The organism is Nostoc sp. DedQUE08 (assembly GCF_034530895.1).
Classification (GTDB): Bacteria; Cyanobacteriota; Cyanobacteriia; order Cyanobacteriales; family Nostocaceae; genus Nostoc.
In genome coordinates, this window is the sequence record NZ_JAVRCD010000052.1 from 1 (window position 1) to 57671 (window position 57671).

General features: G+C 40.9%; 50 protein-coding genes and 1 pseudogene. 26 read left to right on the top strand and 25 right to left on the bottom strand.

Annotated elements, in window-relative coordinates; translation table 11 throughout:
* Positions 1 to 619 precede the first annotated feature (619 nt).
* Positions 620 to 1294 (top strand): VOC family protein, encoded by a 675-nt coding sequence (locus tag RMY64_RS27410; protein WP_322673348.1) that lies wholly within the window; start codon positions 620 to 622, stop codon positions 1292 to 1294.
* Positions 1295 to 1345: 51 nt separating this feature from the next.
* Here RMY64_RS27410 and recN read toward each other — a convergent pair whose 3' ends face one another.
* Complete coding sequence (gene recN / locus RMY64_RS27415) at positions 1346 to 3094, bottom strand: DNA repair protein RecN (RefSeq protein WP_322673349.1); 1749 nt, start codon at positions 3092 to 3094, stop codon at positions 1346 to 1348.
* Between the two features lie 347 nt (positions 3095 to 3441).
* On the opposite strand from recN, the gene RMY64_RS27420 reads away from it, so the two are divergent.
* The gene (locus tag RMY64_RS27420; protein ID WP_322673350.1) at positions 3442 to 5433 is read left to right on the top strand and encodes an AarF/ABC1/UbiB kinase family protein; all 1992 of its coding nucleotides are present in this window, start codon (positions 3442 to 3444) and stop codon (positions 5431 to 5433) included.
* A 31-nt stretch (positions 5434 to 5464) separates the two neighbouring features.
* On the opposite strand, the gene cysC is transcribed toward RMY64_RS27420, so the two are convergent.
* The gene (gene cysC / locus RMY64_RS27425; RefSeq protein ID WP_322673408.1) at positions 5465 to 6037 is read right to left on the bottom strand and encodes an adenylyl-sulfate kinase; all 573 of its coding nucleotides are present in this window, start codon (positions 6035 to 6037) and stop codon (positions 5465 to 5467) included.
* A gap of 730 nt (positions 6038 to 6767) precedes the next feature.
* Here cysC and RMY64_RS27430 point away from each other — a divergent pair.
* A complete protein-coding gene (locus tag RMY64_RS27430; RefSeq protein ID WP_322673409.1) occupies positions 6768 to 7007 on the top strand; it encodes a DUF4915 domain-containing protein in 240 nt (79 codons plus the stop codon).
* A gap of 97 nt (positions 7008 to 7104) precedes the next feature.
* Positions 7105 to 11862 carry a beta strand repeat-containing protein gene (locus RMY64_RS27435; protein ID WP_322673351.1) on the top strand — a complete coding sequence of 1586 codons (4758 nt, stop codon included), beginning with the start codon at positions 7105 to 7107 and terminating at the stop codon, positions 11860 to 11862.
* A 108-nt stretch (positions 11863 to 11970) separates the two neighbouring features.
* Here the strand turns inward: RMY64_RS27435 and RMY64_RS27440 are convergent, their stop codons facing one another.
* Together RMY64_RS27440 and RMY64_RS27445 are read right to left on the bottom strand one after the other, a co-directional pair.
* A complete protein-coding gene (locus RMY64_RS27440; protein ID WP_322673352.1) occupies positions 11971 to 12405 on the bottom strand; it encodes a hypothetical protein in 435 nt (144 codons plus the stop codon).
* Positions 12406 to 12564: 159 nt separating this feature from the next.
* A complete protein-coding gene (locus RMY64_RS27445; protein WP_322701667.1) occupies positions 12565 to 15549 on the bottom strand; it encodes a valine--tRNA ligase in 2985 nt (994 codons plus the stop codon).
* A gap of 193 nt (positions 15550 to 15742) precedes the next feature.
* Here RMY64_RS27445 and RMY64_RS27450 point away from each other — a divergent pair, with 193 nt between their 5' ends.
* From RMY64_RS27450 to RMY64_RS27465, 4 genes are read left to right on the top strand one after another with little or no spacing between them, the layout of a single operon-like run.
* Positions 15743 to 16054 (top strand): hypothetical protein, encoded by a 312-nt coding sequence (locus tag RMY64_RS27450; RefSeq protein WP_322701668.1) that lies wholly within the window; start codon positions 15743 to 15745, stop codon positions 16052 to 16054.
* Positions 16055 to 16061: 7 nt separating this feature from the next.
* Positions 16062 to 17324: a glutathionylspermidine synthase family protein gene (locus RMY64_RS27455; protein ID WP_322701669.1), complete on the top strand. Its 1263-nt coding sequence runs from the start codon at positions 16062 to 16064 to the stop codon at positions 17322 to 17324.
* A gap of 30 nt (positions 17325 to 17354) precedes the next feature.
* Positions 17355 to 18626: an AmpG family muropeptide MFS transporter gene (locus tag RMY64_RS27460; protein WP_322701670.1), complete on the top strand. Its 1272-nt coding sequence runs from the start codon at positions 17355 to 17357 to the stop codon at positions 18624 to 18626.
* A gap of 14 nt (positions 18627 to 18640) precedes the next feature.
* Positions 18641 to 19597 carry an N-acetylglucosamine kinase gene (locus RMY64_RS27465; RefSeq protein WP_322701671.1) on the top strand — a complete coding sequence of 319 codons (957 nt, stop codon included), beginning with the start codon at positions 18641 to 18643 and terminating at the stop codon, positions 19595 to 19597.
* Positions 19598 to 19623: 26 nt separating this feature from the next.
* Here the strand turns inward: RMY64_RS27465 and RMY64_RS27470 are convergent, their stop codons facing one another.
* Positions 19624 to 20364, bottom strand: a complete 741-nt coding sequence (locus tag RMY64_RS27470; RefSeq protein ID WP_322673358.1) for a dienelactone hydrolase family protein — start codon at positions 20362 to 20364, stop codon at positions 19624 to 19626.
* Positions 20365 to 20619: 255 nt separating this feature from the next.
* On the opposite strand from RMY64_RS27470, the gene RMY64_RS27475 reads away from it, so the two are divergent.
* Positions 20620 to 22050 (top strand): McrB family protein, encoded by a 1431-nt coding sequence (locus tag RMY64_RS27475; RefSeq protein ID WP_322673359.1) that lies wholly within the window; start codon positions 20620 to 20622, stop codon positions 22048 to 22050.
* Positions 22041 to 23258: an McrC family protein gene (locus tag RMY64_RS27480; protein WP_322673360.1), complete on the top strand. Its 1218-nt coding sequence runs from the start codon at positions 22041 to 22043 to the stop codon at positions 23256 to 23258. The genes RMY64_RS27475 and RMY64_RS27480 overlap by 10 nt, the downstream gene beginning before the upstream one ends.
* 1 nt (position 23259) lies before the next feature.
* Here RMY64_RS27480 and RMY64_RS27485 read toward each other — a convergent pair.
* Together RMY64_RS27485 and mnmA are read right to left on the bottom strand one after the other, a co-directional pair.
* A pseudogene (locus tag RMY64_RS27485) lies at positions 23260 to 23406 on the bottom strand (carbohydrate kinase); the annotation flags it as partial.
* Positions 23407 to 23621: 215 nt separating this feature from the next.
* Positions 23622 to 24677, bottom strand: coding sequence for a tRNA 2-thiouridine(34) synthase MnmA (gene mnmA, locus RMY64_RS27490; protein ID WP_322673361.1), 1056 nt, complete (start codon positions 24675 to 24677; stop codon positions 23622 to 23624).
* 349 nt (positions 24678 to 25026) lie between these two features.
* On the opposite strand from mnmA, the gene RMY64_RS27495 reads away from it, so the two are divergent.
* The 4 genes from RMY64_RS27495 to RMY64_RS27510 all read left to right on the top strand — a co-directional run bounded on the left by RMY64_RS27495 (position 25027) and on the right by RMY64_RS27510 (position 28577).
* Positions 25027 to 25983, top strand: coding sequence for a hypothetical protein (locus tag RMY64_RS27495; RefSeq protein ID WP_322673362.1), 957 nt, complete (start codon positions 25027 to 25029; stop codon positions 25981 to 25983).
* 145 nt (positions 25984 to 26128) lie between these two features.
* Positions 26129 to 27103 carry a cysteine synthase A gene (locus RMY64_RS27500; RefSeq protein ID WP_322701672.1) on the top strand — a complete coding sequence of 325 codons (975 nt, stop codon included), beginning with the start codon at positions 26129 to 26131 and terminating at the stop codon, positions 27101 to 27103.
* Positions 27104 to 27262: 159 nt separating this feature from the next.
* The gene (locus RMY64_RS27505) at positions 27263 to 27595 is read left to right on the top strand and encodes a (2Fe-2S) ferredoxin domain-containing protein (RefSeq protein ID WP_322673410.1); all 333 of its coding nucleotides are present in this window, start codon (positions 27263 to 27265) and stop codon (positions 27593 to 27595) included.
* Positions 27596 to 27644: 49 nt separating this feature from the next.
* Positions 27645 to 28577: a DUF5331 domain-containing protein gene (locus RMY64_RS27510; RefSeq protein WP_322673364.1), complete on the top strand. Its 933-nt coding sequence runs from the start codon at positions 27645 to 27647 to the stop codon at positions 28575 to 28577.
* 5 nt (positions 28578 to 28582) lie between these two features.
* Here RMY64_RS27510 and RMY64_RS27515 read toward each other — a convergent pair whose 3' ends face one another.
* From RMY64_RS27515 to RMY64_RS27540, 6 genes are all read right to left on the bottom strand, one after another.
* On the bottom strand, positions 28583 to 29578 hold the full coding sequence (locus RMY64_RS27515) for a folate-binding protein (protein WP_322673365.1): 996 nt from the start codon (positions 29576 to 29578) through the stop codon (positions 28583 to 28585).
* A 320-nt stretch (positions 29579 to 29898) separates the two neighbouring features.
* Positions 29899 to 30228, bottom strand: coding sequence for a Txe/YoeB family addiction module toxin (locus tag RMY64_RS27520; protein WP_322673366.1), 330 nt, complete (start codon positions 30226 to 30228; stop codon positions 29899 to 29901).
* A 9-nt stretch (positions 30229 to 30237) separates the two neighbouring features.
* The gene (locus RMY64_RS27525) at positions 30238 to 30525 is read right to left on the bottom strand and encodes a type II toxin-antitoxin system Phd/YefM family antitoxin (protein ID WP_094347188.1); all 288 of its coding nucleotides are present in this window, start codon (positions 30523 to 30525) and stop codon (positions 30238 to 30240) included.
* A 43-nt stretch (positions 30526 to 30568) separates the two neighbouring features.
* Entirely contained in the window at positions 30569 to 30865 is a 297-nt protein-coding gene (locus RMY64_RS27530; protein WP_322673367.1) for a hypothetical protein, read from the bottom strand.
* Positions 30852 to 31145: a BrnT family toxin gene (locus RMY64_RS27535; RefSeq protein ID WP_322673368.1), complete on the bottom strand. Its 294-nt coding sequence runs from the start codon at positions 31143 to 31145 to the stop codon at positions 30852 to 30854. The genes RMY64_RS27530 and RMY64_RS27535 overlap by 14 nt, the downstream gene beginning before the upstream one ends.
* 68 nt (positions 31146 to 31213) lie before the next feature.
* Positions 31214 to 32206, bottom strand: coding sequence for a helix-turn-helix transcriptional regulator (locus RMY64_RS27540; protein WP_322673369.1), 993 nt, complete (start codon positions 32204 to 32206; stop codon positions 31214 to 31216).
* Between the two features lie 135 nt (positions 32207 to 32341).
* Between RMY64_RS27540 and RMY64_RS27545 the strand changes: the two genes are divergently transcribed.
* Entirely contained in the window at positions 32342 to 32602 is a 261-nt protein-coding gene (locus RMY64_RS27545) for a hypothetical protein (protein ID WP_322673370.1), read from the top strand.
* Positions 32603 to 32674: 72 nt separating this feature from the next.
* Here RMY64_RS27545 and RMY64_RS27550 read toward each other — a convergent pair whose 3' ends face one another.
* Positions 32675 to 33163, bottom strand: coding sequence for a hypothetical protein (locus tag RMY64_RS27550; RefSeq protein WP_322673371.1), 489 nt, complete (start codon positions 33161 to 33163; stop codon positions 32675 to 32677).
* A gap of 163 nt (positions 33164 to 33326) precedes the next feature.
* On the opposite strand from RMY64_RS27550, the gene RMY64_RS27555 reads away from it, so the two are divergent.
* Positions 33327 to 35207: a serine/threonine protein kinase gene (locus RMY64_RS27555; protein ID WP_322673372.1), complete on the top strand. Its 1881-nt coding sequence runs from the start codon at positions 33327 to 33329 to the stop codon at positions 35205 to 35207.
* A 201-nt stretch (positions 35208 to 35408) separates the two neighbouring features.
* Here the strand turns inward: RMY64_RS27555 and RMY64_RS27560 are convergent, their stop codons facing one another.
* From RMY64_RS27560 to cas12k (RMY64_RS27585), 6 genes are all read right to left on the bottom strand, one after another.
* Positions 35409 to 36074 carry a heterocyst differentiation related protein gene (locus RMY64_RS27560; protein WP_322673373.1) on the bottom strand — a complete coding sequence of 222 codons (666 nt, stop codon included), beginning with the start codon at positions 36072 to 36074 and terminating at the stop codon, positions 35409 to 35411.
* 236 nt (positions 36075 to 36310) lie between these two features.
* Positions 36311 to 37138, bottom strand: a complete 828-nt coding sequence (trpA, locus tag RMY64_RS27565; protein ID WP_322673374.1) for a tryptophan synthase subunit alpha — start codon at positions 37136 to 37138, stop codon at positions 36311 to 36313.
* Between the two features lie 121 nt (positions 37139 to 37259).
* Positions 37260 to 37571, bottom strand: a complete 312-nt coding sequence (locus RMY64_RS27570) for a DUF3007 family protein (RefSeq protein ID WP_094347180.1) — start codon at positions 37569 to 37571, stop codon at positions 37260 to 37262.
* A 24-nt stretch (positions 37572 to 37595) separates the two neighbouring features.
* Complete coding sequence (ndhL, locus tag RMY64_RS27575; protein WP_094347179.1) at positions 37596 to 37808, bottom strand: NAD(P)H-quinone oxidoreductase subunit L; 213 nt, start codon at positions 37806 to 37808, stop codon at positions 37596 to 37598.
* 1310 nt (positions 37809 to 39118) lie between these two features.
* The gene (cas12k, locus tag RMY64_RS27580; protein WP_322701684.1) at positions 39119 to 39484 is read right to left on the bottom strand and encodes a type V CRISPR-associated protein Cas12k; all 366 of its coding nucleotides are present in this window, start codon (positions 39482 to 39484) and stop codon (positions 39119 to 39121) included.
* Complete coding sequence (cas12k, locus tag RMY64_RS27585) at positions 39396 to 40952, bottom strand: type V CRISPR-associated protein Cas12k (protein WP_322701673.1); 1557 nt, start codon at positions 40950 to 40952, stop codon at positions 39396 to 39398. Before cas12k (RMY64_RS27585) ends, cas12k (RMY64_RS27580) begins: the two co-directional genes overlap by 89 nt.
* Before the next feature lie 81 nt (positions 40953 to 41033).
* On the opposite strand from cas12k (RMY64_RS27585), the gene RMY64_RS27590 reads away from it, so the two are divergent.
* The 6 genes from RMY64_RS27590 (at position 41034) to RMY64_RS27610 (ending at position 47378) form a co-directional block, all read left to right on the top strand.
* On the top strand, positions 41034 to 41486 hold the full coding sequence (locus tag RMY64_RS27590) for a MerR family transcriptional regulator (protein WP_322701674.1): 453 nt from the start codon (positions 41034 to 41036) through the stop codon (positions 41484 to 41486).
* An 80-nt stretch (positions 41487 to 41566) separates the two neighbouring features.
* Complete coding sequence (locus RMY64_RS36920) at positions 41567 to 41677, top strand: HepT-like ribonuclease domain-containing protein (protein ID WP_416212163.1); 111 nt, start codon at positions 41567 to 41569, stop codon at positions 41675 to 41677.
* Between the two features lie 68 nt (positions 41678 to 41745).
* Positions 41746 to 43530 (top strand): restriction endonuclease subunit S, encoded by a 1785-nt coding sequence (locus RMY64_RS27595; protein WP_322701675.1) that lies wholly within the window; start codon positions 41746 to 41748, stop codon positions 43528 to 43530.
* Positions 43520 to 45061 (top strand): AAA family ATPase, encoded by a 1542-nt coding sequence (locus RMY64_RS27600; RefSeq protein WP_322701676.1) that lies wholly within the window; start codon positions 43520 to 43522, stop codon positions 45059 to 45061. Before RMY64_RS27595 ends, RMY64_RS27600 begins: the two co-directional genes overlap by 11 nt.
* Positions 45058 to 45879 carry a retron system putative HNH endonuclease gene (locus RMY64_RS27605; protein ID WP_322701677.1) on the top strand — a complete coding sequence of 274 codons (822 nt, stop codon included), beginning with the start codon at positions 45058 to 45060 and terminating at the stop codon, positions 45877 to 45879. The genes RMY64_RS27600 and RMY64_RS27605 overlap by 4 nt, the downstream gene beginning before the upstream one ends.
* An 11-nt stretch (positions 45880 to 45890) precedes the next feature.
* Complete coding sequence (locus RMY64_RS27610; RefSeq protein ID WP_322701678.1) at positions 45891 to 47378, top strand: class I SAM-dependent DNA methyltransferase; 1488 nt, start codon at positions 45891 to 45893, stop codon at positions 47376 to 47378.
* 5 nt (positions 47379 to 47383) lie between these two features.
* On the opposite strand, the gene RMY64_RS27615 is transcribed toward RMY64_RS27610, so the two are convergent.
* Entirely contained in the window at positions 47384 to 47545 is a 162-nt protein-coding gene (locus tag RMY64_RS27615) for a hypothetical protein (protein ID WP_322701679.1), read from the bottom strand.
* Between the two features lie 243 nt (positions 47546 to 47788).
* Positions 47789 to 48130: a transposase gene (locus tag RMY64_RS27620; protein WP_322701680.1), complete on the bottom strand. Its 342-nt coding sequence runs from the start codon at positions 48128 to 48130 to the stop codon at positions 47789 to 47791.
* Positions 48131 to 48932: 802 nt separating this feature from the next.
* Here RMY64_RS27620 and RMY64_RS27625 point away from each other — a divergent pair.
* A complete protein-coding gene (locus tag RMY64_RS27625) occupies positions 48933 to 50246 on the top strand; it encodes a hypothetical protein (protein ID WP_322673375.1) in 1314 nt (437 codons plus the stop codon).
* A gap of 18 nt (positions 50247 to 50264) precedes the next feature.
* On the opposite strand, the gene RMY64_RS27630 is transcribed toward RMY64_RS27625, so the two are convergent.
* Entirely contained in the window at positions 50265 to 51185 is a 921-nt protein-coding gene (locus RMY64_RS27630) for a lysylphosphatidylglycerol synthase domain-containing protein (protein ID WP_322701681.1), read from the bottom strand.
* A 343-nt stretch (positions 51186 to 51528) separates the two neighbouring features.
* Here RMY64_RS27630 and RMY64_RS27635 point away from each other — a divergent pair, with 343 nt between their 5' ends.
* Positions 51529 to 52095, top strand: coding sequence for a DUF6658 family protein (locus RMY64_RS27635; protein ID WP_322689126.1), 567 nt, complete (start codon positions 51529 to 51531; stop codon positions 52093 to 52095).
* 99 nt (positions 52096 to 52194) lie between these two features.
* A complete protein-coding gene (locus tag RMY64_RS27640) occupies positions 52195 to 52785 on the top strand; it encodes a hypothetical protein (protein ID WP_322673378.1) in 591 nt (196 codons plus the stop codon).
* A gap of 682 nt (positions 52786 to 53467) precedes the next feature.
* Here the strand turns inward: RMY64_RS27640 and RMY64_RS27645 are convergent.
* The gene (locus tag RMY64_RS27645) at positions 53468 to 54340 is read right to left on the bottom strand and encodes an S-methyl-5'-thioadenosine phosphorylase (protein WP_322682303.1); all 873 of its coding nucleotides are present in this window, start codon (positions 54338 to 54340) and stop codon (positions 53468 to 53470) included.
* 397 nt (positions 54341 to 54737) lie between these two features.
* Here RMY64_RS27645 and RMY64_RS27650 point away from each other — a divergent pair, with 397 nt between their 5' ends.
* On the top strand, positions 54738 to 55865 hold the full coding sequence (locus RMY64_RS27650; protein WP_322701682.1) for a metallophosphoesterase family protein: 1128 nt from the start codon (positions 54738 to 54740) through the stop codon (positions 55863 to 55865).
* A 231-nt stretch (positions 55866 to 56096) separates the two neighbouring features.
* Here RMY64_RS27650 and RMY64_RS27655 read toward each other — a convergent pair whose 3' ends face one another.
* A complete protein-coding gene (locus RMY64_RS27655; RefSeq protein WP_322673381.1) occupies positions 56097 to 57329 on the bottom strand; it encodes an FIST signal transduction protein in 1233 nt (410 codons plus the stop codon).
* Between the last annotated feature and the right edge of the window lie 342 nt (positions 57330 to 57671).

Consider the following 57671-nt stretch of genomic DNA (forward strand, 5'->3'; position numbering starts at 1 on the left):
GGTGGCCAAAAACCAGATCGGCTTAATTATAAGTAATCATCCGAACTTGATATTACAGAGTTTTTTTAGGAAATTTACTAACTCCAAAAAACACTTGTAATTAATGCTATTTACCTAAAAAATATATAAAAACTTACCGTTCTATGCAATGAAAAATCTTTAGATGCTTATGTCAAATCTTTAGATACTTTTTCTATTGCAATTTGCAGGATAAACTCATTTAAATTTGTATAGATCGGACTTGACAAATTGGCTTCATGAGTAGAGAGACTATAATGCTGTATTTAAAAATTTCAAATAACAGATTGCTCGTATACTTGAAAAATTATCTAAAGTGGGAGGGCAACAAAGCTGTTCCTGGCTTGCTAGGTGCAGCGTCTCGCTCAGAAGAATACAAAGAGACAAGCTACTACGTAGCTTTCATCGGGAATAAAAGGAAGAGATAAGTTAAGAATTATTCGGCGCCAGTTTAGAGACAGTTAGTATTATTAGTTACTATAATTGCCTTGCGGGTGTCTGAGATTAGCTCAAAGTATTTGACTATAATAGTAGATATAAACCTTGTTTCTAAGCCTCAAATTTGAATAAATGCTATAGATTGTTTTTATAGGTGAGCATTATGAACAACAACCTTCCATTAAATCCTAGAAAAGGTTTTAACTTAGCCAAAACTTCAATGAATAAGGAGTCGCCTTTTGTAGAAAATGATGGATTGCTATTGTATAAAGATGGGTGCAAGACTCCAGAATTTCTCAACTCATCATTTTGCATACATCTCTTTGGTGAACGAGTTATTGTAGATCACTATGTACTGTTGTTTCCTGATTCAGAAGCTCTTACAGACTATGCTAAAGCTCTGATTAACTATGATGCCAAAATTACTGAAGGGCCAGGAAAATGGCCTGATGATTTTTGTCCTGAGCAAAACCTATTGCCTGAAGATGCTAGTATGTACTTTCTCTCAGCCTTAATGCCGTCAGGCATGATTTTGGTACTGCTTGCGCCTAACGCACCAGATGAACAGATTGCTAGCTTATTCCAACGGCAAGGTTTTAATACTGTCCATCACGTTGCAATTCTTGTTGATGATATCTATACAGCAGCAGAAGTATGGCAGAAGAAAGGTTTTATTCCTCTGTCTTTAACACCTCAAGAAGATGATTCCTTGTGCCAATGGTTTTTCCGCAATTGGGCAGGGCAAATTATAGAGCTAATCTGTCGGCGATGTATGGGCAAAGAGACTTTTTCCTGTGAGAATATTGCTGGTTTACGGCTTTCAGAATTGGCAGCCTAAATTTATAATTAGTAATTAGTAATTAGTAATTAGTAATTCGTAACTATTTGGTCAAGTATGCTTCGTGCTACGGTGGTTAGCAGCTTGTAATAATAGAGATTCTGCAAAAGCGATCGCATCAGTTGCAGATTTACCACCAGCCAACTGCGCTAGTTCTTCCCGACGGGTGTTTAAATTATCCAAGGTAGTAACTCTAACAACGGTACGCTGTTCGTCATTATCATTGTTGGCTTTTTTACCTTTACCTTGATTGATAGTTTGCTTATCTACCCGAAAATGCCGATCGGCCATTGCCGCAACTAAAGGTTGATGGGTAACACATAACACCTGGTTGCGTTGACTTAGCTGGTATAATTTTTCCGCGATCGCTTGGGCTACCCTTCCCGAAACCCCGACATCAATTTCATCAAATACCATTGTCCCAACTACGTCAACCTGAGAAAAACAAGCTTTCAGCGCCAGTAAAAAACGGCTCATTTCACCACCAGAGGCAACTTCTGTTAAAGGTTGCAGTGGTTCACCGGGGTTGGAACTAAACATAAAGGTAATTTTATCTGCTCCCATCGCAGTTGGGAAAGCTGGTAATATTTCAACCAGAAATTTCACCTTTTCCATCGCTAGGGGCTTGAGTTCAGCGATCAAACGTGATTCTAAATTAGCCGCCGCCTTACTCCGCAATTGAGTTAACTGATTACTTGCTTGGGTAAGTTTATCAAAACAGGCCTTTTCTTGCTGTTCCAGACTTTCGATAGATTGTTCGCTGTCGTTAAGTTGGGCTAATTCTGCTTGGATACGTTGGTAGTAAGCGATCGCTTCTTGTAGTGTCGGCCCATACTTACGACAAATTTGCTTTAACTCCTGAATCCGTTCTTCCACCTCTTCCAATCGCTGCGGATCGGCTTCTAAACCATCTCCATAAGCATTAATTTGCCTTCCCACTTCCATTACCGCAGCTTGCGCGTCCCGTACCAACTCCAATAGGGGTTGTAGTTGGTTATCGTATTCCACCATGTCATTTAATGTCGCCTCACTGTCTCCCAATAAATCACCTGCGGCGGGAGTTTCATGATCGTTTTGATACAAAGCCTGATAAACCTTGTAACTCATTTGTTGCAAATCGACGACATGATTCAGGCGTTCCCGTTCTTGTCCCAACTGTTCCAATTCATTAGGTTCGCCCAGATTGGCTGCTCCCAATTCCTGCACTTGATAAGTAAGCAAGTCGAGTTGTTGCAATCGTTCCCGTTCCGATGTCCGGCGTTTTTCTAGTGCTAAATGCGCCTGTTGGTAAGCACTGAAGCTTGCGGCGACTTTATGACGTTGCTGCATGAGAGAGTCGCCCCCATACAAATCTAACCAGTCGCGGACTTGGGCAGATTGTCCCACTTGTACAGTTTGACCTTGGGCGGTGATTTCCACCAAGCGATCGCGCATTCCTGCCATGATCTGTCGATTTACCAACACACCATTCACTCGCGATCGACTGCGGACATTACTCGTAGTGGCTGTGATTTCTCGGCTAATGACTACAGAATTTTCATCAAGCAAATCTATTTCTTGTTCGGTCAACCAAGCGGCTAAAGGAGCGTTTGAGGTGAAAGTAGCTTCTACCATCGCCCGACTTGTCCCCGTGCGAATGACTCTACTAGAGACTTTACCGCCCAAAGCAGCATCAATGGCATCTAAGATAATCGATTTTCCAGCGCCGGTTTCACCTGTTAACACATTTAGTCCCGCGCCAAATTCTAATTCCAATTGGTCAATTAGGGCAAAGTTTTCAATTCGCAGGCAAAGCAACATCAAGCCAAATTCTCCATGAGGGCAGATGCCGGATAATTCTAATTTACAGGATAATAAGTCTCATCTCTGAGCAACTAGCAATACCTAATACTATTGAAGTAGTATGCCCGTTTAAGTGTAGCAGACTAGTGGGGAGTGGGGAGCAGGGAAAGAAGCAAGGGAGCAGGCTTGCCGTGAGCGTAGTCGAACGAAAGCAGGGAGCAAGGGAGAATTTTCCCCTTTGCCCCCCGCACCCTGCCCCTCTGCCTCTTTCAATGCCCAATACCCAATGCCCCATTCCCAATACCCAATTTCTAAACATATTGTTACAATACTTAATGTGATCGTTCTGACTGGTGGCCTTCTTCATGATTGTTAAGACACTTCCCCCTAGTTCCCGACCGATTCAGGAGGACAGTCGCAACGGCACAAATCGCCGAGGCGACGAATTAAATGTTATTGATGTAGTGCCAGAAGATGGTACATCAACGTTAGTTGTACGCTCACCAAGACTCTTAGCAGCCCAAAAGGTGAGAACAGCAGCCCAACCTGAGACGCTTTACGATCCCGTGGGCATAGCGGCGCATTATCGAAATAGAAAAGTGCAAGTTTTACGGCGGATTTTTGCCGTGTTGGGGCCAACTCTATCCTTTGTGTTTGGATTGTGGTCGGATAGTAAACGGGGAATTGTCGTTAAAAATGACCGCCGCCGAGCCACTCAGCTACGAGTATTGCTGACCCAATTAGGGCCTGCTTACATCAAAATTGGACAAGCTTTATCCACCAGACCGGATCTAGTTCCTCCCGTATACCTAGAAGAATTAACTAAATTACAAGACCAATTACCGCCTTTTCCCAACGAAATTGCTTACCAGTTTATTAAAGAAGAATTAGGCGCACCTCCAGAAGAGGTTTACGCCGAACTTTCGGCACAGCCAATTGCTGCGGCTTCATTGGGGCAAGTGTATAAAGGTAAGCTAAAAACTGGTGAAGAAGTAGCTGTTAAAGTTCAACGCCCCGACTTAAGAGAGGGAATCACCATTGACTTGTATATTTTGCGTAACCTCGCCGCTTGGGTGCAGAAAAAAGTCAAACGGGTAAGAAGTGACTTAGTTGGGATTCTTGATGAATTAGGCGATCGCATTTTTGAAGAGATGGATTACATCCATGAAGGTGAAAATGCCGAGCGATTTTTCGAGTTATATGGTCATATAAAAGACGTATACGTACCGAAAATTTACTGGGAATATACCAATCGTCGCGTCCTGACGATGGAGTGGATTAACGGCACTAAATTAACCCAGACAGAAGAAATTAGTGCCCAAGGGATAGATGCTCGTTATCTCATTGAAGTGGGTGTGCAGTGTTCCCTGCGCCAGCTGCTAGAACATGGATTTTTCCATGCAGATCCCCACCCTGGTAATTTGTTAGCGACAACCGATGGCAAATTAGCTTATCTCGACTTTGGGATGATGAGCGAGATTAAGCCACCACAGCGTTATGGTTTGATAGAAGCGATCGTCCACGTTGTCAACCGCGACTTTGAAGGATTAGCAAAAGACTACGTGAAGTTAGATTTCTTATCACCAGAAACCGATTTAACACCAATTATCCCAGCTTTTGCTAGAGTTTTTGCTGATGCCCAAGGAGCCAGCGTTGCCGAACTCAACATTAAAAGCATCACCGATGAACTATCAGCCTTGATGTATGAGTATCCTTTCCGCGTACCGCCCTACTACGCCTTAATTATTCGTTCCCTGGTGACGCTCGAAGGTATTGCAATATATATAGATCCAAACTTTAAAGTTCTTAGCGAAGCTTATCCCTACGTTTCTAAACGTCTGTTAACAGACCCAGCACCGCAATTAAGAGCATCATTGCAAGATTTGCTATTTAAAGATGGCAAATTTCGCTGGAATCGTTTAGAAAACTTGTTAAAAAATGCGCGTAATAGTCAAGACTACAACTTTAATTTAGTGCTAAATCAGGGGATAGAATTTCTATCATCTGAACGCGGTGCTTTTATTCGTGACAAGCTAGTAGATGAATCTGTTAACGGACTCGATGCTTTAGGTAAAAATGTTTTACATAACTTTACCTCCTTGTTACGAGAACGGGTAGGATTGACAGCAGTTAATAAAACTCCAGCAGCTACAGTTGAGCAACAGCAAACCTTGGAGCATATCAAACGTATATTAGGTATTCTCCGAGAAACAAGAGGTTTTGACCCAGTGCAACTTACATCCCAAATTGCTCAGTTATTGGTAAATTCAGATGTACAACGTTTAGGTCAACAAATTGCCAACCGCTTCACGCAGAAAGCTGTGGCCAGGTTAATTCGGCAATTATTAGCATCTTAATAAAAGTTATGAGTTAAAAACTTTATTTAACTCATAAATCATTCATTCTAGCAACTATATAACCCAACTCTTCTAGCTTTTCTAAGACCTTAGTTGCACTTTGAGCAACGCTTTCCTGGTTAGTTTTACATTCGACTTCAGGGCAGAGTGGTATTTCATAAGGATCGTCAATACCAGTAAAGTGCTTAATTTCTCCAGCTCTTGCTTTTTTATATAACCCTTTTACGTCTCGCTGTTCACAAACTGCCAATGATGCGTTGACGTAAACTTCAATGAGAAATGGAGCCATTTGGCGCACTTCTTCCCGAATTGCGCGATACGGTGAAATTGCCGAAACCAATACAATGACATTATTTCTGGCAAGAAGTTGAGCTACAAAGCCAATGCGCCGAATATTCTCTTTTCGATCCTCTTTACTGAAACCCAATCCTTTGCATAGGTTTTGACGTACCGCATCACCGTCTAGAACTTCAACTCTGTATCCCTGTATCCGCAGTTCCTTCTCCACGAATTGACAGATAGTAGTTTTACCTGCACCACTTAAACCAGTGAACCATACTGTTACACCACACTCTTGTTGCCTCATCCTACTTTCGTCGTAAATTTTAAATGGCACACTAAAAAAACTTTTTTAAGTAATTGTGAGTCAAATAGTAATTTTATTTTTATAATCCTTTTTAGCAGGAATTTCAGCAATTACAAGGTACCCTATGTCAAACTTGCTACTTTTACCTCTACTGATTTCGAGTGAAAAATCGCATAGTTATACGTATTTAGGCTAAATATTTAATACGAAGCATGGGGATGTATACGACAAGCTACATCTACGCATTTTCTCTACCCTAACAACGCAATTTGCCGTCATAGTAATAAAACTTGTCGATCGAGTTTTTAAATTATTGAAGTTTTAACTAATTTTTACATTCAGTATATATACAGTTTATTTTTAAAGGGAAAAGTCTTTATTATAACAGTAGATTACCAAACAATATTTACCGCTAGGACATTATAAAAAACTAAGTTCAAAATATCTGCAAAGTTAGATCCAGTGCAGCTTTATGGCGGCGCGACCTATTTTCTGGGGTCGATTCCTTTAAGTTTCTGGTACAAGCTTGTTTATTGACAATGATGGCACGCTTAGTGGTCTGTGTCATCAATTCTGAGAGTTTCGTAGTGAACGATTTATCAGTCAATTTCAAGGGTTTTAGCCCTGACTACAAACTTTCACAACTCATCAAAACTAATGACATCAATCACTAGTACACTTTGGCATAAATTTGTTCACCTTTAATCAGTTCCTCTGAGCAACTTGTCTGCTTAATTGAGGTGATAGGATTCGGGAACGGCATATTTTCGGAGGATTGCCCATAACCCAACGATTTGAGCAGTTGCTCTGTGGCGTGGCAGTCGTGGATTTACGAAATGGGCAACAGGTGGGAATGCTGAAGTTCACCGCAGGCTGTCAAGAACTTTATGATGTACAGTTTCTTGCTGGTGTACAGCGTCCGATGGTTTTGAATCAGGAACGAAAAGAAATCCGCCAAGCATTTACTGCACCAGAGTTGAATTATTGACTGCGACCGAGTGCAGTGATTCCTAATGACTAAGAAATCTGTTTAATCAGACCGTAATTGTTGAAATCAAAATTTTAGTTTTTTTAGAGGTTTTTTCATGACTGAATTCCTAGTTAATACCACCACCATTGGCAATCAATCTAACTCCACAGTAGCGATAGATGCAGCTGGGAACTTTGTCATTTCCTGGACTAGTTTTGATGAGAACGGGTCTAGTAATGGGATATATGCCCAACGCTACAAAAGTGATGGCGAACCTGATGGTAACGAATTTCAGGTCAATACCACCACCACCACCGCTCAATCTAACTCCGCAGTAGCGATAGATGCAGCTGGAAACTTTATTATTTCTTGGACTAGTTATGATGAGTTCGGGTCTAGCAATGGCATATATGCCCAACGCTACAAAAGTGATGGCGAACCTGATGGTAACGAATTTCAGGTCAATACCGATATCAACAGTTTGCTATTGAACCCCACAGTAGCGATGAATGCAGGGGGGGACTTTGTCGTTTCCTGGACTAGCTTTGATCTGGACGGGTCTGGTTTTGAGATATATGCCCGACTCTACGACAGCTATGGGGCGGCTCAAGGGGACCAATTTAAGGTTAATAAATACACTACCGAAGCTCAATATTACCCCACAGTAGCAATCAATGCAGGGGGGGACTTTATCATTTCCTGGGTTAGCAATGGTCAAGACTTGTCTGGCAATGGGATATATGGCCGACGCTACGACAGTAATGGGAATGCTAAAGACATCTCAGAATTTAAGGTCAATACTAGAACCATCGACAGTCAAGTTAACCCCACAGTAGCGGTGGATGAAAATGGAAACTTTGTTATTTCTTGGCAAAGCAATAATCAGGATAGTTCTGGATTTGGGATATATGCCCAACGCTACAGCAGTGATGGGAAGACTCAAGGGAACGAATTTCGGGTCAATAGTGAAACCACTAGCGACCAAGTTAACCCCAGAATAGCGATGGATGCAGATGGGGACTTTATCATTTCCTGGCAAAGCGATAATCAGGATAAGTCTGGATTTGGGATATATGCTCAACGCTACAATCGGTATGGGGTGCCTCAAGGGGGCGAATTTCAGGTCAATACTTACACCCCCAACGACCAAAGTACTCCTACAGTAGCGATGAATGGAAAGGGGGACTTTGTGATTTCCTGGACTAGCTATGGTCAAGACGAGGCAATAGCCCAGGGTGACGAAATAGATAATCAGGGGGGAATATATGCCCAACTATACAAAAGTGGCATTCCTCCGATAATCACCTCTACTTCTGTCTCTCCCTTGGCATACACTGAGAATGCCACTACAGCCATCGACTCAGCCATCACTGTCAGCGATGAGGATTCCCTCAACCTGGCTACTGCTACCGTCAGTATTACCAGTGGTTTCATCTCTAGTCAAGATACCCTCGCCTTCACCAACCAAAATGGGATTACGGGCAGCTACAACAATAGCACAGGGGTTTTAACTTTAACTGGCAGTTCTAGTGTTGCTAATTATCAAACTGCACTGCGTTCGGTTACTTACACCAATACCAGTGATAACCCCAGTCTCACGTCTCGTACCATCAGCTTTATAGTTAATGACGAGAATGTTAGTAGTAAAACTCTAACACGTGACATTAATATTACGGCGGTGAATGATGCGCCCGTTGCTACTGCCACCACCTCTCCTCTGCTGTACACCGAAAACGCCATTACAGCCATTGACTCAGGCATCATCGTTAGCGATGTAGACTCCCCTAACCTAGTTAGTGCCATTGTCAAGATTAGCGGTGGCTTTGTTTCTGCCGAAGACATACTCGCCTTCACTGAGCAAAATGGCATTACAGGCAGCTACAACAGCAGCACAGGTGTCTTAACTTTAACTGGCAGTTCTAGTGTTGCTAATTATCAAACTGCACTGCGTTCCATTACTTATACCAACAGTACTAATAATCCCAGTCTCACACCTCGTACTATCAGCTTTACGGTCAATGATGGGATTGATAATAGTACAGCTATTACCCGCACTATTAATTTTACGGCAGTGAATGATGCGCCCATTGCCACTGCCACTAACTCTGCCCTGGCATATACAGAGAACGCCACTACAGCCATCGACTCAGCCATCATCGTCAGTGATGTAGACTCCCCCAACCTGATTAGTGCCACTATCAGCATTACCAGTGGTTTTGTCTCTGCTCAAGATACCCTCACCTTTATCAATCAAAATGAGATTACAGGCAGCTATAACAGCAGCACAGGTGTCTTAACTTTAACTGGCAGTTCTAGTGTTGCTAATTATCAAACTGCACTGCGTTCCATTACTTATACCAACAGCAGTGATAATCCCAGTCTCACACCTCGTACTGTCAGCTTTATAGTTAATGATGGGACTGTTAGTAGTACCGTCATTACCCGCAATATTAATATTACGGCGGTGAATGATGCTCCTGTCGCTGTTAACGACAGCATCACCACAAACAAAAACACACCTATTATCATTAACGCTACGACTCTGTTGAGCAATGATATAGATGCGGACAATGACGTATTGAGCATTACTAGCTTTACCCAACCTAGCCAAGGAAGCTTAGTTAAAAATCCTGATAGTACTTACACTTATACCCCTGTCCCAGACTATTATGGCTCCGACAGCTTCACTTATACCATAAGTGATGGCCAGGGTGGCAGCAGTACTGCCACTGTAAACTTGACCATTAATCAATTCAATCTGATTAATGGTACTTCAGGTGCAGACAGCCTGAATGGTACGGCGATCATGGATATCATCTCAGGATTGCTGGGCAATGACACGCTCAACGGACTAGGTGATAACGACACGCTTGATGGCGGCGATGGAAATGATTTCTTAGATGGTGGTACAGGTAACGATAGTCTCATTGGTGGTAAAGGCAATGACACTTATATTGTGGACACCATTGGCGACACTATTATTGAATCTACTAGTGCAGGCACAGATTTAGTCAAGTCTTCGGTGAGTTGGGTGTTGGGAAATAATCTGGAAAACTTGACTCTGATTGGAACCGACGCAATCAATGGTACTGGTAACAGCCTTAATAATATTCTGACCGGAAATACTAGTGCTAACATCTTGAGCGGAGAAGTTGGCAATGACACCTTATTGGGTGATGCAGGCAATGACACATTATTGGGCGGTGTAGGCAACGACATCTTGGATGGAGGTACAGGAGCTGATAGTCTTAATGGTGGAGTTGGCAATGACACTTATATCGTAGACAGCCTCGGTGATACGATTACTGAAAGCTTAAATGCAGGTACAGATTTAGTTAAGTCTTCCGTGAGTTTTGTGTTAGCAGATAACGTGGAAAACTTGACCCTGACTGGAACCGGAGCAATCGATGGTACTGGTAACAGCCTTAATAATATTCTGATTGGAAATACTGGTGCTAATAAGTTGAGCGGAGGAGATGGTAACGATAGTCTCTTTGGTAGCTCAGGCAATGACACATTATTGGGCGGTGCAGGTAATGATACCTTGGATGGAGGTTTAGGAACTGACAGTTTTGATGGTGGAGCCGGCAATGACATTTATACTGTAGATAACCTGAACGATTCTATTACTGAAGGCTTAAATGCAGGCACAGATTTAGTTAAGTCTTCCGTGAGTTTTGTGTTAGCAGATAACGTGGAAAACTTGACCCTGACTGGAACCGGAGCAATCGATGGTACTGGTAACAGCCTTAATAACATCCTGATTGGAAATACTGGTGCTAATAAGTTGAGCGGAGGAGATGGTAACGATAGCCTCTTTGGTAGTTCAGGTAATGACAGTTTGTTAGGCGGTGCAGGCGATGATACTTTGGATGGAGGTACAGGGATTGATACTCTCAATGGTGGAGCCGGTAATGATATCTACACAGTAGACAATGTTAGCGATATTATTACCGAAGGCTTAAATTCAGGCACAGATTTAGTCAAGTCTGCTGTGAATTGGGTATTAGGAGAGAACTTTGAGAACTTGACCCTGACTGGAAGCGCGACAATTGGTACTGGTAACAGCCTTGATAACATCCTGGTCGGAAATGCTGCTGCGAACACCTTGACCGGAGGAGATGGTAACGATAACCTTTTTGGTAGCTCAGGCAATGACACCTTGTTGGGTGGTACAGGCGATGACACCTTGGATGGAGGTACAGGAATTGATAGTCTCAATGGTGGAGTCGGCAATGACATCTACACTGTAGACAATGTTAGCGATATTATTGTTGAAGGCTTAAATGCAGGCACAGATTTAGTTAACTCTTCGGTAAATTGGGTCTTGGGAGATAACCTAGAGAATTTGACCCTGATTGGAACTGGGGCAATCACTGCTACTGGTAACGGCCTTAATAACATCCTGATTGGAAATACTGGGGCTAATACGTTATCAGGAGGAGATGGTAATGATAACCTCTTTGGTGGTTCAGGTAATGACAGCTTATTAGGCGATGTAGGAAACGATAGCCTTTTTGGTGGAATTGGTAAAGATACGCTGACTGGTGGAGCTGGACAAGATAGCTTATATCTGACTGATACCCGCACTGGAGGCTATGATACTATTACTGATTTTACTGTTGGAGATGATACTATCTTCATTTCTAAGGCGGAATTCGGGCTGACCCAATCTCAGGATACGACACTCGATTCGGGCTTGTTCCGACTTGGTACGATCGCTACAACAGCAAGCGATCGCTTCATCTACAATCAAAGTACGGGCAACCTATTCTTTGATAAAGATGGATTGGGTGGTACAGTACAAGTTCAAATAGCCCAGTTATCGAATAAAGCACTGCTTAGTAATACAAATATTACTGTGATTGTCTAACGAAAGCTAAGACAATTAACCTAGTATCAACCGACGTAGGGACGCGAAATTTCGCGTCCCTATACTTTGGCGGTACTGTGGCTTTATAGCCAATACAATTGCAAACTTTTAACTTTCTTCTTGGGAATAACCGTTTTTCTCGCGTTTGAGGCTTTCTTCTAAGGCTTGAATTTGTTCGCGACGAGCTTCCAATTCTAAGGAACGCCGCGCTAAGTCTTGGTTTTGCAATGTCAGGGATTGTCGCCAATGTTCTGCTCGTTCGGCTTCATGCTGTAAAAATTCTGGGGTAATGCCGATGGTGAGGTAGCTTTGTACTAGATGGAGTACCCAGTTGGTAGCGTCTTCTATTCTTTCAATGTCACCTGTAGGAGAAAGTTCTACTAAAACAAGCAAGTTTTCACTCATAACTTTTCCCTTCCCTAGCAGAATGAAAGCCTCTTCTGGAATTATCGCCCACAAGTTATCAGCTTCTTGACGCGCCAACAAGCGTAACTGGTGCTGGTCTAAAAAATCGTTTTTACGCACCTGGGCTAGATATAGCATGAGAGTCGCTTTGCTCCAATTCAAAATTAAAAATTAAAAAATTTTAATAAAATAATAAGTCCTAGAATTGAGATTTGGATCTTGTTAATTGGTAACGGGTAATTGGGAATTAATAATCCGATTACCCATTACAGTTATCCTAAGCCACGCAGGCGATCGCTACGACAACCCCTTCAGACGCTCGCGCAAAATTTCAGCTTGCTTCTGTGCTTCTGCTAAGGCATCCCGCGCCCCTTGTACCACATCAGCCCTAGCTCTATCTACGAAACTAGGATTGTTTAATCTGGTACTCAGGGATTCAACTTCAGCTTCAGCTTTACTCAAGCTTTTCTCTAGTTTGGCACGTACAGCTTCAATATCTACCACACCGCTTAGAGGAATTAGCACCTGTATTGTACCAATTACACCTGCGATCGCATTTTCTGGTTCTTGTGGTTGTTCTAATTCTTTCTGCGGAAAAAACTGTCTCCATAACTTTTGTCTAGCTTGAGCAGTGAGTAAATTTTGGCTAACAAACCACGCTGTGTAACCAAAACCAACTAGTTCAAAGAAAGTTCCGACGATGGGAATGTCATCAATGGCATTTCCCGCAGCTAAACCCAATCTACCAAAGATAATAGCCACGATAATTAAACTGATTGTCTTCAAACCCCTTTGAGGTTTTTTCGCAGCAACAGTTTGGTTTTCTTGCTTGTCAGTAATAGTTAAAGTCTCAACCTTCGCCAAATCTTTAATATAAGACTGTCCAGCAGTGAGAATTTCCTGCTCCTTTTCACTTTCAGTTTGCAAATTCGCTGTTACTTTTACCCCTGGTTTAATATCCGCCTCAGCCCGCAAATTCCGAATTGTGCGGATAGTAGCAATCAGTAATTCAAACTGTTCTTCTAAATCTGAATCAATCAAGTTTGCATCTATCTGGGGATAGATTTGTAATGGTAAAGTTTGCGGGGAATCTGCTGATTGTTGGGTGAGAGTCTGCCAAATTTCTTCGGTAATATGAGGCATGAAAGGATGAAGCAGTTTCATAATCCCTTCTAGTATGTAGCCGAGGGTTTGCTGTGCTACCCGCCGCGATACTGGATCGGCATCTGCTTGCAATCTAGATTTCACTAGTTCAATATATTGATCGCAGAAATCACCCCAGATGAATTCGTAGAGTCCTTTTGCTGCTTCCCCTAAACCGTAATTATCGATGTAGTTAGTGGTTTGTTTGATAACTTGATGATACCGCGAGATAATCCAGCGATCGCTCAATTCTGTGGCTACTGGATTCCCCAATTGTTGCGGCGTTTGTCCATCCAAATTCATCATCACAAAGCGGGCAGCATTCCACAACTTGTTTGCAAAATTGCGGGATGCCTCTACAGATGCTGATTCATCCTTTTTGCGATCGTATTCTAAGCGGATATCTTGACCAGCGCCAGCCACTTCTCTAATTAAGGTATACCGCAGGGCATCAGTACCATATTTGTCAATTAATAACAATGGGTCAATACCATTACCTTTGGTCTTTGACATCTTCTGACCTTTTTCATCCAGCACCAAGCCGTGGATGTAAACTGTTTGGAAAGGCATTTGCTGCGTAAAATGCCCAGCCATCATTGTCATTCTGGCTACCCAGAAAAAGATGATATCAAAGCCTGTTACCAAAGTAGTAGTCGGGTAGTAAGTTGCTAAATCTTGAGTTTGTTCCGGCCAGCCCAAAGTCGAAAACGGCCACAGTCCAGAAGAAAACCAAGTATCCAGCACATCTGGGTCTTGTTCTAGCTTGACATTTTCGCCAAATTGTGATTTAGCTTTCTCCCAAGCTTCGGTTTCCGATTTTGCCACGACAAAGGGCGTGTTATCGGTAATTTGTCCATCCGTTTCACTGACAGCATACCAAGCTGGAATTTGGTGTCCCCACCATAATTGGCGAGAGATACACCAATCAGTGAGTTTTACTAGCCAATCACGATAAACCTTAGTCCAGCGTTGGGGGACAAACTCTGGGGAAGTTTGCTGGTCGAGGAATTCGAGAGTGTTGTCAGCTAGGGGGCGAATTTTGACGAACCACTGAGTTGAGAGGAGGGGTTCAATAGGTACTTTACCGCGATCGCTGTAGGGAACGGTATGCTTATAATCTTCTATCTTCACCAAAAAGCCATCTGCTTCTAAGCGAGAAACCACATTTTTTCTAGCAACAAAGCGGTCTTGTCCTTGAAACTCCCCAGCGTTGGCGTTGAGAGTGCCGTCTTTGTTCATAATGTTGATAAACGGCAGATTGTGACGCTTACCCATGTCAAAATCGTTCGGGTCATGGGCGGGAGTTATCTTCACGCAGCCTGTGCCGAAAGTCGGGTCAACATATTCATCGCCAATGATCGGAATTTCTCGTTGTAGAATTGGCAGAGTGAGAGTTTTGCCGATGAGATGTTTGTAGCGATCGTCATTGGGATTAACCGCTACAGCCGTATCACCCAGCATCGTTTCTGGTCGAGTTGTCGCCACCTCTACAAAACCGGAACCATCGGTGAGGGGATAGCGGAAGTGCCAGAGATTTCCATTCACCTCTTGATTTTCTACTTCTACGTCAGACACAGCCGATTGCGAAGCAGGACACCAGTTAACTAAATATTCACCACGATAAATTAAGCCTTCCTCGTAAAGGCGAGTAAACGCCTCGACAACAGCTTTAGATAAACCCTCATCCAGGGTAAACCTTTCCCGTGACCAGTCCACCGAGACACCCAAGCGTCGTAGCTGATTCAAAATCGTTCCCTCAGACTCCGCCTTCCATTGCCAAGCGCGTTCTAGGAATTTCTCGCGCCCCAATTCGTAGCGAGTCTTACCCTCTTTTTTGAGTTGCTTTTCCAGCATAGTATGCACAGCGATGCTGGCGTGGTCAGTTCCGGGTAGCCATAGGGTATTACGTCCCTGCATCCGGTGGTAGCGCACGAGGGTATCAATCAAGGAACTTTCAAAAGCGTGACCCATGTGCAAACTGCCAGTGACATTCGGCGGTGGAATGACGATGCAGTAGGGTTCGCCGCTTTTGTTGGGGTCAGCTTTGTAAACTTGGTTGTCTTCCCAGAATTTTTGCCACTTGGCTTCAGTGGAAAAGGGGTCGTAGAGACTGGGGAGATTGGGAATGGTTGCGGTCATGCTGGGCAAACTAACTATGGAAGGACTCTAATAAATTTTGCCACAGGGTTGGAGAGGGTTTGTTTAGCAATTCTCTAAATCGTAGATATACCCTTAAAAAATCTATCTGGAAATGCGAAATCTATTTTTGACCCTTGTAGTTATCTTGCATAAATTCCGTAACTGACATCTGTATATTCATCCAGAAAGACTCATGAAATTGAAACCAGGTTTATTTCAACTCATAGTGTTCGTTATGACTGTATCGCTACTTGCTTCTTGTGCGACAACCCCAGAAGCAAGACAGTCAGATTGCATCTCCACAACGTCGCCGAACGCTAAACAACAACCCAATAACTGTTCACCCTCATCTAATAGTAGCGGCAGATCGAGTGGTTACTCTGGTGGGAGTAGCATTACAAGACCCGGTTTTGGTGATTCATCGGAAGCCGGGACTTCCAGAGGTTCTGCTAATGGTCGTAGTGGTTTTGGTAGTTTCGGTCGCGGTGGTCATGCGGGTGGATAAGAGAGTTATGAATATTTTCAACAGTCCTCAACGAAAGCGTCTATTTCAGTCAATGAAAATGGGTTGGTATAACTTTGCTCCTATTGAAGAAGGAACAGGTATACCTCTAACTGACCAAGAAACACCTTACGCTCTTTATTATTGCCATAAAGTTTTACCGCAGACGATACAAGAAATCCAGCAAGCATCGGAATTAGTCGGTAGTGTTTTAACCCAAGCGTGGCAAATTATTCGCACTCTTGATGAGGATACACTACTTTACTATGGATTTCCGGAAGCTACTATCAAGTTAGTTAAATATGACTTCCTCGCACCATTTTGTATGCGTCTTGACTGGTGCTGGAATCAAGAAACGGGGATAAAAAAGGTAGTAGAAACTAATCCCCAAACTCCTAGTTTTTGGTTTGAGTGTACGGATGGCAATAATAAAGTCGCCAGACATTTTGGATTGCAAGAACCAGATTTAAATGCTCAAAAACTCTTAAAAATAACACTTAATCAGCATGTAAATAGAGCCGCATTAAATTTGGGTAAACCAATTACAGACTGTCGCGTAACATTTACAGCTTTGAATAATGCCGAAGATTTAGGTACTATGCGATGGCTAAGAAATCACTTGGAGTCCAAAAGTACCATTTTACCCTTAGAATATCTTGGCATCAAAGATGGTGAGTATCTATTTGACCAGAGAACAAAAAAACCAATAGATATACTTTTTATGTGGTATCCAGTGGAATGGCTAATCCATGATACTGATGAAAAAGGTGAAAGATTATGGCCGGCTCTAGAGCAATTAATTTTTGAGAATAAAATTGTGATTGTGAACTTTGGTTCTGCCTTTGCACTGCAACCAAAGAGTATATTTGCCCTAATTACAGATTTGGGATATGACTTTTTTTCTGGGAAAGATGCTGGAACAGTCTGGGAATATTTTCCTAAAACATCACTGAGTGCAACAGCAATAGGTAATTCATACTTTGCCAAACCTATTTTAGGAAGAGAAGGTGAAGGAGGATTTGCAGTTAATTCAGGAAATATCTCTGTGTGTAGTAGTAATAATGACCCTTGGTATACACAACAGAATTATGTCTATCAAGAGTTATTAGAATTTCCTAAATTAGAAATTGATGGCAAGTCAATGACTCAAGTTTGGGGAGCTTGGCTATATAACAATGGTAATGACAAATTTATATCTGGAGGTGTAGGAATCCGCCTTTCTGAAGGGGAAATTACAGATAATTTATCTTATTGGTGTCCTATTGGATGCTAATTTTAATAACACCGATAATTAGAGGCAAATATGAGACCTCAAACTACCACCCCTTCGCCCTGGATATACATACCCACCCTCTACTTTGCCTCTGGCATACCTTACATCATCATCAATACAGTTTCCGTAATCTTTTACAAAAAGCTCGGAATAGATAATACTCAAATTGCCTTGTGGACAAGTTTTCTCTATCTACCTTGGGTCATCAAAATGTTTTGGGGCCCAATTGTCGATATTTATTCTACCAAACGTCAATGGATACTTTGTACCCAATTTGCAATGTTCGCTTGTTTGGGTTTGATAGCCTTCTCCTTGCAACTGCCAAATTTCTTTTTCATCTCCCTTGCGACATTAACAATAGGAGCATTTATTTCTGCAACTTATGACATTGCCACAGATGGCTTCTATCTGCTGGCTTTATCTCCAGAACAACAAGCCTTATTTGTTGGCATTCGCTCGCTGTTTTATCGAATGGCTGTCATTTTTGGCTCTGGAATATTAGTAGTCTTAGCAGGTCAGCTTGAAGTGTCTCTGAATAATATTCCTTTAAGCTGGACTATAACTATTGGTTTCTCAGCATTAATTCTAGCAATCCTGTTTATTTTCCATCGCCTAATTTTACCTTTACCTGAATCAGATAACCAACGACAAATACAAGCTAGGGAAAATATACCTTTTTGGTCAATCATTAGCTCATATTTTGCTCAAGATAAAATTATAAATATTTTAACATTTATCTTGCTTTACAGACTTGGCGAAGCAATGCTTGTGAAGATAGCCTCTTTATTTTTATTGGACAAACCAGAAGTAGGTGGTTTAGGGCTATCAACATCAGATGTCGGATTAGTCTACGGAACATTTGGGGTAATATCCCTAATCTGTGGAGGAATTTTAGGAGGCTTGCTAATTTCTAGATATGGATTAAAAAAATGTTTATTTCCTATGGCTTTAGCATTGAATTTGCCTGATGTATTTTATGTGTATATGGCTTACACTAAGCCTTCACTAACATTAGTGTATCCCTTGGTTTCCTTGGAGCAATTTGGCTATGGTTTTGGATTTACAGCTTTTAGTGTTTATTTAATGTATATTTGCCAAGGCGAATATAAAACTTCTCATTTTGCCATATCTACTGGCATTATGGCTTTAGGAATGATGTTACCCGGATTAGTTAGTGGTTATCTGCAAAAAGCACTTGGCTATCCATTATTTTTTGTCTTGATCTGTTTTCTCACAATTCCTGGAATGATTGCTCTCTTTTTTATTCCTTTAAAAGAAAAACCGAAGCATCAAAATAAGTAATTTTCTTACAACTTATGAGTTATGTTTTGGGAATAGATGGTGGCGGTAGCAAGACTGTTTGTGTCTTGATGAATGATTTGCGTCAGGTGCTAGGCCGTGGTGAAGCAGGCCCATCTAACTATCAGAGTATAGGTGTCGAAGCCACTCTACAATCTATTCAATCTGCAATTTACAATGCGGTTGAGGCAGTAATAATTACAAACACTGTGAATATTGACGCGATATGTCTGGGTTTAGCAGGTGTAGGTCGTGCAACAGATATCGAAGTAATGAAAGGTTTAGTTAAAGAGTTACAGAATAACAAATTGCCTATTACTTGGGCATTACAGCCAACAAATATTATAATTTGTAACGATGCTTTGATTGCTTTAGTTGGTGGAATTGGTCAGCCTGTAGGAATTGTGGTTGCAGCCGGTACTGGTTCGATAGTTTTCGGCCGAAATCATGAAGGACATACTAAGCGAGTCGGCGGCTGGGGGTATATTCTAGGAGATGAAGGTAGCGCTTATAAAATTGCGATCGCAGGCATGAACGCAGCATTAAAATCTTATGATGGACGAGAGATTCCAACGAGTTTGATAGTGGATTTCAAACATTATCTTGATTTGGAAAGTATAGAAGATTTAATAGAAGTAGTATATCGCCGAGAATGGGGAGTTAAACAGATAGCTGCTTTAGCACCAGTTGTAGATTTTGCAGCAGCGTCAGGTGATATAGTAGCGAATATGATAATTGATGATGCTGTAAAAGAATTAGTAAAAGCTACATCTACAGTAATTGATGCAATTTTTACTGCCGACTCAATTTTAGAAGTAGTTACAACAGGAAGTGTATGGTGCGGTAGATGCAAAATCCATGAAAGATTTGCAGCGTCTCTTGTTAAGAAGTTTCCTAATGTAAAGGTGATATTTCCGAGGTATGAACCTGCTTATGGTGCTGGGTTATTAGCGTTGCAAACAACTCAAAATTGACGCGAAGAAAGCAATAATAGGAGTTTTCAGTCTGCAAATATGCGCCCCAAAAAAGTTACTATTTCAGACCAAGCTGCGGTGCTAGCACTAGAATCATAACGATAACCGTCGTCGCGCATGAAGGTATGTTCTGCTTCATATAAGAAAACTTGGTGAGGGATGTTAGCATTCTCAATTGCTTTGATTATGGTTTGGCGATCGCTATCTGGTATATGAGGGTCAAGAGTACCGAACACCATTAGCATCTCGCCTTTAATTTCACTTACCCTTTGGATTGTATCGGCTACCTCTTTACCCAGTTTACCACTGGGAATACCAGTAGGGTAACAGCAAACACAAGCCCGAATTTCGCTTTGAAATGCTGCGCGAAAAGCTAAATGTCCACCAATACAAAAGCCGAGAGTGCCTATTCTATTTGGAGAAACCGCAGTCTCTGTTTTCAGAAATTCAATCACAGCAAGGCAATCGGCATCATAATCAGCTACCGAGGTTCGACGCGCATCGTCATTACCCCGCATCCGTCCCAGATCGTCTGGCTCAATTACTAAACCAACTGGCTCAATTCGGTGAAAAATTTCTGGGGCTGCTACTACATAGCCGTATCCTGCTAAGTAGTTAGCTAGACGAATCATTGCATCGCCTAACTGATAAATATCACTGTAGAAGACAATACCAGGGTATTTTCCTGCTGCTTTGGGAGCCGCTACATAAACACGCATTAAGCTGCCATCTACTCTTAATTCAACATTGCGCTTAGTGATTTGCACTTTTTTGTCTCCGTGTTACGCTTGCTGTCATTAGCTTCTACACTATAGCGCCGCAGCATCCGGTTACTTTCAACTCACAATTTGGCATTCTTTTACTATGACTGCGATCGTTTAATATACCCAGTGAAAATTTGTTGTGAAACTACTAAGAAAGCATATCTTATTACTTTAAGTATTTTTACGCTAGCGTTTTATTTATTCAATAAGTACATTGAAACGATTTATAACATAAAATATTAGCAATTTTTACTTTTTATGGATAATAATCACGAAGAAAAAACATTTTTCTCTGAAAATACCTTTAAAGTAATTCAACAATACAAAAATAAGCACAATGATAATAATATTTATAATTCTCAAGAATATAAAGATTTTTTAAACATAGTAAAAACTCCATTTATTAAATTCTGCGACTTTATATATCAAGAAATACCAACTGAAATTGCTGCCAAGAATTTTTATATAACAACAGACAATGGACGAACTGAGGTAGATATTTATATATTAGTTTCTCCTAGTAAATTTCGCCTATACAAATATTTAGATATATTTTCATTGTTAAGTATAGAGTTAATAGATTCAGGTATAGACATAAGATTAATAAATAATGCAGGTTCCTTTCTTGCAAAAAATATTTTAGAAATCAATCCTATAATGATAGCAAAGATAATTGCTGAAGATGTATATGCATTTGATTTTCCACAGATTCATGAAAGTTGTTATTTTAATAAAACAGAAATATTAAATTCATCTAAAGAAGAATTAATTAATAGGTTTAAAGAATGGTTTCAACATTATCTTCCGTTATTTTTACAAGCAGTATCTAAGGAGGTAATACCTGATATTAATCTAACCATAAGTGAACCTTATAGCTTAAACAAATGTACTGAAGATACTGGAGTTTCCCAACTAGTGCTAGAAAGCTGGATACACACAATTAATCGTAAAGGTCAAGCAATTTTATATGGTTCACCTGGAACAGGCAAAACCTTTATAGCTGAAAAACTTGCAAAACACTTAATCGGCGGTAGTAATAGTTTTTCGGAACTAGTGCAATTTCATCCAGCATACTCTTATGAAGATTTTATTCAAGGTATCCGCCCCCAAAGTCAAGATGGGAAATTGACATATCCGTTGGTTCCAGGGCGCTTTTTAGAATTCTGCAAAAAGGCGGAGTCTTGCCAAGGCACTTGTGTTTTGATCGTTGATGAAATAAACCGTGCTAATCTCGCACAAGTTTTTGGTGAACTAATGTACTTACTTGAGTACCGAAATAGAGAAATTCCACTAGCTGGTGGTAACACCTTTCGCATTCCAGAAAATGTCCGCATTATTGGGACAATGAATACAGCAGATAGGTCTATTGCCAATATAGATCATGCCCTACGCCGCCGCTTTGCATTTATTGAACTTCGCTCAAACTATGAGGTGCTGCGAAATTATCACCGAAGAAGAGGTTTTGCAATAGAGGGATTAATTAACATTTTACAGCAATTAAATCAGGCGATCGCAGATAAAAATTACGAAATTGGTATTTCCTTCTTTTTAACAGACAGCCTACGTGAAGATATAGAAGATATATGGCGCATGGAAATTGAACCATATTTAGAAGAATACTTTTTTAACCAGCTAGAAAAAGTAGATAAGTTTCGCTGGGATGAAATCAAGAATAAACTATGCATATAAACCCAGCACAACCAAGAATTATTGAACTTACAGAATACGAAGCTAACTTTTTTCAGCGTGATGAAATAGACGAATTAGCTGGAATGGAGTTATATCAGAAATATGAAAATCAAGTTGATGTAGAATTTCCTAACTTAAGAACAGGATATCAGTGGCAACTGAAAGCTAAAGGATGGGTAGGTTACATTCCTGCCACTCCTGAGTTGCATCTAAAAATAAATCCGAAAGTGCCTATCCAAAACCTCTTCGGAATGCTGGAATATGCCTACAATTTAAAAGGGTTTCACTTTCTCGAAGGGCTGATGGATTGTGAATCTCTAGAGAATTTTTATAATAATCTGGCTCATATCTTAGCCGATAAAGTTTTAGAACGATGCCGCAAAGGATTATATCGTACTTACTTGCCTAAAACACAGCAGCTTTCTTATGTGCGGGGAAGGCTAGATGTGCAACAGATAATTCAAAAGCCGTGGAATGTTAAACTTAAATGCAATTACGAAGAACATACGGCTGATGTTAAAGAAAATCAAATCTTGGCATGGACACTTTATATCATTGGTCGTAGCAGTTTATGTTCAGAAAGAGTATCACCAACAATACGAAAAGCTTATCACGCTCTACAAGGATTAGTAACGCTGCAACCTTGTAGCGCAGAAGATTGTATCGCCAGACAGTATAATCGCCTCAATCTCGACTATGAACTGTTACATAACTTATGTCGATTCTTTTTAGAAAATAGTAGTCCCAGTCATGAAAGGGGAAATTACAAAACCCTACCCTTTCTCGTCGATATGGCACATTTATATGAACTTTTTGTTGCAGAATGGCTTAAGAAAAACACGCCGCAAGGCTATTTTTTCAAACAGCAACATCCAATAGAAATTAGTCAAAATAGGCACTTCAATATAGATATATTACTGTGTGATGCTGCTACTGGCAACACAATAGCAGTTTTGGATACAAAGTATAAAGCCCCAGAACAGGCAGGATATACAGATATTCATCAAATGATCAGCTACGCCAACACAACAAAATGCAAGCAAGCCTTTTTGATATACCCCAAAGACTTGACACAGCCACTAGATGTTAAAAGCGATCAAATCCGAGTCCGCAGCCTCACCTTTTCCCTAGATGATAATCTCGATCGCGCAGGTCAAACCTTCTTAAAAAACCTTTTTCTCTTAATCTCTCAGAACTCACACCAATAATTGCTCGCATTTCTTGTAATAATTCATACCCTCGCGCTTCTATGCGGGCAATGCTTTCTAACAACCCATGCAAAAATTCTACTGGATTATTTGGGCGTGGTGACAAGCGTAGGGGTAGATTGGGATCGTTAATCGGAAAGCGATCGCCTTAATACACTGTGTGTACACCGTAGCCTTTTAGGAGACAGATTTAGAGAGAGGTTTTCCAAATACCGCAAGAAGTGAGGTTAAGCCTTTGGCAATTCTATAAAAGGCAATTATTACGAAAATTATGGTTTTGTTGATGAAAAGGGTGTATCATCCAAGACGGTTCGGTTAAGGGAAGAGACGCGATAAATCGACGTCTCTACAAAGGGGTGATTCTTAACTAAACTGTTCAATAATTCCGCCACCTAACACTTTCTCGCCGTCGTACCATACCGCCGCTTGTCCGGGGGTAATGCTGATTTGGGGTTCATCAAACACCAAACGCACACGGGAGTTTTCCAACGGAATCACCGTCGCTGGTGTAGCCGTTGAACGATAGCGAATTTGCACTTCGGCATGAATTGGGGTAGATGGTTCGGCAATGGAAACCCAATTTACCCGATTTACAGTGCATTCTGGCTGAGTTACCTTGGTGCGATCGCCTACTACTACTTTATTATTTTCCGCATCTAATTCAATCACATACAGGGGTTCGGCAGCAGCAATTCCCAAGCCTTTGCGCTGGCCAATGGTGTAATGATGCACACCATCATGCTGTCCCAAAACTTTGCCTGTAACATCGACAATATCACCTGTTTTGGGAGCTAAATATTTATCCAAAAATGCCCGCATGGAACCGTTACTTTCCACTAAGCATAAGTCTTGACTTTCTGGTTTATCAGCAGTTTTCAGTCCGTATTCAGTTGCAATGCGGCGCGTGTCAGTTTTTTCTAGTTCCCCTAGAGGAAATACCGTTGCTCTTAGTAAATCTTGAGACAAATCATAGAGGAAGTATGACTGATCTTTATTGCGGTCAACAGCCCTTAATAACTGGTAACGTCCAGTTGCTTCGTCATAGCTAATTCGGGCATAATGACCGGTGGCAATGCGATCGCACCCCAATTCTTCACGAGCATATTGCACCATTGGCCCAAACTTCACCGTTTTATTGCACTGGGAGCAAGGCAAAGGTGTAATACCCGCACTGTAACCAGTCACCAGGTAATCGACAATATGCGTCTGAAAGACATCTCGAATATCCACAACTTGATGGGGAACACCCAATTGTTCGCAGAGTTCGGCCGCGTCGATCATACCTTCAGAGCAACATTGACCTTTGCCTTTCATTAGCCAAAGAGTCAAACCAATCACTTCATAGCCCTGATGGTGCAGGATAGCTGCGGCGGTAGAACTGTCAACGCCACCAGAAAGACCAACGACGACTTTTTTCATACAAAGCACGACACGATATGCGTGGTTGTCCAATTGTAGCATATACTCTTCAAAGCCTTGCTACTAAAGCGCTTCAGTTTTAAAGGCAGGAGGTAGGAGGCAGGAGGGAAGAGAATTTGATTTGTTTCTTCCATCCATAACGGAAGCGATCGCGTCCGTAAACAGCTTTCATCTAAGATTAATTACAGATGTATTTTTTGCCACGTAGATGAGGTAACTTTACGTTAACGCTATATAGTTGCTACAACGGTGAACTAATTAGTTCTTGATGGAAATTACCTAAAAATACTTTGACTGCTTTCTAACTATTATGTCGAGAGGAATATCAAGTAAATTTATCCCATTTCAGATGCTGTGCCGAAGCTCTGAGGGTTGGAAGCCCACTATTAGACTTCTCTTTTTGTTAGTGGGAGGGTGGTTAGTACTGATTCCCGACTCTACCCCAGCACAGGCACAAATCTCCAACCGCAACGTGCTACTGGCTCAAGAAACTGGTGAGATTTTACCGCCACCGCCAATTCCCTTTGGTCAACAACCATCACCGCAGTTACAACCAAGTCAAGCAGAGAACTTCAATCAACCGGAAGTCAACTTTCAGCCTACCCAACCAGTACAAAACAATCAATTTGAGCAGAATTTTCAACCCTCTCAACCATTACCAAACAATCAATTTGAGCAGAACTTTCAGCCTACCCAACCAGTACAAAACAATCAATTTGAGCAGAATTTTCAGCCCTCTCAACCTTCACAGTTTAGTCAATATAACCAGAACTTTGAGCGCTATTTAGTTTACGTTGATGGTAGTGATTTCCAGACACTACAAGCCATACGTCAGATTGAACCCAGTGCTTACATTCGCCAGTTCCAAGGCCGGACTGTAATTCAGTCAGGTGTTTTTAACAGAGTCGCCAACGCCCAACAACGGGTGAATGAGCTACAGTCACGAGGCATATATAACGCCCGAATTATCAGCTTTGGTAATGGACAGGAAATAAATGCAGACAATGGCAACTATAACTATAGAGACGATCGTAATAATATAAATTCTAATAGGCGAGTCTCTAGATATTATGTCGCCATTCCCACCACTTCCGAACAATTACCTGCGATCGCAGCACAACTTAGGCAGAATTTAGGCCAATTTACGCAAGATTTAGGACGATCTGGCGGAGTCCTCGAAAGGACGCAACCACGAGGCCCGCACGTAGCAGTCGGGCCTTTCCAAAATCGATTTCAAGCTGAGGAATGGAACAAATATATCCGAAATATCGGATACGGTAATGCCAGAGTTTACTACGGAAAGTAAATAAGTGAGGAGTTAGGAGTGAGGGAAGTACACCAACGGCAAGCGCTCCAATGTAAGTATTATAGAATTTTAGGCAAATCAGTTGTAAATCATACTACAGCTATCAGCCAAGATTTTTATAAAGACTCATACAAGTACAGTCAAAATGGATATAAAGAATGGCTTCGTTGGCGCTGTTGGCAACACCCCTTTAATTCGCTTAAACAGTTTTAGCGAAGAAACAGGGTGTGAAATCCTTGCGAAAGCAGAATTTCTCAATCCTGGAGGTTCCGTCAAAGACCGCGCCGCACTTTACATCATCGAAGATGCCCAAAAGAAAGGTTTACTTAAACCTGGTGGCACGGTTGTAGAAGGAACCGCTGGTAATACTGGCATTGGATTAGCACATATTTGCAACGCCAAAGGTTACAAATGCCTAATTATTATTCCCGATACCCAGTCACAAGAAAAGATAGACGCGCTGACAGCATTAGGAGCAGAAGTTCGTCCCGTCCCCGCCGTACCTTACAAAGACCCGAACAACTACGTCAAGCTATCGGGCAGAGTAGCTGCTGAGTTGGAAAATGCCATTTGGGCAAATCAGTTTGATAATTTAGCTAACCGCCTCGCCCACTACGAAACCACAGGGCCAGAAATTTGGACGCAGACAGATGGTAAAATAGATGCATGGACAACTGCAACCGGTACTGGTGGTACTTATGCTGGTGTAGCATTGTACTTAAAAAAACAAAATCCAGCAATTAAATGTGTTGTAGCCGATCCGCTAGGTAGTGGACTTTATAGCTATGTCAAAACTGGCGAAATCAAGATAGAAGGAAATTCCATCACTGAAGGCATCGGTAACGGTCGTGTCACAGCCAATATGGAAGGCGCACCTGCTGATGATGCCATTCAAATCGATGACCAAGAAGCTTTGCGAGTAGTTTACCAACTGCTGAGGAAAGATGGGTTGCTAATGGGCGGCTCAACAGGTATTAATGTTGCGGCAGCTGTTGCCTTAGCGAAGCAATTGGGGCCAGGACATACCATTGTCACCATCTTGTGTGATAGTGGTTCTCGGTATCAGTCGCGGATATTCAACCCGGAATGGCTAGCCTCAAAAGGACTTTCAATAAATTAGTTATTAGTCATTAGTCATTAGTCATTTGTCATTAGTTATTAGGCATTAGTCACTTGTACTGAGCCTAGTCGTTGGCGCAGCCTCTCCAAGAGTTTATTGGTCATTAGCTTCCAACTTTTGACAAAGGACAAATGACAAATGACAAATGACAAAGGACAAATGACAACTCAACCATCAAACTTCCCCACAATAGACCAACCCTCTTCTCCTAAATGTGTGCGGGTTTGTCAAAATCGTACTTGCAAAAAGCAAGGTGCAGCCAAGGTTTTAGCCGCTTTTACAGCTTTGCCAATCCCTGGTGTAACTGTAACGGCTAGCAGCTGTTTAGGACAATGTGGCAATGGCCCAATGGTGCTGATATTACCTGATATGGTCTGGTATAGCGGCGTTCACTCTGATGAAGTATCTCTACTGATAGAAAATCATTTGCTAGGTGGTCAAAGAGTCAAACAGATGCTCTATTATCGGTTTCATCCCCAGAAAGAAAGCTAAATTTTTAATATTAAGCTCTGCAATCTTTTTGACTGAAGTGAGGCATCCAATGAATATCCAGCAGCTGCGTCAATCCTTAAAACAAAAGTGGCTTATTTACTACAAGCAAAATATTTCCTGGCTGGTCAAAATGCGAATTTGGGCCACTTACGATGGTCTGCGCCGCCCTTTATCCGGTTTTATTTTGGCAACACTGTCTGTTTTAGAACCCCAGTTTGATGAAATACTTTCTTTTATGGTGGATCTGAATAACGATCCAGATAAAATAGTCGCTGCTTTAGGTCTTAACTTCAATCCCGATGAAGAGTTACGTTTAATCAAATCAGAGCATTCTATGGCTATAAGCCAAGTTGAAAGCGAGCCGCCAGATGAGAAGTATTCTGAGGATAAACATCTATCATCTGCTGTAACTGCCAGCAAGATTGCGCTTCATTCTCTTGCTAAGACTCTAGATTCCAACTTGTCACGCGCCGATGAACTTGTGCCATCAATTACAGCTACCACTGAAGTAGTTCGCACACGCAAACTTGAGTTGATAGTAGCAAATGGAACTAAAATTGCTCCAGATACTCCGGCAAAAACGCCATCCTCCAGTTTACTAAGGAAATATCAACCAGTACGCTGGCACTCTGGTCAGTTACCTTCACGAGAATCGGCGACAATGACTAGTGAGGTGAACAGCAAAGCCAAAACTATGCCATCTGTGGCGTTAGCTACTGAGGTTAAAAGCAACGCGCCACCTGTCCGAATCCCTGTGGGTGCATCGTTGGCAATTACCACTGGGATTTCTAGTAACAGCAAACCAGTGCGATCGCTAGCAATTACTACTGAGGTTAAAAGTAACGGCAAACAACCGAATATTCAACCACAAGAGGTTAAGAGCAAAATAAATTTACCAACTACAAATGCCCGTAGTATAGCTTCTTGGGTAGATGAATTTTGTTACGGTGCTGGGGAGAAAGAGAAAGATATCTTGATTTGAATTACTTACGGATATTCGTGAGAAACAAACGGGATTTCTATGACTTCACCCTCAGTTTCTCCCACTTTGACTTTTAAACCTACACCACCAGCTTTGGTGCGAATGTAACCTAGTCCAAAGTAACCATCAGCGGTTTGGGTGTAACTAGTAAGTTTGCCAACCTTTTCATCTGCAACTGCGATCGCACTTCCAACTTCCACAGGGGCATTGAGGCGGATACCTAAAAGGTGTTGTTTTACACCTTTATATGTATTTAACCGAGCAATAGTTTCTTGCCCAATATAGCAACCTTTAGTAAAAGAAATTGTTTGCCACAAACCCACTTCTAGAGGATTGTAATCATCTGTGAGTTCTGCATCTGGGGCGGGGCGGCCTTGTAAAATTCGCAAAGCATCCCAAGCGCGATCGCTCATTTCTACTGCTCCTGCTTCTAACAGTTTGTTCCACACTGTTTCTTTGTCAGTATAAGGGAAAGTTAAGGTGTATCCGGGCGCAGCTAACCCGCTACCTACAGCAATCCGCACTCCCTCGGCGGGAGCAATGGTGTATACTTGGTGATTACCGTAAGGTTGCCCGATGAGTTCGCTAATACCCAACTTTTCTAAAACAGCATCGCTTCCTGGCCCAATCAGGCTGAAGGTGTTGGTGTATTGTGTAATATCAGATAATTCCACCTTATCGGCATAGAAAATATATTTATCTAGCCATTCCATCAAAAACTGGCGGCGGTTAGGTGAAACCAGCAGGATTACCGCATCTTCTCTAACGTATGCGGTTACTAAATCAATTGTCCTGGCTGTGGAAGTAACAAAAACCGTATCACAACCTTGTCCTGGCTTGAGTATTTGGAAATTGTTAGTACTTTGGTTGTGTAAGAAATTGAGGCGATCGTCGCCAGCTACTTTAATCCGTCCCCAAGCGGTGCGATCGCATATTGCAATCCCAACTTTGGCGGCTTGGATAGCTGCTGCGTCTTTATCGTCAAGTGTAGATGTTGGCATAGCGATCAGAAATTGCCCTGTTTGAATGTTGTCGCACTGGAAATCTTAGCAAATAAGCGTTTGCGGCTTCAATCTACCTCTGGTTTTCTTCTAACGTTAATCAAAATCTTATCAACATCGCGATTTTGTGAAAAACATTAAAGCTGTCGTTAGCAAAATCATTCTTTTGTTGATGAAAATCGTGATTTTGTGAAGAACGTTAAAGCTGTCGTTAGTAAAATCATTATTTTGTTAAGAACATTAAACCTGTCGTTATAAGAGTGATAACGGCGATTCATGGCGATCGCTCTTTTTTAAGATTAGATTATTTAATGATGAAATTAGCGATCGCTATAATGGTATCGTGCCTGAATAAACTCGATTCGGTCATCACTTACTACGTAAACAATCCGGTCAGTTTGAGTGATTCGGCGCGACCATACATTTGCATCATAGTATCTCAATCTTTCAGGATTGCCTGTACCTTCAAAGGGATTCCGCCTAATCTCTTCAACTAAAGATAAGACGCGGAGTGCAGTTTTTCTATTTGTTTCTACCCAGTAGGTAAGGTCTTCCAGAAACTTCCAGTCAAAAACGAGGTTGCGTTCTAAATTATCCTCTTGAGAAACTTCAGATTGGGGAAGTGCATCTGGTTCTAAATTATCCGACATTAAATTTATTTACTCTTCTTCGTAAAGCGAGAACTCTTTACGCAACTCGTCTATAGTTTGAGGCATATTAGTCTTAGCCTTAACACGTTGTAAAGCATCTAAAAGACGTGCTGCATTCTCAGGTGATTGGAATAAATATGCTGTCTCTATAATGCTATTAAGTTCCGCAGTAGGTATGACGGATACACTTTCTGCACCTTCACGATTAACAACTACAGGTTCACGAGTGCTAATTGCCTCTTCGTAAATTTTTTCAAAATTATTGCAAGCTTCGGTATAGTTTGTTTTATTAGACATTTTTTGTTCCTTAATTTATCTGTTAGTCTTTGCTGGCAGGTAACTAAAGAGTTGCTTCAGCTTGAATTTCTTGAATGATGGTTAAAATTTCCTCTTTCGATTCAATATGCCTTGCTAGAACTTCAGCAGTTGATTCAAGTACGCGCTCAGAAAATAATTTAGCTAAATCTTGCCGCAAACTCTGCCCAATGTAAAACTTGATTAATGCTTCAAGTGTCATATCTCGATTAGCTGCAACTTTTTTGAGCGATTCCAATGTATCTATTGGTATCTTTATTGATAGTGTTTCTGTAGGACGAGGTTTTAAGTGTAGTTCGAGTTCTTCATCAGGCTTGTTCATATAACTTTCTTTCTGTGCTAGTAGCTGGACGGGCAGAAATAATGCGTGTTCGCTTACTGCGTTCTAGATAAACTACGAGCAATAAGCGTTGAGAAAGAGAATAACCCAAGATTAAATCACGCTGTTCATTATTAACGGTAGCATCACCCACTTGGTAGAAAGGGTCAAAGAATACCTCTGTCGCTTCTTCAAATTTAACACCATGTTTTTCGATGTTGCTTCGTGCTTTATTTTCATCCCATTCAAATTCAACACCTTGTAGACGATAAACAATATCCATCTATGAATTTTGCTTTTGCATTAAGCGCTAATAGTAATATTTTATCAAGATTATATTTATTGACTTTGTTAAAAAGGTATATCAATATCATCAGATACTTGGTTCCAGTCCATATCTAGTAAAATTCTCCCAAAGTACCTAATAATTTCTTCTAACACCTCTCTTGAATCTATGAACATTTGCCATGTATAATCGAATTCTTTATCTTCCCAAATACATAGGTAGCTTTTACTATCGCTCAAATTGTATTCACTAAATCCATCTAAACATATTGTGCTTAAATCATTTGTAATATGATCATACATCTCTAAATTTGGTCGTTCACTAAGATAATAATTACCTATTGTTTTTCTTTCAATTTCTAAGATGTTCCAGTATTTAGGATTAAGTGAATCCAAAAATAAATCTGCTTTACCGGGTAATACTAAGAATCTTCCTGCTGTTTTCTCGAAGAAAATGTGAGGTAAATCTACCCAATAGTGAAAATTTAGCAGATAGGGATCTAAAATAAGTTTATTAATAGAAATACTTAAAGCGTCTAGACTTTGTTTGAGAAATAGTTGATATCGTTTATCTCTCTCTCCAGGATTTTTAAGTCTATACCCTATACATCGTGATGCCTTGTTCATCTTAAACTTTTGCTCAAAACCGAGCGCTTCAAGTATATTGATAGCCAAAAACATCAATTCCTCTCCAGACTCTTCTACAATTTCGTCACCTGACAAAGCTAAAGAAGTCACGCCGTCATAGTTTATCTTTTGCGGTTGGTTGCTAGCTTCATTAGTAATAGCAGGAGAGCAATTACTTACCCACTCAGGTTTGTACTTGAGAAATAAAGCCTTTAACTTGTCTCTTAAAGGGCGATCGCCTGGAAATTCGCTTTTAATACCAAAATCTTTATATACATTTGAGATTTGCTTGCGTACAGTTCCTTCCGCACGTCCCCTAGACTGAGCAATCTCATCATTAGTGTATCCAGCCAGCAAATACTTCAACACCTCTACCTTACGAGGTGCTTTCCTTAGCATTTCTAGAGCTTCATTAAACTGCCGACTATTCATACTTTTCAGAATACCGCATTTTCTTTAATCTGCGTACTTTGCGTATTGCGCGTATTCAGATTTTTTTATAGGTGTCCATTGCTTTGCGTATCTGCGTAATGAGCATCATATACACAAGAGCGTTTGAGTAAACCAATGGAAAATGATTCTAGATTTGTTCAATTAGAAATACCAGGAATGGAGCAATTTCTTGTCCAAAATAAAACTGTCTCAGAAATAACTAAGATGACTCCACAAGCTATTACAAATATTTCGGCTAAGAGTCCAGATAATCAAATCACATTCTATCAATTAGAAATACCAGGGATGGAAGAATTTATCGCCAAATTGAAAACACAGTCAGAATCTAACAACTCAATTGACTACAGCCGTATGAGTAAAGATTTTGCTGCTTGAAGAAAAAGCGAATCGCCTTATCTCATAAGCCCACACAAGTGGGCTTTGTTCGTGTATTCTATTGTCAGGGCTTCAACTATCTGGCAATTTAGCAAACGCCTGCTCAACTAACTTCTTTGACTTAGCATCCAAACGCAGCCAATCGACTTCACCGAATTCATCGATTAAACTAGTATCAATATCAGCAACTTCCTTCTGTGGGGTGTATTCAATAAAACACACCTGATAACACAGTTCCCACAAATCGATACTCGCTTCTTGCTGTTGACGCTGCAAACGTAGATGATATCCTGGATGGGGCATCGGCAGACGAGCCAGAGTTCCTCTGATTTCATCTGCTTCTTGGGGTGTTGCAGTTTCGATTGCTTGCAATAGCTCAGTCACCAATGCTTTGATTTCATCAGTGGTGCTAGGCGGCCAAATCAGGACATCATGGTAAGTTCCTGTCCAAGAAGATTGATCGAGCTGCTTGCGGATATTGTCGATAACGCGAATGAAAGCAGGTTGCATGAGGATTTCAGCCTGCTGCCATGCAACTGGATTTGTTATTTTAGGTGGCATTGGTAATACACAGGGGCACTAAAAGAAAAATAAACAGTCTGCGTTTATTAAAAAGCTGCGTTTTTAATCTAAATCTTTTCTCAAGATAGCGGATTTCAATGAAGAAAATTTGGAGATATTTATTACCAGCTGGAAAATTAGGTAATAACTCTGGGGAGAGAATATGATCGGCAAGCTACTAGACCATCGTTACCAAGTAATTAGAGTCCTCGCGATGGGAGGATTTGGTCAAACATACATTGCCCAAGATACTAGGCGACCAGGCAATCCTATCTGCGTTGTCAAGCATCTCAAACCCGGAACTGACCCCAGAGTTTTTGATACTGCTAAACGCTTGTTCAGCAGTGAAGCCGAAACTTTAGAAAAACTGGGCAACCATGACCAAATACCCAGGTTGCTGGCGTACTTTGACGAAAACCAAGAATTCTATCTAGTACAAGAATATATTGAAGGACATACCCTAGCTGAGGAACTTATACCTGGCAAGCGCTGGAGTGAAAGCCAAGTAATTCAACTGTTGCAAGAAGTTCTAGAAATTCTGGAATTTGTCCATCGCCAAGGCGTGATTCACCGCGACATCAAACCGGATAATATCATTCGCCGTGCCTCAGATAATAAGTTAGTTTTAGTTGATTTTGGAGCAGTGAAACAACTGCGTACACAACTGGTAACAGTGGGCGGACAAGCATCTGCGACAGTGGTTATCGGTACTCCTGGCTATATGCCTACAGAACAAGGGCAAGGTAAACCCCGTCCTAACAGCGATATCTATTCCCTTGGCATCATCGCCATTCAAGCATTAACAGGATTACAGCCAACAGAATTGCAAGAAGACCCGGAAACAGGGGAAGTTATCTGGCAGCATTCAGTAACTGTGAACCATCAACTGGCGGCAGTATTGTCCAAGATGGTGCGTTATCACTTCAAAGACCGCTATCAAAATGCTACGGAAGCACTGCAAGCGTGTAAAGACGCGATTAATCCAGTACCTGCACTTTCCACACCTCAAGAAGCCGCCAACAATTTTAGTTACCAAGCAGCCAAATCTCAGCCTCAAGTATCTCGCCTGCAAACTATTGCAGTTGCACCAGCAAATCCTATCCCTGCCAAACCTGAGCGTAAAGACTCTAGTAAATCCGACCCCTGGCCGATATTAATTGGCATATTACTAGCGGGTGGTGCAGCTGCCTTGGTAGCAAATGTATATCCAAATGTGAAAAATTTTGCTTTAAATCTTACAGGTAAGGATACGGCTTTAGCAAACAAATGCTCGGCTGTTGTTGTCGGAAATTCTAATATCCGTTCTGAACCTAGTTCGATAAATTCTAATAATATTGTGCAAACTGTTGCTAATAACACCAATTTCGAGGTGACTGGCAAGCGAACAAAAGCAGGTTGGATAGAAGTTAAGCTTAAATCTGGTCGTTTGGCTTGGGCACACCCGACCGTGATAACTAATAATCAGGAATGGGGTTCTTGCCTACGCGAAAAGGGCATTGCAACTAGGATTGTAGATGATAGTAGCTTGATTGCGACTCGAACTATTCCGCAGCCAAAACCAAAATCTCAGGATGTGGTAACTCCAATACCAGAAAAGCCGAAGAAGTCAACTGATGATGCTGAGAAATCACAACGATCGCAGCCTAATGATAACAGTGCCAATATTGTAGAACAAGCAAAAAAGAAGTATGATTCAGGGGATATAATTGGAGCGATCGCACTTTTAAGATCGGTTCCGGCAAATGCTGCTTCTGGTATCCAAGAGACGAGCAAAATGATTGCCCAGTGGCAGTCAGATTGGGCAAAGGCAGAGGCAGTATCTAATGAAATTAATAAAGCAATAGATGATGGTAAATGGGATAAAGTTTTAGATTATAGAAACCATCCAGAAAAGTTACCTAATACTAAATACTGGCGAAATAGAATAGAACCATTATTTAAACAAGCAGCCGAAAATCTGGCAAAACAAGCACTAACTCAGCTAGAAAATCAAGGTAATCAGAAAAATACCCAACAGAAACTTCCCGATACTAAGCAACCTTAAACCACAGAGAGTCCCAATAGCACACAAACTCCTAAAAGCAGCTTTTAAAAGTTATCAGTAAACACAGTTTATATCGTTCCCAGCCAGAAACTGGGAACAACTAAATTCGGGCTGCCATCGCCCGAATTCGCAGCAGCAGCCCAATAAATATCGTTTCCAGATATAATCTGGAAACGATATTTATCTGTGGTTTTATTTTCCCTATCCGTGCATCTCGTCGTATTCTTGGGCTTCAACTCGTCTTGCTTCCATCCGCGAAGCAGGCAGAAACTCAGCACGACGGACTGGAACCAAGGGCGGTGTATTTCCTGGGTAAGGGTGAATCACTTGTACAGTACGGGCTGGACGCTGCCGTGGCGAGAACAAAGCCAATACACCAGCGACGACAACACCACCACCAATAGTTAGAGTTGCACCTCCCACAGCCCAAAGCACAGGTGAAGACCACCAAGAACTTTGAGGCTGGAATGCTGTTACTTTTTGTTGGTTATACTGCTGGGCTTGTTGCCACTGCTGCTGAGTATTGAAATTTTGAACTTGACCTTGGAGTTGTTGATTTTGCACCTTCAGCTGTTCATTGTCGTTTTTTAAACGCTCCAACTGCATCTGCGTGTTCAGTTTCTCCATCTCCAGACGCTGGTCAGTATTGGGAGTAGTCGGTGGCTGAACTTGACCGGGATACATTGGTTGCCCATAAGGCCCATAAGGATACATTTGTGGCTGCATTCCCGGCGCTACTACAGTCCCTGGCATTTGCGGAGCAACAGCAAAGTTAGGCTGTAGAGGGGTATTTGTTCCTTTGAGCAATACCAGAGCCGCCAGCCCAGCTACAGCAACCCCACCGATAAACGCCATACTCTCACTCATCGCCTTTGCTCCTCAATTGCGACCTAATTATAACTATTTGTGACTGACTCACTCTCACACTCATAAATTATGCCTACTTAATTTCACATAATACTCAAACTATAAGCGACCGGATCGGCTAGTTTTTTTACATCATGATATCTGATGTTAATATTCAAGACCATAACGGTCAAATTGTCTACCAAACAAGCATACAAAAACTGCACTGTTATACTTTTTTAATCTACTTTCTCCGTCTAATCAAGAGAAGTATTTGTGCTGGTGCTGGTGGTCTGGATGGCTGCCTTGAGACTTTGGCAAAATTGGGCGATCGCCGAAAGTCCTTGCTCTGGTGTGCCTTGGGCTAACCGTTTAACAACAGCGCTACCCACGATCGCGCCATCTGCGCCCCATTCCCTTACCTGTCGGGCTTGTTCGGCTTCAGATATGCCAAAGCCGACTGCGATCGGTTTATCAGTAACACTACGAATTTGTTTGAGTAAATCGGACACGCGGTTTTCCAGTTGCGATCGCACCCCTGTAACCCCAGTCACACTGACTAAATAAATAAATCCTTGAGAAGAACGAGCGATCGCTTCGATCCGTTGGGCAGAACTAGTGGGAGCTACCAACAAGATTACGTCAATTCCCATCTCACTAGCTGCTTGGAGCAATCCTGCTGCTTCTTCTAAAGGCAAGTCAGGTATTACCAATCCTGCGACTCCAGCAGCAGCAATTTGCCCAAGAAATTTTTCAATTCCCCGGTGCAAAATTGAGTTGTAATAGATTAACAGAATAATCGGCGATCGCAATTTGGGAGTAATCCCTTGCAGCATTTCTAGCACCTGCTCTAACTTCGTACCCCTTTGCAAAGCACGGGTAGCAGCAGCTTGAATGACTGGCCCATCAGCCAGAGGATCGGAGTAGGGTATACCCACTTCTATAATGTCGGCTCCACTACGATCTAAAACCTGCAAGGCTTTTGCTGTTGTTTCTAAATCTGGATCGCCAGCAGTGATAAACGGAATCAGAGCGCACTCACGATTGTGCCCAAGAGTTTTAAAGCAATCAGAAATCGCAGTCATTTAGTCAAGTATCAATAGTCAGTGGTCAGTGGTCATTGGTCATTGGTCATTGGTCATTGGTCATTAGTAAAGGACAAATGACTAATGACAAAGGACAAATAACAACTGACCAATGATAACTTTACACCTGAGATTGCTCTTCTTGTTCTATTTCGGCTTGAATTCGTGCTAGTTCTTCGGGAGTAAGCTCGTCTAGCCGCTTTTGCAGAAAGTCTTGCTCATACTGTTCCCGCTGTTGGTGGTAGGTCATTTTTTGTCCCACCGCACGGAAAAAATAGGTGGCTAACCAGCCAACTAAGGCACTGACTAGCAAGACTTGGCTCCATATACCAGCTTTTTGATTATCCAAACCGACTAGCTGCAATCCTAAGTATGCCAAACCGCCGGCAATAAAAACACCCAAGCCAATTCCAATCGCGTCAATCCGTCGCATGAGAGTTATGACCTACCAATCTCGTTAAACTTGAACTTGTCGCCGTTGGGGTCGAAAATTTGCAAACGGCGATAGAACCAACAGACCCGGAAAGAAGAAAAACACCAAAAAGTACATAAAGACACGCTCAATAGAGCTAGCTACATACCAACGCTGCTTCAGGTACAGCAAAACAGCAATGGGGATTACCAGAAGGTAAGCTCCAGCCAAAATCAGATATAGCAGGGCGACAATCATAACTTTCAAGTCTTAAGCATCTGTTTTCCATCATAGGCTGAAGAGACAGACTCAGAGAAGTATAGTCATAATGCTTTCAAAATAACTGCGCCAGAATTCCTCGAAACCGCTAACGAAGAGGCGAAAGCGCAGCTTTGGCGGGCTGGAGTACTTTTACTGAGGACGATTCAACGGATTTCATGACAAAAGCTAATATCATGCTATTATGTGAATCCACTAACAAAAAATGCTCTAGTCAGACAAAATCGAAAACTCATCCAGATGATTACGAGAAAACTAAGAAGACTTTCAACTCTCTGAAGCGATCGCCCAATCTGGAAAAAATATTTTCAATCTAGTTGGACAAAAGACACAATTGATGGTGGAATAGATAAGGAGGTATTTGCTACCTCTAAAAAATAACTAGTTACACTAGTTGCCAAACACCTTTGGGGGTGTGGCGGAATGGTAGACGCTACGGACTTAAATAATTGAGCCTTGAAAGAGAAATCCTTCAAGTGGAAGCTCTCAAACTCAGGGAAACCTAAATCTGGTGACAGACATGGCAATCCTGAGCCAAGCCGAAAAAAGTCCTGAGTCATGTTAGGGGTAGCGAGGCGTTTAGCCCGTGTCAAGTGGTGAGTAAATTTAAACTCATAACTGCTAACTCCTAACTCATGAACTGTTCGGAAGGTGCAGAGACCCGACGGGAGCTACCCTAACGTTAAGTCGAGGGTAAAGGGAGAGTCCAATTCTCAAAATCTGAGCAGGCTACTGTCATCAGGTGCAGTGAAAACTGCGGGAGAATGAAAATCCGTTGACCGTAAAAGGTCGTGTGGGTTCAAGTCCCTCCACCCCCACTAAAAATTTAAAATACCTAAAGGCTTCAATTGTGACTTTACCTGTACAGTGACTAATTATTTGTCGTCAGTGACAGATTAATGTCGTTGAGTCAGATTATCTGTCATCGTGACAAATTAGATGTCGCTAGTTTAGCGGTGAAAAATTCATGTCGCTAATAATACACTTTGTAATTATTATACAAAGCAACTAAAACGAGGGGGTGAAGGGACTTGCTTTCAACTCGCCCCTAAGTTTAATAATAATTACTGAAACCTAACACTAATCCTGTTTGAAAGATTTTTAAATCCTCCCATTGCTGAGAGGATGGTTGCAACGCGACCTACCGCATTATTTCCACCCACGGACAATGCCTTTCAACCCTCCCATTGCTGAGAGGACGGTTGCAACGTGTCACCGTTGCTGAACATGAATCGTCGCCACTTTCAACCCTCCCATTGCTGAGAGGACGGTTGCAACTGCTGCCATCTTTAACCCTTGTATAGAAGGGTTTTAAGACCAGAGCTTTGAATGCTTTGAATTAATCTGCCGTAGCTCCAGGAGTGGACGTTAACTCGATACTGTTTGGCGTATTTTTGCTGAACTTCTACAGAGCCTGGACATTTTGCTTCGGCTATGGCTTGAATTTCACTTTGGACAATCTCCCGCATATCCCCTAGCTTAGGCAAAACGATGCTGCCAGCTTTGTAAGTTTGAGCGATCGCAATAATTTCTTTAGCTAATAATCTGTCTACATACTGCCCTAACTCAGATGCCCCAAATTGATTGGGACGAGAAACTTTTTTGTGCTTTGTGGCGAGCGTGGGATAACGATCGCTGTTGTCGTCTCTGGCGATTTAGGAGTTCGTAATTTTCACCTAGTAATTGCCTGATGCTGCGGTAAGCCAAGACTTTATTTGCGATCGCATTTACTACGGCGATCGTTGCAGGTTTTTCTAGTCCCAGGCTGACTCCGACCAAAATGTGTGATTGACCTTGGTAAAGGAGTTTACTAGGGCGCTCAAAGGAATTATTAATTCGACTTAAAGTTGATTCTTTACGTTTAATAAAAGCTTGCTGTGTTTCCCTGAGTCCACTTTTAGCCTTCATGTTGGTGATGAATTTGGTAATTTCATCAGTTTTTTCCTGGCGAACCTGTTCTGTTCCTTCAGCAGTCCAGAGGCGATTGTCAACACAGCAATAGAGAGTCAAGTGATTAAGATTCCAAGGTTCGCCTTTACCTTCACCTTCTTGCCAAGCTAGACGACCATTTCTGAGTGTGAACAAACCACTTGAATGCTGATTTTTGCTTTGGCGTTTAGTTTGTTGGTCTTCTAAGAAGCGTTTAAACCAGTGCAGTTGACGGCGATCGCAGTACACCTCAAAAGTTAAATCGCTTAAGCCATTGAAGTGAACACATAACCTACCTTTTTCGTTTGTTGACCAAACTAGGTCTTCGTTCGTTTCATAAACCAGAGGAAAAGGGACAGAACTAGATCGGCTTAAGAGAATATCCTGTTGGCGTTTAGCTTCAGTATTGTCTTCTGGAACAGTGGTTGTAGCAGTGAGCAGTGTCTCCAACCATCTACCATTAGTTAAATCTCGACCTTTGGGAATTCGACTTGTTAGCTTTTCAGTTAGCCTTTGAATTTGGATTTCTAGCTTACGACGGCGTTTATCAAATTTTTCTGGATCTTCTTCTTTTTCTTCATTGAGTTTGCAGCCATTTTTGAGCAAATAGCTGATGGCGCTACGACTGAGTATATCGTCGGTTTCTTGGTAAGTCTCAAATAATTTATGAGATAAGCTTCGATCGGGATTGGAAGCCGATAATTTTTTGGATTTTTTAGTCTTTCTTCTTTTAGTTAAAGGAGCATTAGATTCAGATTCTGGCGTAACCATTGCCAAAATTTCAGCAGCTTTGGTACGAATTACCTCTAAGCTACAATCGCTCATTTCTACTAATTCAGTATCGCTATTGAGCATTTCTAGCCAGCGTATCTTGCCATCTAGCTGTTGCTGTAGACGTTTCTGAATCGCTAACCAAGATTTGTATATGTAATCTACAACATGAATTGCTGATAGATAGAAGCGGCTGGGCTGACCTGTAAAGCTAGGGTCAGTTTTCAGGGGTTGGCAAAGCTGACTAACAACAGTTGACGGCAGTTTGCCATTTTTTCGCCATTTCTCAAAATCTTGGTGTTTACTAAGCTGTTGAAGTAGTTCGTTAATCAGGGGTGTGTTTAATTCTGCCATTAACTTCCAGAGTTTTTGGCGGGTAGATTCACTGGCAATTAGGCGACATTGAATAGTAATTTGGCTCATAAAAATAAAATATCATAAAAACACATTATGTTATACAAAAAACCAGTGTGTTTTAAGAAATGCTTCTATAGGATGATTCTTATGGAAGGAAAGTTCTACACAAGCACAGAAGCAGCAGAAATTACTCATTGCTCTCGCCGCCAGTTGCAGTATTGGCGGGAGAAGGGAGTTATAGTACCTACGGTTAACAGTACTGGCAAAGGTCGTAATGTTTACTATTCCAAAGCTGACCTGTTGGTGTTAACAGTAATGGAGCAGTTGCTGTCAATTGGGTTAAACTTTGAGGTTTGCCATGCAGCTTTGGAAACACTGCGCGAACAGGAACCTTGGTTATTTAATGAGTCTGTCCCCGAAGAAAAGATGAAGCGGCTAATGTTATTAACCACGCGATCGCCTGAACAACCTTTACAATTGGCAGAGTTTGACAAGCAAGTAGCGCTAGAAGCACTTTGTCAGGGGCAGACTGTGATTCCTTTTTGGTGCGATCGCATTCATCAACGCTTGCGAGAGAATCTCAGAAGCTTTGAGCGGTAGAGGAGCGGCCACCGGATTCAGTGAGAAGCCAATATCCTGATATTCCCTGACGAGATATTGCCGGAATGTGAGATAAACTGATTCATGATTATTTCAATACAGATGTAGAAGTTATCTGGAAAGCGGTTCAGAAGGATGTTCCTCAATTGAAAACAATGATCTCTGGAGTTTTAAAAGATTTGAGCAGTTAAGCTACTTTTAACTTCAAGAGATCTAGATGAGGTGATGGGACTCAAACAAAGGTAAAACAGATTTTCTAATGATGAGTAGCTCAGAAGAGAACGAACTCCCAGCATCTTGGGCTATTGCACGAATAGCTGATGTGACAATACCAGTAGAGAAGATTAATCCTGAGAGTGAGCCAGACAAACCCTTTATTTATATAGATATATCAGGCATAGATAATCAAACTAACCGAATTGATCAGGTTAAAACTTATCAAGGCTCTGATGCTCCATCAAGGGCAAGACAACTTGTTAAATATGGAGATACTCTTTTTTCAACTGTCAGAACATACTTAAAGAACATTGCACTAGTCCCAAAAAAATTTGATAACCAAGTTGCATCAACAGGTTTCTCAGTTTTAAGGGCATCAAGGTTTATAAACAATGTTTATTTGTTCTTTTATACGTTAAGCAGTACCTTTTTGCAAGGATTAGAGGCTTTTCAACGAGGTGTAAGCTATCCTGCTGTGAGGGATAGCGATATTAGAAACCAATCTATACCAATTGCTCCACTTGATGAACAAAACCGTATTGTTGCAAAAATTGAGGAACTTTTTTCTGAGCTTGATAAAGGTGTTGAATACCTAAAAACTGCTCAGGAGCAACTCAAGGTATATCGTCAGTCGGTGTTGAAATATGCTTTTGAAGGCAAACTTACTAAGCAGTGGCGCGAAACTTATTCTGACCAATTAGAAACGGCTAATCAACTGCTAGAGCGTATCCAACAGGAGCGTGAAAGCCTCTATCAACAGCAGCTAAATGAGTGGGAAGAATCGACTAAAATTTGGGAAGAAAATGGCAAGGAGGGTAAAAAGCCTGGTAAGCCTCAAACGCCCTTGAATATTTCTTCCTTAACTGAAGAAGAATTAGTGAATTTACCGGATTTACCAGAGACATGGTGTTGGATTAAATTCTCCGTCTTATCTGAAAGGATTCAAATTGGACCATTCGGTTCTTTATTACATAGATCGGACTATGTTAGTAACCAAGTACCAATCGTAAATCCAGTTCATATTAGAAATCAGAAAATTGAGCCAGATTGGAGTTTGACAGTTACCGAAAAAAAGGTAAATGAACTCTCCAATTACATTATGTATCCTGGAGACATTGTCATGGGACGAAGAGGCGAAATGGGTCGATGTGCAGTTATAACCGACGAAGAAAGAGGTTTCTTGTGTGGTTCAGGAAGTCTTTTTATCAGACTATTACCCGGCATCAATCCAATTTTCTACTGCTATTTATTAGGTTCGCAAAGGTTAAAGAATTATTTGTCAGACCAAAGTGTTGGAACTACGATGCAGAACCTTAACCAAGAAATTATTCATAATCTTCCTGTTCCTCTATGTAGCCCTATCGAAATCCAAAAAATTATTGAAGAAGTTGACAGAAGGACGGCCTTAATAACTGAGGTAGAGAATCTTATAGAAAAGAATCTTCTATCATCTGAAATTTTGAAGCAAAGTATACTCAAAAAGGCTTTTTCTGGGCAACTAGTACCACAAGGTTCAGGAGATGAAAATGCAGCAGTGTTACTTGAAAGAATCAGAGAGGCTAGAAGGCATCAACAAGAACATCAAGTTCCTGTACCTAAACCAAGAAAACAAGTTGCTATGAAGAAAAATTTGTCAATTATTGAAGTATTACAAGAGCTGAATGGTTTGGCAACAGCACAGGATGTGTGGCGACGCTCTAAACACCAAGAAGATATAGAGGGCTTTTATGCGGAACTTAAAAAGCAGATAAACAATGGGGTTATTGAAGAAGTAGAAGAATTGAGAGAAGAAAAAAAATCCTATTTAAGACTAAGAAATGCGAATTGATAAAGTTTATATAGAAAATTTCAAGAATCTGATCGAGTTTGAGATCGATCTGGCAGAAGGTTTTATGGAAACTGTGCTTCTTGGTCAGAACGCTACAGGCAAATCAAACCTAATTGAAGCGTTGGTTTTAATATTTAAATATCTAGATCTTGAGGGAATGCCAAGCTTTTCATACAAAATTGAATATGTTTGTCGGAGTCACAAAGTAAAAATAGAGTTCGATACTAAACGTAGTTTCTACATAGATGACAATAAAATTACGATAAAAGATTTCTATGCCAGAAAGAATGAGTATTTGCCCAAATATGTATTCACCTATTATTCTGGTGTCAGCAACAGATTGGAAGAACATTTTAATGATCATCAGAAGAAATTCTATGACAAAATTATCAAGCCTAGTGTTGATGCCGCAGAAATTGAAGATCTGCGTAAACTCTTTTACGTTCGTCTGATTCATAGCTACTTTGTCCTTTTAGCTTTTTTCTCTTTCGAGGATGACGAATCAAGCCAGTTTTTAAGGAAGTATCTTGATATTGACGATTTAGAAAGTATTCTATTTGTTTTAAAAGACCCTGAATGGAAAGGTAATGATGACCCAAGATTTTGGGGCGCAACTGGTTTGGTTAAAGATTTTTTAGATAAGGTTTGGAATTATTCAACAGCACCTATTTATTATATTGACAAATATTCTCTGGACTTTAGAAAACAAATAGATCAACCAAGACTCTATCTTTATGTTAGTGATAAAAACAAGCTTAAAGAAATTGCTAAGTTCTATACAAGTAATACTGAATTCTTTAAAGCACTAGAAAGCACCTATATTTCAAATTTGATTCAGGAAATTAAGGTAAAAGTCAAAAAGCGAAATATCCGAGGTGAATTGACTTTTAGAGACTTGAGTGAAGGGGAACAGCAATTACTTACAGTTTTAGGCTTGTTGAAATTCACTAAGGATCAAGAGTCACTAATTTTGCTAGATGAACCAGATACTCATCTTAATCCTTTATGGAAATGGCAATACTTAAAGTTATTACAGGAGGTCGTTCAAAAGCATGAAACAACACAAATAATTCTGAATACTCATGATCCTTTAGTCATTGGAAGTATGACCAAAGAACAAGTAAGGATTTTCAGAAAAGATGAGGACACTGGACGAACAATCGTATTTGAACCTGAAACCGATCCAAAGGGTTTAGGTGTAGCTGGCATTTTAACTAGTGAGTTGTTTGGTCTCCCTACAACTTTAGATGAAGAAACACAAAGAGCCTTGGATCATAAGCATAGATTAACTGCTAAGGAACAGCAAGGAGGATTAAGCAGTGAAGAGAGGAAAGAATTAGATGAGGCTCTCCAGAAATTAGAGGGATTAGGGTTTACAAGAACATTTAGAGATCCTCTTTACCAAAAGTTTGTAACTGCTTGGCATCGACAAGAAAGATTTCAGAAACCTACTCTCACACTAGAAGATTTGAAAGAACAGAATGAGCTTGCACTATCTCTCCTTAACGAAATTATGGAGGCAGAACAGTGAGGCATATCCCTCTAAAAGAAAATCCTCCTCCTAGTAGATTAAGAAAATGGCTAACTAAAGCTGAAAACTTAACCCAAGCTCTCATCTCTGAAACCGATTCTGCAAAGCGCAGGGAAATTATTGAGAGCAATAGTGAGGTTTGGAGAAATAAAGCTCTTAAAAAATATTTGATGCAATTATCTGATGGTAAATGTTGGTATTCAGAAGCTAGAGAGGTTTATTCTCATTACCACGTTGACCATTTCAGACCAAAGAGTGAAGCTTTAGATTTAAATGGAAAAGACCAAGGCGGTTATTGGTGGCTTGCATTTGATTGGACAAATTATCGAATCTGTGGAAGTGTTGGCAATACGAAAAAAGGAGCAAAATTTCATGTCAAGAGAAATAAAGCAAGCTGCCATACGGATTTATGTGAAGATGAAATAGTTTGCTTTCTTGATCCAACAGATGAAGACGACACACTCAAACTTACTTTTGATAAAACTGGAACTATCAAGCCCTCATCAGTGGACGAAAGTGACTGGGATTACGAAAGAGCCAAGTATACAATTGAGAATTTAGACTTGAATTATGAGCCTTTGAAGGAAGCAAGAAAGGATTTATGGGATACATGTGAATCCAAGCTTAATGAACTTCAGCATTTAATGAAGGAATATAACAAAAATCCATCTGCATCAAAAAAGGGGCAGATTCAATCCAAGCTAGAAGAATTAAGAACGCTGACAAAGCCAAAATCAGAATTCTCTGCGGTTGCAATTAAATGCTTATTGTCTTCAGATATTGAATGGGTTCAAAAGTTAGCGCTGACAGCAGCTTGAGGCAATAAATTATGTCCACCTCTCAATCAATCGTTGCCAAAGTTTGGAATTTCTGTAACATCTTGCGTGATGCAGGAGTCAGCTATGGAGACTATCTGGAACAACTCACCTTCCTGATTTTCCTGAAAATGGCGGATGAATACGCCAAACCACCTCATAATCGTGATCTAGGAATTCCTGCTGAATACACCTGGCAAAGCCTAAAAGCTAAACGTGGCGATCAGCTTGAGGTTCACTACACCAAGTTGCTCCGTGAACTAGGCAAAAAGAAGGGAATGTTGGGCAAAATCTTCATCAAAGCCCAAAACAAAATTCAAGATCCAGCGATGTTGTCTCGCGTCATTGAGATGATCGACAACGAAGACTGGGTATCTATGAGTGCCGATGTTAAAGGCGACATTTATGAAGGCTTGCTGGAAAAAAATGCCGATGATACCAAGTCTGGAGCAGGGCAATACTTCACTCCTCGCGCATTGACCAAAGCAATAGTCGAGTGCCTACGTCCTGAACTAAGCAAAACGATTGCTGATCCTGCTTGTGGTACAGGTGGCTTCTTTCTAGCTGCTCATAACTTCATTCATGAGAACTACGAACTGAACGAGTCTCAAGCACAATTCCTCAAGCATGAAACCTTTTATGGCAATGAAATTGTTCCCAGCACCTATCGCCTATGCTTGATGAATCTTTTCCTGCATGAGATTGGCGAGATCGACAAAGAACCAACTATCTCTCTTAGCGATGCCCTAGTAAAGCCGCCGATCCAACACTTTGACTATGTGCTGGCTAATCCTCCCTTTGGTAAGAAAAGCAGTATGACCTTCTCCAAAGAGGACAAAGAGCAAGGAGAGGATCTGGTTTACAATCGCCCAGATTTTGACGCAACGACCTCAAACAAGCAGCTTAATTTCGTCCAGCATATCAGGACAATGTTGAAGCCCAGTGGAAAAGCAGCGATCATTGTACCTGATAATGTACTTTTTGAGGGGGGAGCAGGAGAAACAGTTCGTAAGTCTCTACTTCAAAAAACTAACCTTCACACTATCCTACGTCTACCTACTGGTATCTTTTACAAGTCAGGGCTAAAGGCAAACGTTATCTTTTTTGATAACAAACCTGAATCTGAAGCTCCCCAAACCCAAGAAATTTGGTACTACGATTTCCGTACCAATGTTCACTTTACCTTACGAAAAAATCCCTTAAAATACGGGAATCTACAGGATTTTGTCAATTGCTACAACTCCAAATACCGTTCTAAGCATCCGTCAGTTTGGTCATCTAAAAAACCAGATGGACGTTGGCGTAAGTTTACCTACGATGAATTGGTTGCCAGAGACAAAACAAGCTTAGATATTTTTTGGTTAAGAGATGAAAGTCTATACGATCTGGATAATCCACCAGAACCTGATGTGCTAGCGGCAGAAATCATCGAAAATCTGGAAGCAGGCTTAAACAGCTTCAGAGAAATCTTGAATGGGCTTGGCTGTGAGGATGTGCAGTGAAATTCTCAGAGGTGACATCGCCATCCTTCAGCAACCCAACCGTTAATCAAGAAAAATACTTCACTCAAATAGCTTTCTGATACTCCCCCATCTCCCCAAACAGCAACCGACAGCGATCGCAACATCCATCCTCCCACAATGCAGGCATTTTCAAAGGTGCTTGACAATTGGGACACTTCGCTAAAATTTTGAGTTGATGGCAATCCCACTTCCATACAGATTTATATTGCCATTCAATCGCTTTGTGTCAAGGACAAACAGTGATTCCTTTCTGGTGCGATGTCTACGGCGCGTTACGCTAACGCATTCATTAACAATTGAAGGCAAATGCTGAAGGTTTTGGTAGCTGATTTGACATTGATTTTTATTCCACTGCTTGCTGAACAAAAACGCATTGTAGAGAATAGGACTTACGCATTGACAGAATCATGATTATGTGTATTAAAGTCCAACTTCTGTTTTAAGTGTTCTAAGATAAAATCACGAGCGACTTGAAGAGACAAGTTTCTCTGGATTTGGTACCAGTTTTCAATTAACTCTTCTGCTCGCATTAACTCTAAGTGGATAAATGCACGAATGGCACTAAAAAAGTGAGTATTAATAGCCTCAGTTGTTCTCACCATAAAACGTTCAATACCACATACCTGTTTAATAGCTCTGTGGTAACATTCAATTCCCCAATGGATTGCATGTAATTCCTTAAATTCCACTTGAGTAATTATAATTAGTGCATCTTCATTCGGTACAAACATTATGTAGTATTTAGGACTTACGCACTATACAAATCAACCAAAACGTGTACTACGGTATTTAGTCTTTTCAGAGGCTTCAGATAACCCTGATTTATTCCGACATTTGCGATCGCTGGATGCAAAACATGGCTAAAATACCCAAATTGTGTTTAGTACTTATGTACGATGCGTAAGTCCTAATTATAAAAAAATTCGGTGCTTTTCTGCTTTCTATGCTTGATTGGACTCACGGCAAGCTTATCCTTCCAATTTGGACTAGCGGCAAAGTTATGGTTCCAAACTGTCAATTTCATCCAAAATTAGCTGACGCAAGAATGAGGTTTATACTGTTGTTGGCGGCAAAGTTATGCTTCCAGGCGCGGCAAAGTTATGGGTAAAGTCACAGCATCTTCAAAATCCATCAAAATGCGATCGCTTGAGCTTCTGTCATTGTTTACAACCCATATTCTTCTAAACCGCTATAACCTTTACTGAGTAAGGATTTAATGGATGACATTAATTTGTCACGGCGACAAATAATTAGTCACTGTACAGTATGGGCGGGTTATATCTAAATTTATAGATAAACTCGCCCATATACATATATTTATGTGTGGTTTTTTCTATGGATAAACAGGTAATTTTACTGAACCATTTGATGAAGAATTAAACAATTTATCTTTAATACTTTATTTATAGCCCTAGTTAATCAAATTTATGTAAAAAGATGACTGAATTTCTGAAGAATAGATTGATGCTCCTGTTCGCCAAGGTTAAGCTGGTAATAATATGAACAGGAAGTCTTTTTGTCCTGATAACTGAAATGACCGCTAATCGTTTATCAATTAGTCAGGAAAATTCCCATTGTGTTACGTCTAACTCTAGACAATTAGATGTGCAAACTGCCCAAGAAGAGGTTTATAGCTTCTTTATGGGAATTGTCAATAAATTGCCACCAGAAGATGTTTTACGAGAATTCAAAAATTTATTTATAGACGGTCTTGATTGCGAAGATTCCGATTATATACCTGGAATATATAGTGTTTTTTTAGATGATAACGAGGAAGAATTATACAATACACTTAAGCGGTGTTGCTACATCATAGTTAATAATTGGAAAACTAACCGAAAAGACAAATATATCCAAGACTTAGTTAATTTATTTGTTCATGAAAATCTGAAAATCCAAGACAATAATCCTCCAGTAGTAAAAACTTGTAAAATCTGGTTAGAGAAGTTTGCTAACAGCAAAGATTACAAGGATCTGAAATTATTTGCTACTAAATATGAAGAATCATCTAAAGGTCATTGGGCTAATCGCTACACTTCCTATTTATTGATCGATCAATCTGTTAATAATAAGAACCCTAAAGAGCAACAAGAAGCTGCTAGAAGGCTTTCTAAACAGATTAAAGACAAATTTAAGTTTGAACTAGCAATGTATATTGCTCGTTCTCAATCTGCTGTCTCAAGCACAACACGCTATAAAAATCCCAGTATTTTGGGAGATCAAGCTCTGCGCTTAATAAAAGCAATTGTCTTAAAAAAAGGCGTATTTAGCCATGATAATATTGCCCATATATTTATCAAGCAAACGGAAAATCAAACTCTGAAAGAATTTAAAACAAGCCTAGAAAAATACCTATTTTTTCCTGTAGAAAATCAAGAATCAGTCGAAACTTGGCGGCGGCAGTTTGCACATAATTTATCGTTATGGAAGACAAATTATAATCAAGAAATTATCACTAAAGAATTGTTCTTGAGAACCTGTAATCGAGTGATTGATTACTTTACAACAGAAAATTCTAAAGAACCTTCGCAATTATTTATTTTATTAATTGGTCAAGGTCATGCTCTCACCCTAGTAATTATATTATTAAAGATTATTTTGATTTGTAGAAATTCTCGGAGACATTTAGAAACCCGGATTGCTCATTTGATTCGTTTTTACGAAAACTATTCCGAAGAGGAATGCAAAGGGGTAATAAATTTTATCGAGATTTTTAATATCACTTTCGCAATTTATGCAGAAAATGTAGAATATAACTTGATTAAGATGAAAGAAGAACAAAGCAGTAATCAGCAATTAAATCTGGATAGTTATCGTGTGTTTTCACAGATGAAAGTAGATAGATAAAAATGAGTTTTGCCTGATTCAGGATTTCGCAAGGCGTTCATCTAACCAAGCTAAGGCAGCACCCGCAGTTTCAGCTAAAATACTGATGAGGCGATATAGAGCGATCGCACTAAATACTAAAGCAGATGGAAAGTGGTGTCGTAAAAGTTCATACGCAGTCGCTTCAAACACACCTAACCCACCAGGCGCACCAGGTATAACAAACCCCAACAACCAAGCGCAACTAAAAGCCCCGAATAACAAAGGAATTTGATTCGCATTCAACGAACCCAAGGCGAACATAGTTAGTATAAACCCAGTGGCGCGTAGTCCCATAAAGCCCACTTCTCCTAACAAAGGGCGCAAAGGGTAGCTTTTAAGACTGAAGGGAACAGTTGGTTGAGTTGTAGCAGCAGACTTTTTTGCTTTTAATTTATACAAAAAACGAATAACGGGGTTCAAAAACCACGGATGAATCGCACTAAGGACTACAGCTAAACTCAGAAATTGTAGTATTTGGATAACAAGGGTAGTATTAGCTGCTGCAAATTGGCTACTACATAAGACAATGATGATTAAAGCAGCCGCTAGCATGAGTAGCGGTTCTAGCAAAACGCTTAAGGTGGCTGCACCTGTAGGAATATTGGCATTTTTGGCGGCGACAATTCGCCCGTAGTGATGCCAGATATTACCTGGTAAATACTTAGCTATGTTCGTTTTTAGGTAAACTTGGATGAATTGGGGAGATGATACAGGTTGATTTAACTCTTGCAGAATCCAAGTCCAGATCCAGCCTGCCCAAGTATGAGCTAGTAAAGTTACCCCTGTTGCGATCGCCATAATTGCCCATCCTACATCATCAATGCGGATAGCAGTTACCTCAATCCAATTGTCCTTCAGAGCTTTCCCTAAAAAAAACAGCGTTCCTCCCAAAATTATCCAGCGTAAAAATTGCTTCATGAATTTAGTCATTTAACGTTGAGAGCAACAAGGGCTGAATACCTTAAGTTTTATGGTGTATCAGCTATATATCCAAATATTTTGAAGTATCAAACAGCTTGAGGTAGTTCTTTTTACGAAAAGTATATTACTTTATTTTATATCTCTCTAGAGTTAGATAAAAATATTATTTTTGTACTCCTTAAAATGTAGCCTGCGCTAGAGGTAAAGAGCATTTTATTATTCATATGCTGAATACAGGTTATCAAAAGTGAGCTGAACCAAAACAAGCACAATAACTTGCTGACCAATCCAATGATTCAGCAAATTCTTAGTTTATTAATATTTTGGTAAGGAGGACTAAGTGAACGCAGTGAGAGTATTCTTGAAACAAATAAGATTGCGCCAGATATTAACTATCTTTTTAGCTGGACTATTGTTGATAGTTAGCACTGCTTGTAGTGGGGCAAATGCTCAAGGTGCAAATCCACAAAATCCTGCTGTACAAGCCGGTGGAGCAAACAACCCTTATAAGAATGGTGGAGACAAGTATAGCAACTATAGAATGTCTACCGATCCGAAAATAGCAAACCCAAAAGCCAATCAGGGACGTGACCAAGCTAGCTTACAACCAAGTTCGCAATTGTTGATTGCTACAAATACAGAATCTGAGATCCTTTATCCTGGTGGCGAGACACCAGCAGGTCGAATCCAGAAAGAAGCAGAACTGCCATTGATCACAGATAAAGACTTCCGCCAGCCTGAACCCGGCGGTTTGATTCAGAATGAATCAAATGTAGGAGAGCGGGTTAAAGATCGGCTTGAGACTGTAAAAGAAGCTGTTGAAGAAGCTTCCGGCTTTTTGAATAACAAGGCAGATGAAGCTAAAGCAAGACCTGAATTACAACCCAATCCAGCAGTAAACAGATAAAAATCTTGTTTTTTCTGAATGCTTTGGATGTAAAATTAATTCCAAATGCCATCTTGGTTGAAGTTTAACTTAGTCACAAAAATGCAAGGACTTAGAAGTATGAGAAAAGCAATGAATTGGCTGAAAAATATTCGTCCCTTGAAAGTTGCAACTGTTTTTTTAGCAGGAATCTTTCTATTTATGACACAGGCTTGTGGTGCTCCAGGAATAGCAACACAGCCACCACAACCTGGTGCTCAAGCACCTAATATTGAACGATACGATGCCACAAAAGATTATCCTCTGAATTCTCCTACTGGTGGAATAAATAACTTTAGTGATGTAGATCCCAGAGCGCAAGATGAAAAGGCAGCTAATGACAGAGCTAAGGCCCTAGTAAAAAATGCTCAAAAGAATATCGATCGGAAGGGAATTGACAGCCCAGAGCAATATGGCGAAAATTACAAACAAGGGACATCTCTTGGTGGAAGAGTCAAGAACCTGGGTGAAGATATAGGTGGTTCAGCTGAAGAACTTGGCAAAGGTCTTGTTAAGGGAACTCAGCGAGGAATTGAAAATATCAAGGGTAATACCCAGAATGCTGCTGAAGACGTGACGACAAATGTTCAGCGTGGAGCTGAGGATGCTGGTAAAAATGTTAAGCGCACAGCTGAAGATGCAGGCAAAGCAGTTAAGAACACAGTCGATTGAAATTAAGCTGATGCGCTTCTAAATTGTACATTTTGACGTTAAGACTGTCCTAAGTCAATTGGTCATCTGTCATTTGAAAACAAATAACTAATGACCAGGATCGCTCCTTTAATATACAACTTAAATGCGTAACAGCTTAGTCATTGAATCTCTTGTAAAAATATAAAAGCGCCCACAGATTAAAGTCTGGGGTTACTAAAATAAAGCCTGCATATGCAGGCTTTATTTTAGTTTTATGTGGGCAGGATTTAATATCGCGTGAGTTCGATGAACCTCTCCCTGCCTTGAACTAAAGTTAAAGTCTGTCCCTCTCCGAGTCGGAGAGGGACGGTTTTGCGTAGTAAAACCAGGGAGAGGTCTTTTAATTAGATTTTAGTAATGAGCGATCGCCTCTATAATTTCATGATGATGTTACCTCACCGAATAGCTCTTCGTAGCGATCGCTCTTGTTTTAATCTAAATACAGCATTTCATTAATTCCTAGCGAATATAATGAAAGGCAATACCCTGCCTTGTTAATGCGTTGGCTTGCATTGTTAATGCGGTGGCCGCCTTGTTAATGCGTCGGCTTGCATTGTTAATGCGTCGGCTTACATTAAAAACGCTACGCTTTTACGCAAAACTGTATTAAGAAACTGCGTAAGCGTAGCCCGTCATAAACATCGCTCATTCATCAGCAATACTACAAATACTTCTGCAACAATAACCCTAACTTTTCCTTTGTCGCTGGTGGTGCTTTATCCAATTGAGTCAAAATTGCATATTGCAACGCCGAATGCGCTTCACTCGGTGGTGGATTTTCACTCAAGCGCCGCACAGTTTCTTGAATCACCTTTTGAGCATTCACAGCATTCCGCAGCAAATTGCCAATCACCATCTCCACTGTCACATTGTCATGGTCTGGATGCCAACAATCGTAATCTGTCACCAGCGCTAAGGTTGCATAAGCAATTTCCGCTTCCCTTGCCAACTTCGCCTCTGGTAAATTCGTCATCCCAATGATTGTTGCACCCCAACTGCGGTAAAGATTCGATTCTGCCTTAGTAGAAAAAGCTGGCCCTTCCATGCATACATAAGTGCCACCGCGATGGAGAGTAACTTCTGGTAAATTGAGAGATGCGATCGCATCTGCCAACACAGTTGCCAAATTCTGACAAATCGGATCGCCAAAGGCAATGTGAGCTACAATTCCCTCACCAAAAAACGTTGAAATCCGATTTTTTGTCCTGTCGATAAACTGATCTGGCACCACCATATCCAGTGGTTTCGCCTCTGACTTCAAGGAACCCACAGCACTAGCTGAAATTAAATATTTCACACCCAATTGCTTCATTGCATAGATATTAGCGCGAAACGGTAATTCAGAGGGTAAAAGCGTGTGATTGCGGCCATGACGCGCTAAAAAGGCTACCCGTGTACCATCCAAAGTCCCTAGAATCAAAGCATCAGATGGTGAACCAAAAGGAGTCTCGACTCGCACTTCTTCGATATCTTTGAGCGCATCCATTTTGTAAAGACCGCTACCACCTATAATCCCAATACTAGCTTGAGCCATGATTCTGAACCTGTTCTTTACCGATCTGCTCAGTTATTTTATCGAAAAGGGGAGTAGCAGAAAACAAAGCGATGTCTACAATGAGCTATGCGATCGCATTTCGTGCCGCTAACACTATTGAATTATTACCCATTAATTGTTTGTTTAGGTGCAGATAGAAATCATCACCCAGTTATTCGAGGGTTAATTAATAATTTTGAGCAATCAAATTTCTGATAATTTTTGGAGATTAATGGTTATCATTAGCCCTTAAGTTAATCGTCACCATAGTGTGTAATCAATATTTAATGTATATAAATATTAAATATACGCACTTCTACGCAGGGAAACAAAGCAAGCGTTATACTTTTGGGAAAAGGCTTATTTTAACCCCTGCTTTTAACATTTTCATAAATCAATGAGTCTCAATTTTCGCTTTGCGGTAGTCAGCGACTTACACCTGGCACTTCCTCACACAATCTGGGATCATCCCAGCCGATTTCATCTGGTGGAAGTAAGTATCTCAGCATTTAAAAGTGTACTAGAACATTTAACACAACTCGATTTAGATTTCTTGTTGTTGCCAGGAGATTTAACCCAGCACGGCGAACCAGAAAACCACGCCTGGTTACAACAATGTTTAGCCCAGCTACCTTTTCCCGTTTATGTTGTTCCTGGTAATCATGACGTTCCTGTGCTGTTGGCCGATCGGCAATCGATTGCTTTTGCAGATTTTCCCTACTACTACACAAAGTTTGGCTACGAAGATCCGCAGCAGATTTACTACATTCGTCAGTTATTGCCTGGAGTTAAGCTGATTGGACTAAATTCTAACTCCTTTAACGACCGGGGAGAGCAAGTGGGGTGTTTGGATGCCAAACAGCTACGGTGGTTAGAAGAGGTGCTAGCGGCATCTGGTGATGACTTAGTTTTGGTGATGGTGCATCATAATGTAGTGGAACATCTGCCCAATCAATCGAACCATCCACTGGCAAATCGCTATATGTTGTCCAATTCAACAGAACTATTGCAGCTGTTGAGGCGCTACGGAGTCAAGTTAGTATTTACAGGGCATTTGCACGTTCAGGACATTGCTTACTCAGATGGGGTATATGATATTACCACTGGTTCTTTAGTTAGCTATCCTCACCCTTATCGAGTGTTAGAGTTTCATCGGGATAACCAAGGTAAAGAATCGTTGCAGATTTTATCCCATCGCGTAGAGTCAGTGCCTGAGTTCCCTAACTTGCAACAGTTATCAAGGCAGTGGATGGGCGATCGCTCTTTCCCTTTCCTAATTAAGCTACTAACTCACTCTCCATTAAACTTACCATTATCACAAGCAAAAGAATTAGCTCCTGGTTTGCGCGACTTCTGGGCAACTATTGCCGATGGGGATGCGGTGTTAGATTACCCTCATTTTCCCCCAGAAGTGCGGCGCTACATTCAAACATATAGTGCATTACAACCCCATCCAGGCATAGCCACTGCTGAAAATTTGACGATGATTGATAATAACAGCACACTTGTACTGAATAAGAGTTAGAAGTCATTCAATTTTGGATTTTAGATTTTAGATTTTTACAAAGAAAGGCAATCTAAAATCCGGCATTGCACTGTCAGCATACCAAAGGTGCGGCCAAAATCTCAAATTGCCGAATTAGGAGTGAGGAGTTATATCAAGTCCGGTTGAACACGTAATTATTAGGGCTGACGCAAGGCAGAAGGGAATAATTAATAACCAACGCCCAATGACAAATGACAAATGACAAACTCATTACTGATTTTGGCGACAAATTCCAAATGCTGAGGTGTAGGCGTGTAAAAAGGTTCTGCCACCAACAGGGCCAATTTCACCGCCACAGAAAAAGCCACCTATAGGAATATCGTTAAGGTAGCGCTGAAATAATTCAGAATCGAAGTTAGGTTTACCATAGAGTCCTTCACCTCGTCCCAGACAAGAAAACATCAAAGCAGCTACAGCCGAGGGTTCAGATTCTCGTTGATGTTGATAACTTTGGAGGAGTAATTCGAGGTCTTCAGCAGAGGCTTGGGCATCGCGTAGATGGAATTGCAGCCTTTGACCAGGACGAACGCGATCGCCAATTGCGATCGCCCCTGCATTTGGATCGACTCCAAGAATACCACGTATTAAAAAGTCTCCTTGCTGCAAAGCCAGCTTAAATTCATCCATTGCCACACCAACAAACAGAGAATGCTGTGCTAAAATCCGTTCTTGTTCGCTGAGACTAGCAATCAAATCTCGCAACACCACTAGAGGCACTTGCTCATCTAACTCTAGAATGATATTGCGATCGGCTTTTGTAACTTGCAATGGTTTACCAATCGGTCGGCATCCTTGGGCAACAATCGTTTCTAAAACAATATTGCCAGTCAAAGCTATACCAACAGTGCCCTCACGATACAAGTTTTGCTGTTCCTCACCGTTAGTATCGTTACAAAAAAGGGCAACACGACCACCCATACCTCCACCACTAGCCTGTCCCCCGACGATCGTCGATCCTGGATAAGCAAAATCCAGCCCCTGCAACAAATCATTGATTCCAGAGGCGAAAGAACTAGACAACAAGATGAACTGCGGTGTCGGTGATGGTGGTACACCGATCAAATCAAGCCAAGCATCTGGCGAACTGTCTAAATCAGGTAATTCTTCAGCAACAACATGAAAAACTTGAATCTTCACCCCTGGAAGGTGTGCTAAAGTCAAGCTAATAGCTGGTTCAGCTTCTAATTCTTGGGTTTCTCCGTTAACTGTTGTCCCAATTACACCACCACCACTACAGCCAATTAGCACAGGCACAGAAAGTTTCTCAGCTAACAAGGGTAACAGTCGGGAATACTCACTCGTAAAAGCAGACGAAATGAATACCAGTCCTAAATCCGCAGGTGCTGTTAACGATGAAACAGCTCGTTCCACCACATCTGTAACAGCGGCTTCCAGAGAATGACGGGTTGATAGGGCATTTGCCCACTGCATTTGGTCTGCCATGAATTTTGAGCTTCTTTCTCTATTTTAGGCTAGTAGATTTTGACTTTTTATTTTGGGAAGAATTGCATCTTACAATAATTGATGCCAGCCCTTTGTCTCCTCCATCCCAAGAAGCTAGAGTTGTCATTCCCTAATATAGGCATCTAAATATATTGTATGATTATTTATCTATGCTACTAATTCCACAAAATCTTAAAAAATAAAGATAAATGCATTATAGATAGAGTAGCTTGCTGTATTGGTTATAAATCAATGGCTAAAAAACTAACTTACCATCGGCTAAATGGTTAGAATGGTTATTAATCAAGCGAAAACCTGCCATTTTCTATACTAGTATTAACA

What these genes read in the sequence shown, in the direction of transcription:
- RMY64_RS27410 (WP_322673348.1), top strand. Translation starts at nt 620, where the DNA reads ATGAACAACAACCTTCCATTAAATCCTAGAAAAGGTTTTAACTTAGCC.
- recN (WP_322673349.1), bottom strand. Translation starts at nt 3,094, where the DNA reads ATGTTGCTTTGCCTGCGAATTGAAAACTTTGCCCTAATTGACCAATTG.
- RMY64_RS27420 (WP_322673350.1), top strand. Translation starts at nt 3,442, where the DNA reads ATGATTGTTAAGACACTTCCCCCTAGTTCCCGACCGATTCAGGAGGAC.
- RMY64_RS27435 (WP_322673351.1), top strand. Translation starts at nt 7,105, where the DNA reads ATGACTGAATTCCTAGTTAATACCACCACCATTGGCAATCAATCTAAC.
- RMY64_RS27440 (WP_322673352.1), bottom strand. Translation starts at nt 12,405, where the DNA reads ATGCTATATCTAGCCCAGGTGCGTAAAAACGATTTTTTAGACCAGCAC.
- RMY64_RS27445 (WP_322701667.1), bottom strand. Translation starts at nt 15,549, where the DNA reads ATGACCGCAACCATTCCCAATCTCCCCAGTCTCTACGACCCCTTTTCC.
- RMY64_RS27450 (WP_322701668.1), top strand. Translation starts at nt 15,743, where the DNA reads ATGAAATTGAAACCAGGTTTATTTCAACTCATAGTGTTCGTTATGACT.
- RMY64_RS27455 (WP_322701669.1), top strand. Translation starts at nt 16,062, where the DNA reads ATGAATATTTTCAACAGTCCTCAACGAAAGCGTCTATTTCAGTCAATG.
- RMY64_RS27460 (WP_322701670.1), top strand. Translation starts at nt 17,355, where the DNA reads ATGAGACCTCAAACTACCACCCCTTCGCCCTGGATATACATACCCACC.
- RMY64_RS27465 (WP_322701671.1), top strand. Translation starts at nt 18,641, where the DNA reads ATGAGTTATGTTTTGGGAATAGATGGTGGCGGTAGCAAGACTGTTTGT.
- RMY64_RS27475 (WP_322673359.1), top strand. Translation starts at nt 20,620, where the DNA reads ATGGATAATAATCACGAAGAAAAAACATTTTTCTCTGAAAATACCTTT.
- RMY64_RS27480 (WP_322673360.1), top strand. Translation starts at nt 22,041, where the DNA reads ATGCATATAAACCCAGCACAACCAAGAATTATTGAACTTACAGAATAC.
- mnmA (WP_322673361.1), bottom strand. Translation starts at nt 24,677, where the DNA reads ATGAAAAAAGTCGTCGTTGGTCTTTCTGGTGGCGTTGACAGTTCTACC.
- RMY64_RS27495 (WP_322673362.1), top strand. Translation starts at nt 25,027, where the DNA reads ATGCTGTGCCGAAGCTCTGAGGGTTGGAAGCCCACTATTAGACTTCTC.
- RMY64_RS27500 (WP_322701672.1), top strand. Translation starts at nt 26,129, where the DNA reads ATGGATATAAAGAATGGCTTCGTTGGCGCTGTTGGCAACACCCCTTTA.
- RMY64_RS27505 (WP_322673410.1), top strand. Translation starts at nt 27,263, where the DNA reads ATGACAACTCAACCATCAAACTTCCCCACAATAGACCAACCCTCTTCT.
- RMY64_RS27510 (WP_322673364.1), top strand. Translation starts at nt 27,645, where the DNA reads ATGAATATCCAGCAGCTGCGTCAATCCTTAAAACAAAAGTGGCTTATT.
- RMY64_RS27515 (WP_322673365.1), bottom strand. Translation starts at nt 29,578, where the DNA reads ATGCCAACATCTACACTTGACGATAAAGACGCAGCAGCTATCCAAGCC.
- RMY64_RS27520 (WP_322673366.1), bottom strand. Translation starts at nt 30,228, where the DNA reads ATGTCGGATAATTTAGAACCAGATGCACTTCCCCAATCTGAAGTTTCT.
- RMY64_RS27525 (WP_094347188.1), bottom strand. Translation starts at nt 30,525, where the DNA reads ATGTCTAATAAAACAAACTATACCGAAGCTTGCAATAATTTTGAAAAA.
- RMY64_RS27530 (WP_322673367.1), bottom strand. Translation starts at nt 30,865, where the DNA reads ATGAACAAGCCTGATGAAGAACTCGAACTACACTTAAAACCTCGTCCT.
- RMY64_RS27535 (WP_322673368.1), bottom strand. Translation starts at nt 31,145, where the DNA reads ATGGATATTGTTTATCGTCTACAAGGTGTTGAATTTGAATGGGATGAA.
- RMY64_RS27540 (WP_322673369.1), bottom strand. Translation starts at nt 32,206, where the DNA reads ATGAATAGTCGGCAGTTTAATGAAGCTCTAGAAATGCTAAGGAAAGCA.
- RMY64_RS27545 (WP_322673370.1), top strand. Translation starts at nt 32,342, where the DNA reads ATGGAAAATGATTCTAGATTTGTTCAATTAGAAATACCAGGAATGGAG.
- RMY64_RS27550 (WP_322673371.1), bottom strand. Translation starts at nt 33,163, where the DNA reads ATGCCACCTAAAATAACAAATCCAGTTGCATGGCAGCAGGCTGAAATC.
- RMY64_RS27555 (WP_322673372.1), top strand. Translation starts at nt 33,327, where the DNA reads ATGATCGGCAAGCTACTAGACCATCGTTACCAAGTAATTAGAGTCCTC.
- RMY64_RS27560 (WP_322673373.1), bottom strand. Translation starts at nt 36,074, where the DNA reads ATGAGTGAGAGTATGGCGTTTATCGGTGGGGTTGCTGTAGCTGGGCTG.
- trpA (WP_322673374.1), bottom strand. Translation starts at nt 37,138, where the DNA reads ATGACTGCGATTTCTGATTGCTTTAAAACTCTTGGGCACAATCGTGAG.
- RMY64_RS27570 (WP_094347180.1), bottom strand. Translation starts at nt 37,571, where the DNA reads ATGCGACGGATTGACGCGATTGGAATTGGCTTGGGTGTTTTTATTGCC.
- ndhL (WP_094347179.1), bottom strand. Translation starts at nt 37,808, where the DNA reads ATGATTGTCGCCCTGCTATATCTGATTTTGGCTGGAGCTTACCTTCTG.
- cas12k (WP_322701673.1), bottom strand. Translation starts at nt 40,952, where the DNA reads ATGAGCCAAATTACTATTCAATGTCGCCTAATTGCCAGTGAATCTACC.
- RMY64_RS27590 (WP_322701674.1), top strand. Translation starts at nt 41,034, where the DNA reads ATGGAAGGAAAGTTCTACACAAGCACAGAAGCAGCAGAAATTACTCAT.
- RMY64_RS27595 (WP_322701675.1), top strand. Translation starts at nt 41,746, where the DNA reads ATGATGAGTAGCTCAGAAGAGAACGAACTCCCAGCATCTTGGGCTATT.
- RMY64_RS27600 (WP_322701676.1), top strand. Translation starts at nt 43,520, where the DNA reads ATGCGAATTGATAAAGTTTATATAGAAAATTTCAAGAATCTGATCGAG.
- RMY64_RS27610 (WP_322701678.1), top strand. Translation starts at nt 45,891, where the DNA reads ATGTCCACCTCTCAATCAATCGTTGCCAAAGTTTGGAATTTCTGTAAC.
- RMY64_RS27620 (WP_322701680.1), bottom strand. Translation starts at nt 48,130, where the DNA reads ATGTTTGTACCGAATGAAGATGCACTAATTATAATTACTCAAGTGGAA.
- RMY64_RS27625 (WP_322673375.1), top strand. Translation starts at nt 48,933, where the DNA reads ATGACCGCTAATCGTTTATCAATTAGTCAGGAAAATTCCCATTGTGTT.
- RMY64_RS27630 (WP_322701681.1), bottom strand. Translation starts at nt 51,185, where the DNA reads ATGAAGCAATTTTTACGCTGGATAATTTTGGGAGGAACGCTGTTTTTT.
- RMY64_RS27640 (WP_322673378.1), top strand. Translation starts at nt 52,195, where the DNA reads ATGAGAAAAGCAATGAATTGGCTGAAAAATATTCGTCCCTTGAAAGTT.
- RMY64_RS27645 (WP_322682303.1), bottom strand. Translation starts at nt 54,340, where the DNA reads ATGGCTCAAGCTAGTATTGGGATTATAGGTGGTAGCGGTCTTTACAAA.
- RMY64_RS27650 (WP_322701682.1), top strand. Translation starts at nt 54,738, where the DNA reads ATGAGTCTCAATTTTCGCTTTGCGGTAGTCAGCGACTTACACCTGGCA.
- RMY64_RS27655 (WP_322673381.1), bottom strand. Translation starts at nt 57,329, where the DNA reads ATGGCAGACCAAATGCAGTGGGCAAATGCCCTATCAACCCGTCATTCT.